Origin of the sequence: Nitratidesulfovibrio vulgaris str. Hildenborough, from assembly GCF_000195755.1 — a bacterium.
In the GTDB taxonomy this organism is placed as follows: Bacteria; Desulfobacterota; Desulfovibrionia; order Desulfovibrionales; family Desulfovibrionaceae; genus Nitratidesulfovibrio; species Nitratidesulfovibrio vulgaris.
In genome coordinates, this window is the sequence record NC_002937.3 from 3,203,460 (window position 1) to 3,261,130 (window position 57,671).

Consider the following 57,671-nt stretch of genomic DNA (forward strand, 5'->3'; position numbering starts at 1 on the left):
CGCCGCTACCGCTACCCCTTCACCAACTGCACCAACTGCGGCCCCCGCTACACCATCACCCGTTCCATCCCCTACGACCGCGACAAGACGTCCATGGCGTGTTTTCCGCTATGTCCGGCATGCAGGGCCGAATACGAGGACCCGATGGACAGGCGCTTCCATGCCCAGCCCAATGCCTGCCCCGTATGCGGCCCCCGTCTCTGGCTTACGGCGCGTGACGGCACCACGCTGGCCGAGGGCGACTATGCCATCACCGTGACGGCCCACGTGCTGAACACCGGGCGCATCGCCGCCATCAAGGGACTCGGGGGCTTCCACCTCGCGTGCGACGCCACCGACGATGCCGCGGTGACCACACTGCGTGAGCGCAAGCGCAGGCCGCACAAGCCGCTGGCGGTGATGGTGCCCGACATGGACACGGTGCGCCGCATCGCCGCCCCCACCCCGGACGAGGAGAGGCTCATCCTCTCGCAGGAGAGGCCCATCGTGCTGTGCCGCGCCCGTGACGACGGCCCCCTCGCAAGCGCCGTGTCCCCGGACACCGACCACGTGGGCGTGATGCTGCCGTACACGCCGCTGCACCATGTCCTGTTCGACACCCTCGCCGACCTGCGGCGAGAAGGCGGCACAAGCTCACGCCGTACGCCCTCTGCCAGCGATGTCTGCGCACTGGTGATGACCTCGGGCAACGCCAGCAACGAGCCCATCTGTCTCGGCAACAGGGAGTCGCTGCGCCGTCTTGCCCACATCGCCGACGCCTTTCTCCTGCATGACCGCGACATTCTCATCCGCACGGACGATTCGGTGGTGCGCGCCGTGCAGGGCGAGGATGGGCCGCTCTTCATGCGTCGCGCCCGCGGCTTCGTGCCACGCCCGGTACGCCTTCCCGACTCCGGCCCCTGCGTGCTGGCCACCGGCCCCGAACTCAAGAACACGCTTTGCATCACCCGAAATGATATGGCCTTTGTCAGCCAGCACATCGGCGACATGCACAATCTCGAGACACTCGGCTTCTTCCGCGAGATTGCCGCTCACCTCGCCGATATTCTTCAGGTCGAACCAGAGGCCGTCGTCCGCGACCTCCACCCCGACTACATGACCACACGCTGGGCCGAAGACTGCGGGCTGCCCGTGCTGGCACTCCAGCACCACTACGCCCACGCCTACAGCGTCCTCGCCGAGAACGGTCATGAAGGCCCGGCCCTGTGCGTCACCCTTGACGGCACGGGCTATGGCGATGACGGAACCATCTGGGGCGGTGAATTCCTGTACGTTGACTCCCTCGAACTTGAGCACGAGCGTCTCGCCCACTTCTCACGACTTCCCCTTCCGGGCGGCGAGACCGCCATTCGCGAACCATGGCGTATCGCACAGGGTGCGCTGTGGCGGCTAGGGATGTTCGAACCTGACAGCCGGGTCTGGCCCTGGCTGCCACACCGTGAAGAAGCCTCCCGCATGGTGGGACTCATGCTCGACAAGGGCGTGAACACCCCGATGGCGTCCAGTTGCGGCAGACTCTTCGACGCGGTCTCCGCCATGCTGGGGCTGTGCGAGAGCATCACCTACGAAGGACAGGCCGCCATCCTGCTTGAACGCATCCAGGACATGTCGGAGACCACGCCCTACCCCTGCCCTCTCAAGGACGGCGTGCAACCCATGGTCCTCGACACGGCCCAACTCTTCCTGCACGCCTATGTGGACTGGGCCATGGAGACACCCCCCGGCATCATCGCCCGACGCTTCCACCTCGGGCTCATTCAGGGGGTGGCAGACCTGGCCGCCAGTCTTTGCGGTGCCATGGGCCTTACCACGGTGGGACTTTCCGGGGGCGTGATGCAGAACCTCACCCTCGCGGCGGGGCTGCCCGAGGCCTTGCGCGCACGGGGACTCGTTCCTCTCGTCCATCGCACCCTCCCGCCCAACGACGGCTGCATCTCACTGGGTCAGGCTGCATGGGGCCGCCGCCGACTGCAACGTGACAACGCCTGAACACCATCCCCTCTTACATTTCGAGATGCTGCGCACCATGCCTGCATAGTGCAGCGCCACATCATGTATTCTGAAATACATGAGACCTTATGCACCATGCAAAACACCCCCATCACGGCCGACATCACAAATGTCGTTTGACGCTGGGCCATCCCCGACATAGGTTGAAAATACGGCAACGTGGAAATCACGTTCCGGTTTCCTGCCGGGGGGCAGGAGAAGGGGGGGTATGAATACGTTCGCCATTCCGGCACCGCTCATCGACGCCTGGCGCACCACACTGGAGACGTTGCGAAACCTGACCGGTCTCGGCTTCGGTCTGCTCACGCGCGAAAACGGCGGTGAACTCGAAATCATGGTCACGGCAGGTGAACTGCCCTCGCCTTTCGCCGAAGGATATTGCCTGAAGGGCGGCCCGGAAGGACCATTGTGCGCCGTGGTGCACACCCTGGCGCGGTCGCTTCTCATCCCCGATACGACCGCCGATGCCCGATGGGCCTCGAACCCTGCGGTGAAGGCAGGCGTACGTGCCTATTTCGGCCTGCCGCTTCGTCTTCCGACCGGCGCACTCTTCGGCACGCTCTGTCTCGGTTCCATGTCCCCGGTCACAGGGCACGACGCGGTGCTCAAGCCTCTCCACTGCTTTGCCACCCTCGTGGAACAGCACATAGCCCTTCTTTCCACCAACGCACTCCTGCGGTCACAGCTGGACGCCCTGCCGGGTGCCAGCTTCGCCAGCGACCCCCACGGGCAGATGCTCTTCGCCAGCAACCGCTGCGGCAGCCTGCTCGACCTGCATCCGGCAGATATCCCCGGAAGCGACGTCGATACGGTCTTCAACCGCATCGCCGCACTCTGCGAATCCCCCGAAGAATGCCACGCCATCCTCCGCCGGTCGTTCACTCTCGGCGGCCCAAGCAACGGCAAACTCGCCTTCGATGACGGACGGACCATACGCTGGCAGGCCCGCAGACTGCGCGAGGACGCGGGGTCGGTACTCGGGTGCACATGGTTTCTGGAGGATGCCACAGCAGAATTGCAGGCACGCGCGGGGCTCACCCGAAGCGAGGCCCTGTTCCGCGGGCTTTTCAATAACGCCGCCGTCGGCATCGTCCTGCTGGACAGGCAGGGTTTTGTAGTCCGCAGCAATGTGGCCTGTGCCCGGATGCTGGGCACCTCGCCCGAACAGATGCACGGCCTTTCGTTTCGTGCGGTGCTTCCCCCCGAAGATGCCGACCAGCATCTCGAGGAGATGCAGTCCCTCGCCGAAGGAGAGACGGACGAACTGCACGGTTGCTGGGAGATGCTGCACAGGAACGGCTCACGCCTGCGCGTCGACCTGCATGGCGCACGCCTGCCGGGTAGTGGCGAAGAGGTCGTCATGCTCGTCGGCGTCGATGTGACAGAGCAATGGCGCACCGAACGCGCCCTTGCCGAAAGCGAACGCCGTTACCGCGCCCTCTTCGACAACGCGCAAGCCGGCATATTCCGCACCAGTCTCGCCGACGGCACGTTCCTCGAAGCCAACCTGCGCATGGCGCAGATGTTCGGCTACGACGATGTCGCCACCTTCATGGCGGAATACCGGGCCGCAGAGAATTACGTCGACCCCGCAGACAGGGCTCTGATGCTCGACAGGCTGCGCACCTCCGGCAGTTTCGCCACCATGGAGACCCACATGCGCCGCCGCGACGGGACAACCACATGGTTTCTCTACTCCGGCACACTGGATGGCGACACCATCATCGGCGTGGCCAACGAAATCAGTGAGATGCGAGCCACGCAAGAAGCATTGCGCCGTTCAGAGGAGCGCTACCGCGCCCTCTTCGACAACGCGGCAGACGGTCTTCTGCTCTATGAGGCCGACGGGACCCTCATCGACGTCAACGAGACCATCGCCCGCAGGCTGGGAGAATCACGCGAGGCCATCGTGGGCCGGAACGTCGCCTCCATCGTCGAACCCGAAGTACTTGAGCGGGTGCGCCCGCGTCTCGCCGAGATACTGGAAACCGGGCACGCCAGCTTCGAGTCGGTGCATCGCACCGCCATGGGCCCCGTCAATGTGGAAGTGCATGCCCGCCGTATCGAATTCGAGGGGCGCTTCGTGGTGCTGAGTTCAGCCCGCGACATCACCGAACGCAAGAACCTCGAAGCCGCCCTGCTGCGTGAAGCGACCACCGACCCCCTTACGGGGGGCCGCAACAGGCGTCAGTTCTTCGTCGACGCCAACCGTGAATTCGCGCGTGCACTGCGCCATGACTCCGGTCTGGCGGTGCTCATGCTCGATATCGACCATTTCAAGAACGTCAACGACCTTTACGGGCATCAGGCCGGGGATGAAGTGCTTCGGGCCTTTGCCGCCTGCTGTGTCGAAGCCCTGCGGGCCTATGACGTCTTCGGCAGGTTGGGCGGCGAGGAGTTCGCGGCCCTGCTGCCAGCCGCTTCACCCGAAGAGGCCATGGAGACGGCTGAACGGCTGCGCAAGCGGGTGGAACGCAGGTCTGTGGTCTATGAGGGAACAGCGCTGCAATGCACCGTCAGCGTTGGGGTGACCAGCCTTGCCGCGGCAGACCTCGGCTTCGACGACATGCTGCGCCGCGCGGACAGGGCCCTCTACGCCGCCAAGGACCATGGCAGAAACCGTAGCGAGATGGCCCCCATGCCCATGGTTCCCGCAGAGATTCCACCGCCCAGAAAACCTTTCCGCGAGTGATTGTGCGAAAGACGCTCAGCTTCCGGCTGTAACGGGCCGTGCGCCCGCATGTCCGGACCAGTGCGCACGTAGCGCGCCTGCCACCCGCGATGGCACACCTCGCCACCTGCAACGTCGACGTGAGTATTGCCCGTGCCCCGCGGCATGCGCACAGGCACGTCCACTGTCATGCCCTGACGCGCCCCAACACGCCCCAACACGCACAGACACGCTCTCGGGCACAGACTCGCTCTCGGGCACGCCCACGGGCAGACGACACGCGAGCCTTCACATCCGCATGAAGGGATGGCAGGTCCTCCGTGCCCTGCGCGCATGAATCGTGAACGTTCGTGGCCCCCCCAGCGATGCACACGCGCACCTCATGAGCGGTGTATGTTCAGGCTGCGCGCCACTCCGCGAATCCGTCCTGTCGGCTGGCTAGCGGCCCAACTGGAACTTGCGCACGGCGGCGTTATGGTCGTCGAGGTTGGTGCTGAACTGATGGGTGCCGTCCTTGCGGGCGACAAAGTAGAAGTAGCCGTGGTCTTCGGGCTTCACTGCCGCCTGCAACGCCTCGAACCCCGGTGAACAGATGGGGCCGGGCGGCAGCCCCGGCTTGCGGTAGGTATTGTAGGGGTTGTCGCCATCCTGCAGATGACTGCGCCGCAGGTTGCCGTCGAAGGTGGGGCCGAGGCCGTAGATGACCGTGGGGTCGGCCTGAAGGATCATCCCCACACGCAAGCGGTTTGTGTACACCCCGGCAACGCGGGCACGTTCTGCGGGCACACCCGTCTCACGTTCGACGATGGACGCCAGCGTCACCAGCCGCCGCAAATCGTCGGGAGGTGTCCTGTGCCCCAGCGGCAGTACAGCGGCGGTGCTTCGCCAGAACGTATCGACAAGACGCCCCGCCACAGACCGGGCGGCTTCACGGTTCAACGTCTGCGGTTTCTTGAGCAGGTAGGTCTCGGGGAACAGGAACCCCTCTGCCGAATCGAACGGGATGCCGTAGTGCCGCAGGAAGGCCGGGTCGTGGATGACGGCGCTGAAATCTGAGAACCGGGCGAATCCCTCGCTTTCGAGAAGGCGTCCCACTTCCCACCATGTGAGCCCTTCCCGCAAGGTCAGGCGATAGAGGATGGGCTGTCCGTTGACAAGCTGGTCAAGGACGCGGCCGGGTGTCCAGCCCGTGTGCATGGCGAAACGTCCGGCCTTGAGGCTGCCCGTCCACTCCATCCAGTGCCCCAGCAGCTTGAACCGCCACGCGCTGGAGACGAGCCCTCGCTGTTCAAGCTGTCGCGCCACCTTGTCGAACGAGGCACCGGGTTCCACGTCGAAGGTCGTCTCCTCGCCGGGGGTCTGGGGCGGCACGTTCAGAAAACGCCATGCGTCATAGCCCGCGTAGCCGCCCGCGCACAGCACCACGAGGCACAGCACACCCAGAAGGCGCAGCAGCCACCGCAGCCATGCCGGACGGGATGACAGCGGCGGGGACGACTGCGTGGACGGCGTGGCCAGCGTGGGCGGGGATGACGGGGGCGACGGGGGTGACGGGGGAGTGCTTGGCGGATGGTCGCCACCGGATGCCGATGCGGGGTCGTCCGGCGGTGTCGCAGCCTCGACAGGCGCGGCGTCACCGGAGGGCGCCTCGCTGGCTTCGGATGGCAGAGGCGACGTTCCTCCGTCGATGACGGTATCATCAGGGGATGGGGACTCGTGCGCGTCCGTTTGCGCGTCGTCCAGCTTTCCGTCAGCCGTCATGCGAGACTCCGGCGCTCTTCGGGTACGGCAAGGAAGGATTCGAGGATGCGCACCGCAGCCTGCTGGTCTACCACAGCTTCAAGCCTACGCCCGCGCAGACCGGCGTCGCGCAGGTCGTCCTCGGCCTCGAAAGAGCTGAGTTCTTCGGGCATGAAGTACACCGGCAACGTCGTGCGCCGCTTGAGGCGTTCCACGAAATTACGCACCTGCCGCGTGGTCAGGGTCTCCTCCCCGCCGGGAAGACGGGGCAACCCCACCACGAAGGCATCAGGGCACTCAACCTCGACCATGCCGAGAAGTTCGACGAAGAAGGCATCACGCGTCGTCATGGCGATGGTGCGCCGCGGAAAGGCCATGCGCCCTCCCGCATCGGTGACGGCGATGCCGGTACGGCGCTGCCCGTAGTCGATGCCGAGAAACTTCATGTGCACCCGTCAGGCAAAAGTGGATTCGGGAGGAGACGCCACGGCACCGTGCCGTAACGTCCCCTCCGCGCCAGGGTAATGTCAGCCGTCGAGGCCGCTCATGTCCACGGTACGCACGGCCTCGCGACCGAGCGAATCGAGTACGGCCCGACGGAAGTGCCGCCGCCAGTCTTCGCCGTGACGCAACGCCGCCAGCCATTCCACGGTATGCAGCACCGGCCGCTTGTCGCGCAGGGCCAGCAGCGTGCGGGCGATGCCCACCTTGCACGAGGGACACCCCACCACCACCGGCCCCTGCGGGTCGTAGCTGGCGAAGTCGACTTCGAGGCGCTGGCGCTTGCGGCGACGCAAGCGGTTGTAGATGGAGGGCGAGGTCATGGCCCCCATGCCGGATTCGCCACAGCAACCGGGGTTGACCCGCAGCCTGGCACCGGTGAACGCCCCGAGGGCCTGCGCGTAGATGCCTGCGGCCTTGACCTTGTGCACCCCCGTCCACTCGGCGTGACACGCCGGGTGGTAGAGCACCTCGCGGCCTTCTGCCTTGGTGGTGGCGGGCATGCGTTCCACAAGGAACTGCACGAGGTCCTTGTGCTGCATCCCACCGCCGAACAGACCGGGCAGTTCATGCCGTGCGAGACCGTCGCGGCACGAACCGCAGGCGGTGATGACGTGGCTGACCTCGAGGCCCGCAGCACGCGCCTTCTCGATGACAGCCCGCAGCGCCGTGCGGTTGCGGTCGAGGTTCTTCGTGAAACTCTCGTCGGCCCCTGCCGCCAGCAGCGGATAGCCGCAGCACAGGTGCCTGTCGGGCATCACCACGCCCACGCCCGCTTCGAGCATGAGCATGAGCCCCGCAAGACCGATGTTGCGATAGAAGAGACTGCCGCCGCATCCGGGGAAGTAGAGTACCGCCTCGGTCGTCCTGTCGCCCTGCGCGGGCACGAAGATGGAACCCTTGTCCAGCCGTACGGCCTCGGCGAGGTTGTTGTACCCAACCTCCGGCCCCGGCCCTGCGAAGAGCGGGTTGTCCATGCGTTCGCGCCACCCTGCGGGCACCAGTCCCACGAAGCGGTTCTGCACCTTCTGCCCCACGGCGGCGAGCTTGGCGGCACGCGGAACACGTGCCGCGGGGTCCCCCACCAGCCAGTCGAGCACCCGGCTCTTGATGGGGTGTCCGCCCGCGCCCTCCTCTTCGACGAAGGCCCTGAGCGCCAGTGCCACCTCGCCGGAGTTGATCTTGACGGGACACACCGCGGCGCACTTGCCGCAACCGGTACAGTGCTCCATCATGGTCCGTACTTCGGTCAGCAGAAGGGGATCGGGCCTGCCCTTGTTCACCTGCGAGTAGTACACCGCCTCGATGAGCGCACCGAGGGCGATGTTCTTGTTGCGCGGGTAGTGCTGCAACGACTGCTCGGGGTAGTGCATGGGGCACACCTGCTTGCACTTGCCGCAACGGGTGCAGATCTGCACGTTGGCGAGCAGGGTGATGAGCCGTTCCTTGTCGGGCAGACCGCTCTGGCGGATGTCCTCGATGAGGCGGTTGAACGAGAAGGTGAACGGACGAACCGGCAGTTCTCGCTGCGTCAGCTTGGCGGGGTTCAGCACGTTGCGCGGGTCGACGCGGGCCTTGAACTCCTTCAGGGCCTCCATCTTGTCCGCTCGCAGGAAGCCTATCTTGGTGATGCCGATGCCGTGCTCGCCCGACACCTCGCCACCGAACTCCTGCGCCTTGGACATGACGCGTGCCGCCACCTGCTCCGCATTGTGCAGCATCACGGGGTCGTTGGAGTTGACCGGGATGTTGACGTGGCAGTTGCCGTCTCCGGCGTGCATGTGGTTGGCCACGATGATGCGCGTGGCCAGCATGTGGTCCTTGATGCGCTCGATACGACGGGCGAGGTTGGGGTACTTCTGCCCCAGTTCGCCAAGGAAGACCACCGCGCGAATCTGCATCTCCTCGTCGCTGAGTTCCGACGCCGAGATGTCACCGCGCCCCGCACGCGAGGCATAGGTGAACTCGCGGTTGATGTCCTTGTCCTCCATCGGCATCCCCTGCAAGCGCCCCACCTCCTGCAGGGCCGACCGGTAGGCCTGTGCCGAGCACTCGAGGTTGAGCTGTTCGATGAACAGGGCGAAATCGGGGATGGAGTCGGTGGGGATGACCACGTCCTCGTTGATCTTGAAGCCCGAGGTGCGTCTGGCGATGGCGGAGAGGCGGTGCCTGTCTTCCCAGAAGACCTCGGCCTCCTTCTCGTCGCGTGCCACGAAGGCATCCACGTTGTCGTACGGGGTGGCGATGTCCACCACCTCCTGCACGGTGCGGTCGAGCAGGTACTCGTCGTCGCCGTCCATCTGGATGATGAGCACCGAGATGGGCTCGCCCTCGTAGACGTCCGACTTCTTGCGGTACTCGATGGCCTGCACGTACTTGGTGCCGAACTCCTCAAGGGCGGAGAACTTCACGTAGTCGCCATCCTGCCGGATGCGGTCGCGCATGCCGATGACGTCCTTGATGACCAGCATGGCGTTGTGCATGGAGCGTCCGAAGAACTCCAGCACCAGAACCCGCGAGTACACGGGCTTGCGGTAGAGGGCGAAGCAGGCTTCGGTGATGATGCCGTCCACGCCCTCCTTCTGCACACCGGGCAGACCGCCGAGGGCCTTGTTCGTCACGTCCTTGCCAAGGCCGGGCAGGCGTATCTCGTCGCCCCGCAGGTGCACCACGTTGCGCACGCCGCCGCTCACGTCCTTGACCTCGAACACCGCCGTCTCGTCGGGCAGTATCTTGTGACCGGGGTGATCGGCGCGCTCCACGTCGATGATCTCACCCGTAGGGGTGACCATGCGCCATGAGAGCAGGTTGTCGAGCGTGGTGCCGTATTCGAAGGCGAACGGCCCGCCGGAGTTCTCGGAGATGTTGCCGCCGATGGTGGACGCCGTCTTGGACGCGGGGTCGACGGTGAAGAGCAGCCCCTTGGCAGACGCCGCACGGATGGCGTCGTTGGTGATGACGCCCGCCTCGCAGCACAGGCGCAGGGCATCGGTGTCGACACTGGTGATGCGCGTGAGGCGGGTGAGGCTCATGATGACCGTGCGCCGACGCGCGGGAACGGCACCGCCGGTGAGACCGGAACCGCCGCCACGCGGGATGATTGCGAACTTCATCTCGTTGGCGAGACGCACGATGGCACTCACCTGTTCCGCCGTGTCGGGCGCGACCACGAGGATGGGTAGTTCCATGCGAAGGTCGGTGGCGTCGGTGGAATTCTCCACCAGCGCAGCGGGGCGGGAGTCGATGCACGCCTTGGGCAGCATCTGCCCCAGACGGCGGATGAGTTCATCGCGGAAGGCCACTTCGGCCTCGTGTGCACTCCAGAACATGGTGATGCCTTCACCGATGCTCGTGGCGTAATGGTGGGCGAGAGCCGGTTTTTCGCTCTCGAACCGGGTGCGCACGCTGGTCTTCACGGTCTCGGCGTCGATGAACGGATTGTAGACGACGAGGAAAAGCTCTTCCGCGATCTCGATGGCAACCTCGCGCACGGCCTCCGGCCAGTCCTCGAACTCGTCGAGGTTGATGCGGAGCATACGGTTGACCACGAAGTCGGCGGAGATGGAAATATGGGGACCTTTGTGCGGCATTGAGGCGCGCTCCCTCTAGGTTGGAGTGGGAGGAAGCTGCCGACTATAGGGCCTAGCGTTCCGGAACGCAAGTTGAGCGTGCATTTGGTCGGGGTGCCCGGATGCGGTCGGAGTGCCGGATGCGGTCGGGGCGACCGTGGCCAGCCTTGCAGATTGTCCGCCTTCGCTACATCCCGCGCCTGTGCATGAAATACAGTGTCAGCCCCTCGACGAGGACGAAGAGCAACACCGGCACGGCCATGAAGACGAGTGTCAGAAGCGCGGCCAGTGAACGGTCTCCCGACTGCAACACCGGAAAGAGGAAACCGGTGAACGAGGGCACCAGCCCGCCCCCCACGAGGTAGACGAGAAAATAGTCGGAGAAGGCCACGAGAAAGACCACCGACCCGCCCGCCACCACAGCGGGCAGCAGGAGTGGCAGTTCCACGGCCAGCAGGGTGCGCAACGGCCCCGCCCCCAGATTGGCGGCGCAACGGGCGTAGTCCGGCCCCACGGTCTGCCAGCCGACCATGAGGGCCCGCAGCATATACGGAAACGACACCACCGCAAGGACGAGCACCACCGCCACCGTGGTGTCGGCAAGGCCCGACCGGACGAAGACCCCGTACAGTCCGAGGGCGAAGCCCATGGCGGGCAGCAGGGCCGGGGACAGCAACAGTCCCTCTACCAGCGGGCCGGAAGGCACAAGGCCGAAGGCCAGCGCACGGGCGGGCAGCAGACAGACCACGAGGCACAACCCCGTGGTGAGCAGGGCATACCAGACCGACCATGCGAGATGTCGCATCACTACGGGCCCATTGTCCATCAGCCAGAGGACGGTACGCGGGCTGAAATCACGGGGCCACAGGTCGGGCCACGACCACACCGGGGCCGCCACCTGCACCACGAGGGCAAGCAGGGGCAGGACGAACACGGCCACCAGCGCGGCTGTGACCAGCGCGGGGCGCACACTTTCCTGCGACCGGAAACGGGAATGGGGCAGCCCATGTCCTGTGCGAAGCGTCCCTCCGCTGGCGCGGGGTTCCATCCTCCCGCCCTGCCCTGCCGCTGGAACCGAAGCACCCTCCGCCCCTGTTGCAGACAGAAACCGCCTCGACAACGACACCTGACGGGCCATGGGCCACTGCCCCCCCATGGACCACCGTCGCCCACGGACATCCGGCACGGATGCGGCCCGCATGGCGGCCCATCGGCATGCGGACGATAGCAGGTCCCCGGAGTGCCGCCAGTCCTGTTGCCGACCGGACGGATACCCGTCTTGCATCGGGTCTGACGGCAACCGCCCGTCCTGCGCACGGCCCATGACGCGCCCGGTCAGCAGGCCGGAGAGACACCGCCCCTCAAGAAAGGCGTACAGGGCGACGACGCCCACCCCGAAGACGAAGAGTGCCGAAAGCAGGGCCATGGCCGCGGGGCGTCCTGCGAAGTCACCATGGAAGAAGGCGTTGTAGGCGGCTATGCCCGGCATGACGGGCCGGGTCTCGCCAAGGACGAAGGGCACCTCCACGGCCCCCAGCGCGTAGAGGAAGAGTATGACGAGACAGACGCGCAATACCGGGGCCACATGGGGCAACACCACGGCACGGAAGGTTCGCCAGCGCCCGCCGCCCAGCATCCGGCCCATCTCCACGAGGCGCGGGTCGAGACGCCGCAGCGAGGCGACCACCAGCAACATGACGAAGGGGGTCTCCTTCCAGACATAGGCGATGATCATGCCCCATCCGTCACCGCCGTAGAGCAATGCCGGAAAGTCGCCCTGCCCCGCTGTCATCCCCAGCGCGTACGACAGCGACGAAAGCACGCCGGACCGGGCGCACACCAGCACCACCAGCCATGCCACGGCGATGTGCGGCAGGATGAGGGGCACACGCGGCAGAAGCCCTGCCCACTGCCAGCGACGGGGCAACCTCCACACGCCATAGGCAGCCACCATGCCCAGCACCACCGAGATGGCGGCAGACAGTCCCGCCACACGAACGCCATAGAGCAGCGAATCCGCCGCCCCGCCGTGCAGCAGGGTGCGCCAGCCATACAACGAGAGTCCCCCTTGAGCGCTACCTGCGGGCACCCCTATGCCCAACGACTGCAACGCCGTCAGCATGACGCCTACGGCGAAGGGCAGCAGCAGGGCGGCCAGTGGGAGCATGGGCAGAAGGCGTCGCATACGGTATCCTTATCGTGCAGGGTAACGGCGGCAGGGCGCGACCGCAAGACGATGCAGCATGGCGAGACGGATGACCTTATCTACATCCACACGAAGGACAGGCGCTTCGCCGCCACCTTGCCAGCGTCGCCCCGAAACGGTAAGCCCTGCCCCGAAACGCACCACCGGAGCCATCATGCCGCAGTACACCGTCTATCTCGCCCCCGCAGGCTACGAACAGGACCTCATCGACGAACTGGGCCCGCGTGTCATCGACGTGCGGGGCAGGCTCGTACGGGCCTCGGGCGGCCCGCGCCACGCAGCGTGGGCGCAGAACATCTGGCTCGACCCGGTGGAGATGCGCATAGGTTCCATCGGCGATGCGGCGACACGGCTCAAGGGCATCCAGCGCAACTGGTTCCTGCACGCCGTCGACCACCACCGCCGCGCCGCCCTCATCGCCGGGAAGCTGCCGCATGTGAGTGCCAGACCCCATGTCTTCGGCACACCGGCCCCCACCGCCCCGCTGGGTTCGTGGACGTTGTGGGAGCATGACCTTGTCATCGCCTCGGCGCGGTGTTCATCGCCCTTCCCCGACGGCGAGGTGCACTTCGTGGAGAACCGCATCGACCCGCCCACCCGCGCCTACCTCAAACTGTGGGAGACCTTCACCAGACTCGGCGTACAGCCCGCCCCCGGTGAGCTGTGCCTCGACATGGGCAGTTGTCCCGGCGGGTGGACATGGGTTCTCGCCGGACTTGGGGCGCGCGTCTTCAGCGTCGACAAGGCGGACATCGCACCGCACATCGCCGCCATGCCCAACGTGAACTTCTGCACCGGCAGCGCGTTCGGTCTCGACCCGCAGCACGCCGGGGCCGTGGACTGGTTCTTCTCCGACGTCATCTGCTACCCCGACAGGCTTCTCGCCACCGTGCAACGCTGGCTCGAGCGCGGGCAATGCCGCAACTTCGTCTGCACGCTCAAGTTCCAGGCGACCACCGACCACGCCACCGCAGCGGCCTTCGCCGCCATACCGGGGTCGCAACTCTTCCACCTTGCCCACAACAAGCACGAACTGACATGGGTGCTCCTGCGCGACAAGGCGTGACGCCCGCAGGGCACGAACGCCGGAAGGCGCACGGCAGGATGACAGCACCCCGCTGACCGCCCACGCCAGCACTCCCGTCTGGAAGGCATGCGGCCGCACGTCCATCCGGGTCTCACCCGACAAGTACACGCACGGCCAGATGGGCGGTCAGGTGGCCAGACGGGCGGACAGGCGGACGCGATGGGATGGCATCATGCCGGGGCGTAGCCTGATATATCCCGACATATCCTGACGTATCCTGACGTATCCGGGCGCATCCCGACATCCCCGGCACATCCGGGTGTACCCCCCGACGCCATCGACGCCAGACCTACCGACGCGACGCGCGTTGCTGCAACAGGTTGCCAAGGACGATGCAGGCAAGGCCAAGCAGCGTCGTCGGCAGGATGCGCTCGCCAAGCACAAGGCTGATGAGCACCAGCGAAAGGAAGGGCGAGAAGAAGATGAGGTTGCCGATGCGCGCCGCCGAAGATGTCAGCTTCATGGCCTTCAGCCAGAAGATGAACGACACGCCCATCTCGAAGGCCCCCACGTAGGCGGCAGCGGGCAACCCGCGCAGCGCCTCTCCCGAGAGGGGCAGCGACGAGAAGGCCAAGGTCGCCCCAAGCACCCATGGCAGCCCGAAGGCGAAACCCAGCGTGAGCCCCAGAACGGGTTCAAGGGCAGAACGGGTGTTGGCTATCCAGTACAGTGCCCATATGACCGTACTCGCCAGTGCCAGGGCCACGCCATGCAGATTGCCCTCGGCGAGGGTGGCGAGGTCGCCACGGGTGGCGATGCACACCACCCCGGCATAACTCACCAGCACGGCGAGGAGTTCACCACGGGTGACGCGATGGCCCAGCAGCGGCACAGAGAGCAACGTGAGGGTGATGGCCCACGTGTAGTTGACCGGCTGCGCCACCTGTGCGGGCAGCAGCCTGTAGGCTTCGAACAGCACCACATAGTAGAGGAACGGGTTCAGCGCACCAAGCAGTGCGCTCCGGGCGAGGTCGGCGCGGCACACGGAACCGAGTTCACGCAACCGCCCCTGCCACGCCAGCACGGTCAGCAGCACCAGCAACGAGACGATGGTGGCCACCAGTAGAAGCTGCAACGGGTCGAGGTGGCGCAACGCCAGCTTGAAGGCCGTGGCCACCGTCGACCATATGCCCACCGTGGCGGCCCCGTACATGTACGCCCTGCCCTGATCCGTCATGCGACCTCCCGCGCCTTGCGCCATCACCCATGCCCGCCTGTGGCCCCTTCACGGGGCGGAGTGCGTCATGCCGCCACACCACGCCGCCCAAGGCGAACAACGGCACCATGCGCCCTCGCACGGCCCATCTCGCGGCACACGTCTCCATACCCTCGCCAGCGATGACGGTAAACACCTGCCCGAAGACACGATTCCGGGTGACCGCATCCCCTGCACGGGACGTGACGCCACGGCATCGCCAAAGAAGGCCGGTGACACATCACGCTCAATACCTCTCCACTGGACGGGTATACCGCTTACATCTACAAACCGACGATGGTACAAGGTGCACATGCCCTGAAGACGGCTGGCAGACCCGACGCTCCTGACAGGGCATGACGTGAGGTATGCAGCACAGCACCTGTGCCGGGCAGCACCCGGTCACTGACAGTGCCTGCCAGACGCCCGTCCGGTGCCTGCGCGTCCAGCCAGCACCCGTGCACTCGGTCTGCGCCGGGCCAATACCTGAATGCCGCCGGGCAGCCCCGGAGCGTGCGTAGACCCTTTTCTCCATCATGATAAGGAGCAGGGCATGAACGACACCATCGCATCCAGCTTCCGCGCCATCGCGCTCCTCTGCCTTTTCCTGCTTGCATCGCAATCCGTCGCGGGACACGCTACGCCCCTCGAAGCCGGTGCCCCCTTCCCGGACATCACGCTGCAAGGCCAGTTCACCTCCCCCCAGAAAGCCATGCTGGGGCTTGAGGGTGACGGCCCATTCAGGCTTTCGGACGTGAAGGCGCGTCACGTGCTCATCGAGGTCTTCAGCATGTACTGTCCGCATTGCCAGCGCGAAGCCCCGGACATGAACCGGCTGTCCGCGCGCATCGCCGACATGCAGCCCATAGGCGAACTCGCCCTGCTGGGCCTCGGGGCGGGCAACACCCAGACGGAGGTCGACCTCTTCCGCGAAACATACAGTGTGCCTTTTCCCCTCGCCATCGACCCAGACCTCGAAATGCACAAGACCCTGGGCGAACCCGGCACACCGCACTTCTTCCTCGTGTCATTGCGCGACCGCGGCAAGCCCGTGGTGCTGCTTTCGCGCACGGGCCGCATGTCCGGCGTCGACGACTTCATCAGGGAACTGCGTACGCTTTGCGGGAGCGACTGACGCGCGCCCCCCGGCAGGCAGCCGTATTGTAACGCATGGCGCCACGCACGCCATGCCCGCCAACCTGCCGCCCGCCCCTCCGGCGTACGGCATCAGGCATGCCCGAGACCATATGTGCCCGAGGCCATGTGTGCCCGAGACGTGGACAACGCACAGGGCCGAAGCAGGAAGGGCACGACAGCCTGATGCGCATTCCCGGCAGGCGGCACAGGACAGGCAGGACACTGGGCTGTCAGGTCTTGGCAGCACACCGGGGCAGCACACCGGGGCAGGACATCGGCACACCATAACCACAGACGGTGCACGGACGTACAAGACGGAGGACGCCATGAACAGAGAAGCTTCCAGCCTGACGCACACGCGGCCCCCTGCTGCCGGAGGTGCGAGAAGCGGACGTCGTGTACCCCCTGCGTCCATGAAGGGGGGCATGCTGCCGCGAACAGCCGCCACAGGGCATACCCTCCATGAATGCCTTCCGGACTCCCGACGGCTGTTGCCCGCCAACAGCCCGTGCCCCCCACGCCGGCAAGGCGTCCACCACATGACGACAGGTGTGCTGTGGGTCGTCCTGTTTGCCTGCCTTGCGGCATGTGCCCCGGCGAGGAACGGGCAGGCGACGTCATCCGTTACCGCCGCCACTGCAACCCGCCAGACTACCGTACAGGGTGGCGCACAGGCTGCGCTGCAGAACGCCCCCGTCATCCGCCCCGGCGATGAAGCCCCCGACTTCGACCTGCCCGCCGTGGACGGCACCCGACTTCGACTGGCTTCGTTCAGGGGACACAAGGCCGTCGTGCTCTCTTTCGTCCCCGCCGCCTTCACCCCGGTGTGCTCGTCCCAGTGGGCGGGTTATGGCATGTTGAAGCCGCGTTTCGAGGCACTCGGGGCGATTGTGGTGGGCATCGCCGCAGACAATGTACCGTCTCTCGCCGCATGGACACGCGAAATGGGAACGGATGCCGCCGGGCATCCCTCTCCGCTATGGTTCCCCGTCGTTTCGGATTTCTGGCCCCATGGTGCCGTGACCATGCGCTATGGTCTTCTCAGGCCCGAGGGCATCGCGGAACGTGCCCTCGTGCTCATCGACAAGGCTGGCGTCGTTCGCCTCGTGGAAGTGAGCGACATCGACAAGCGCCCCCCTCTGGACAATCTCTTCAAGGCACTGGAACGACTCGCAGCCGGAAACTGAAAGACGGCCCGTACCAGTGGCGACACACGGCCCTTCAGGCACTCTCATGGATGGAGGGCCTCGATGGGGGCCTCGGGCGACCGTCTCATAGGCGCGACCGAGGCCTGCCCCCCCCTTGTTCCCGTATCAGGTGCGGACTCACCTGCGTAGCAACCGCTGCCCCCGCGTTCACGCCACGCAACACAGACCGCAGCCACGGATGCAACGCAGTGCACTAGGCCGTACGTACTGTATGGGACGTCATGACGGCCCGGGCGATGCGGGCGCATCAGCGAGGCGAGAGAAGAACGCACAGCAGAAGGTATCTGGGCCTTCATACGCGTATATCCGTCGCACCATACTCGCAAGAACGGACGCAAACCGCGCTGCAAACCATCCGATGGCATACGCATCGGACCTTGTTACGCATCGTACCTGTGCCAGCATGCCAGATTCATGCGCATGGCGCGGAGACTGGCTGTGACGACTCCGGACTGCGACGCCTCGCCCGCTACCCCAGCGCATACGGCACCATCACCAGTGCCTTCACGCATATTCTATCCATCAGCATCATCTTTTGAAGTCGCCCCCGTTTCCATGGACGCGAAAGCTGGCTATAGTTGTTCAGTGGCATTCTGCATGCACTGCCGTGCCATGCCTTTCCACGCGTGACGGATACGCTGCGGAACACGAAGCGCAGCACCGTCGTCGTAACATGCCGCAAAAGGCAACATCATGGGGATATGAATCCCTGAAAGGAAGATACCATGCCCCGCTATACAGGATTCAACCACATCGCGCTCGTGACCGGCGACATGGATGCCACGGTGCGCTTCTGGCGCGACCTTCTCGGGCTGCCCCTCGTGGCCGGGCTGGGACACGCCGGGTACAGGCAGTACTTCTTCGCCGTATCTTCTGTGGATACGGTGGCGTTCTTCGAATGGGACGGCGTGACCCCTGTCGCAGAAAAGGACCACGGCGCACCCCAGCGCGGGCCCGTAGCCTTCGACCATATTGCACTGGGTGTGGCGAGTGACGACGACCTGTGGGACATCAAGGCACGACTTGAAGGTGCGGGCTTCTGGTGTTCCGAACCTGTCGACCATGGTTTCATCCACTCCATCTACAGTTTCGACCCCAACGGTATCGCCATCGAATTCAGCACGCAGGTCTCCGGGGTGGATGTCCGCAGCCGTCCCCGCATGACAGATTCGGCCCCGGTGCCTTCGGCGCTTGAAGGCCCGGCCCCGCGCCCCGCAGCATGGCCTGCGCCTGCCCCCGTCGTCCCGCAAGATGAGCGTCGCACCTACCCCGGCGAAGGACACGACTTTCTCTACGCCAAACGTAACGCCTGGGAGAAGACCTCATAACGTCTTACCTTTTCGAAGATTGCCATATCTATGCAGCACATCCTGTCGACTTTCCTTACAACGCGGCACACCGCAACGACACTGTGCCGTGTTACCAGAACACACAATCGCGTTATCCTCGCTTCACATGCAGTACGATGACATGCAAAAAATCATTGTGCTTTACCCTTGATACGCATAGTACAGATACAATGAATGTTTCCGCATGGCGGGAAATCCAGTTTAAGCAGCATACACACATTCCGGATAAAGGAGCATTCGATGGAAGACCATCTCAAACAGGCCCTGGAAATCGTAAAAGCCCAGGCCAGCGTTCGCACCATGACAGAAGACGAGATCAGTTCCATGGTCTTCAAACTCGCCAATGCCATACGGAGCATCTCCGACGGCGAACCAGCCGAGCAGCCGGAGGCTGAAGCGGCACCTGTCGATGCGTCGCGCGCACTGAAAGAGAAGTCCATCACCTGTCTCGAATGCGGCAAGAGCTTCAAGATTATCACCCGCAAGCACCTCATGCTGCACGACCTCACTCCTGACACGTACCGGGAGAAATACGGCTACAAGAAGGACATGCCCCTCGTTTGCAAGGCCCTGCAGCGTGAACGCCGCAAGAAGATGAAGGACATGAAACTGTGGGAGAAGCGGCGCAAGACCGTCTGAAGCCCCCTGCCTGCGTTGCCGCAGACATATGCATCTGAACGTCTGCGGCAACGCGTGCCAACGCATCAAGCCTTCGCAGCACAGCAGGCTGCCTGCCGCACCACCTGTCCTGCGCCCCTGACGCCAAGGCGCCACACGTCCCTTCCCCGCAACAGACACGACGCGTCCGCCGTGTGTATGCGGCCTTCACGCCTCGCACAGGCAAACGCACCCTGTCGTGCAGCCACTGCAATGGACTTCACCGCCACTTGGGGGTAGACCCCCCGCATGACATCGCACACGCTCACGCAGGGCGGTCGCACCACGGCGACCATAGCCCTCCTGCTCGCCATGCTTCTGTGGAGCAGTTCGTTCATCGCCATGAAGATCGCCCTCACGGGCTTCGATCCCATGGTCATGATCTTCGGTCGCATGGCCATCGCCTCGGTCATCTTCATCGCCGTGTGGCGACGCAACTTCTCGGGAGTGCGCTATCGTGCCGGAGACTGGAAGCTCCTCGGCTTCATGACGATGTGCGAGCCGTGCCTCTATTTCGTCTTCGAGGCCTACGCGCTGGAGTACACCTCGGCCTCTCAGGCGGGCATGATCGTGGCCATGATGCCCCTCAGTGTCGCCGTGGCCGCCCGGTTCGTCCTCAAGGAGCATATGGCCCGCAGTGCATGGGCCGGGTTCTGCCTTGCCATCGCAGGGGTCGTCTGGCTCAGCCTCGGCGGTCAGGTGACGGAGAACGCCCCCAACCCCATGCTCGGCAATGCGCTCGAAGTCTGCGCCATGCTCACGGCCACCGGGTATGTCATCAGCGCCAAGCGCCTCTCCTCCACCTATCCACCCCTGTTCATTACGGCTGTCCAGTCACTGGCGGGTTTCGTCTTCTTCCTGCCCGTTCTCGCCCTGCCGGGGGTCACTCTGCCGACAAGCCTACCCCTGACGCCTACCCTTGCCGTCCTCTATCTCGGCGTATGCATCACGCTGGGCGCATACGGTCTATACAACTACGGGGTCAGCAGGCTGCCCGCGGGACAGGCCGCTTCGTACATCAACCTCATCCCCGTCCTCACCCTGATCATGGGGCGCGTGGTGCTTGGTGATGAACTCAGCCCGAGCCAGTATCTCGCATCATTGCTCGTACTCGCGGGCGTGGTGCTCAGCCAGCGGCGGGCTGCGGCCTGACGCGTTTCGGCTAGACGCGTTTCGGCCAGACGTGTCGACCAGGCGCGTTACGCCAGACACGCATCTCCCCTGCCGCCTCGCAACTAGCGGTACCCACGACGCGAGACGGTCTCCCGCAGGGCGGGGGAACCGGATGCCCCCTCACGATGCCACGTGGTCGCACCGCCTCAGGCGGGTAAGCACCGCTCGTCACGGCGCGCAAGCGTACGTTCGCATGGCGGGCATGGGGCAGGCACTCCCGCCAGTCTCCCACAGTCCGCAACCACGAGGCAGACAAAACGAAAACGGCCCGCTTCGCAGCGGGCCGTCTGGGTCATATGACATCCGGACAGACAGGTAGCTAGGCCCTGCCTGCCACCTCAAGCTTCTCGATGAGTCCTTCCAGTTCACGGGCCAGTTGGGCAAGGCGGGTCACCGCAGAAGCGGCCTGCGTCATGCCGTCTGCCGTCTCCGATGCGATACGGCTCACATCCTCGACAGCCCGGTTGATCTCCTCGCTCGTCGCCGACTGCTGCTCCGCCGCCGTGGCGATGGAACGGACCTGATCGGAGTTCTCCTCCGACAGCGAGACGATGCGCTTGAGCGCCTCGCCCGACTCATGGGCCAGCGTAGTGGCACGCTCCACAGCCAGCGCGGCCTTCTCCATGCCCTGCATGTTGCCTCGCGCCCCCGTCTGGATCGTCTGGATGGCCGAGCCCACTTCCTTGGTGGCGGTCATGGTCTTTTCGGCCAGCTTGCGCACCTCGTCAGCGACCACCGCGAAACCGCGTCCTGCCTCACCCGCACGCGCCGCCTCGATGGCGGCGTTGAGCGCCAGCAGGTTGGTCTGGTCGGCGATGTCGGAGATGACATCCATGATACGGCTGATGTCTTCGGTCTGCCTGCCGAGGGTGGACATGGCGCCTTGCAGTTCCTGCGCCTGCGTATGCACCTCGCGGATGGCGTTCACGGCCTCGGTGACGACCTTCTCGCCCTGCAATGCCTGATTCCGCGCCTGATCGGCACTGGTGGCAGAACTTGACGAACTGCGGGCGACCTCGAGAACCGTGGCGTTCATCTCTTCCATGGCGGTAGCCGTCTCGGCGGTACGCGCACTCTGCTGTTCCGCCCCGGCTGACACCTGATCGACCTGCGCGGCGAGGGCCTCGGCGGCCATGGACACCTGCTGGGCGATGCCCACAGCCTGCTTTGCCACCTGCTGCATCTGCCCGAGAAGGCTCGAGACACGCTCCTCCTGCTGTCGCGCCACGGCAAGGGCCTCTTCAGCGCGACGGGCTTCGGCGGCCGCTTCGCGTCCATGCGACTCGGCCTCGCCCATCTTCACCTTGAGGTTGTCGACCATGGTCTCTATGGCACCCTTCACCTCGCCGAGTTCAGCATAGAACTCGCCTTCAGGACGGGCGTCAAGCTTGCCTGACGCGACCGTGGAAGCAAAACCGCGGATGCGTTCAAGAGGAGTGATGATGCCGGTACGAAGCAGCGTCCAGGCCACGACGCCCAGTACGGCCAGAATGCCAGCCGTCCATCCGGCGACGCTCACCTGCGCCATGGCGGTGCGTTCATGCGCCTTCTCAAGCGAGCTGATCACCTCGAAGGCACCGTGCATCTCGCCGACCTTCCAACCTTCCTTCGTGCCGCCCATGACATCGCGTTCCCCCGCCGGGTCGCCATGGCAGTAGAGGCATTCCGAAGTGAGACGTATGGGTCTGAAATAGCGTATCTTGTCTTTCTCGTAGATGACGAGCTCCGGCAGATTCTTCTCCTCTAGCTGCTTCAGCACCTTGAGTTCGAGTTCCGTCGGTGTGTTCGCCGGATTGCGGGGGCGCACCTTGGGCACCCTGAATTCGTAGCCCGCCTCCTTGGCATTCTGTCCGGCCATACGCATGGCGGTCACCACGGGCACGGCGTCGAGAACCTTGTCGGGCGGCAACTGGTCGAAGGGCTTCATGAGCCCTATCTCAAGCTTGCGTGCCATCTCGTTTCGTGTGGCCTCGGCCATGAGCACGATGGCCCGACTCTTTTCGAGAATGGCCTCGTCGGCCCCTTCGCGGATGTCGCCGACGCGCTGCCACGCCATGATGGCCGCCACTACAAGCGGCCCCACCAGCGCGACCCCCAGAACCTTCCATTTGATGCTGCATTCCTTGAGCATGAACGCGACTCCACGGTAGAATGATGTGCGGGGCTTCCGTCTTATCGACGTTTCTCGCAGCACCCTTTATGGGTTACAGAGAAGTTTGCAGCCTTTCCCGGCTGCGAGGGGTGGCTTCATCTACCCCATGCGGCCTTACCCGGCATCCTGCCGGTCTGCCCAGGCTGGTGGACGGAGTACGACGCCAGCCCGATGCCCCCTCCGCTGCGGAAGATAGTCGTTTCGACCCAAAACACAATGAGGGCATACCCCATGCAAAAGGCGCGGGCCTTCGCCCGCGCCTCTATCAACCGGTCATCACCGGATATTCCGCAACATTTTTTTCATGAAGGCAAAAGGGCGACACTGCAGCGACTCCGCCTTCACTGAAGGCCGGAAACCGCCACGTCAGCCCTTCCTGCTCGCCCAAGAGACCGCAGGAATCAGGCCCGCCGCTCCCAAAGCTTCATATCTTTCATCTTTTTGCGGCGCTCGCGCTGCAAGCCCTTGCATACCAGCGGCGTACCCTTCTTGTAACCGCACTTCTCGCGGTAGGTCTCCGGAGTCAGACCATGGGTTGCAAGATGCTTTTTGCTAATAAGCTTGAACACCTTGCCGCATTCGACACAGGTGATGGACTTTTCCTTGATGGCCTTGCGAGGGTCGATGGCGACCTGCTCATCTTCCGCTTCGGGGGTAATGCCCGCGCTGATGTTGCGGATGCCTTCGGCAAGCCGATGCACCATGGCAAGCATATCATCTTCGGTCATGGTGCGAACGCTGGCCTGCGCCTTGACAATGCCCAAGGCCTCTTTCAACAGATCATCCATGCTGTACCTCGTGGTCTTGAGTGTATCTCAACATTTGTTTAATTAAACTACGCTAACGCTCCACTGCGCGTCAACAGTGCAGACGGCCATGATGCGACTCGCCCATGAGCCGTGTATGGACCTCACAGGTAAAAGCCCTTACGATACCCCATCCCACAGCAGGAGACCCCCATGAAGTACATCATATTCGAGGACTTCGCCGGACACCCCGAGCCATTTCTCTTTCCCCGCCGGGTCGACCACGGCGACATGCGCGAACAGTTGCCCTACGCCAAGGTACTCTCGGCAGGGTATGTGCACTTTTCCGGAGGGGTTTTCACCTGTCATGGCGGCTCGGCAGAACTCGACACCGTAGCACGCCCCGAGGATGCCGACATCATCGCCACGCGCCTTGCCCCCCGTGACACAGGTGTCTGAAGCGCGACCCAGCATAGCCCCGGCGCATGCCTGCATAGTGGCGGGAACCCACAGCGGTTGCGGCAAGACCACCATCACCCTCGGCCTCATGGCGGCACTGTCGCGCCGTGGGCATGTGGTGCAGCCCTACAAGGCAGGGCCGGACTTCATCGACCCCGGGCATCATACCGCCGCCACAGGCCGCCCCTCCATCAACCTCGACGGCTGGATGTGCGGCCCGCAAGGGGTGCGGGTGGCCTTTGCACGTGGCCTTCACGCCTCCGGGGCACGACCGTGGCCCCATGACCTTTTCAGCCGTCCGTCAGACGGCAACGCGCCCCCTGCATCCCACACGACGTGGGAACACATATGGACTGCATTGGGCCATCCACCCGGCAACCCCGCGCCGCTTCTGCGTCATGAAGGCGGCACCGTCATGGTAGCCACTCATGCCGCCCCGGCATGTGGCGTGCCCTCCCTCGCGAATCCCCCATCGGCGCACGGGCACACCGTCCCCGACATCGCCATCATCGAGGGTGTCATGGGCCTGCATGACGGTGCCAGCGCCACCACATGCACAGGTTCGACCGCTGAACTGGCCCTGTTGCTCGACCTGCCCGTGGTGCTCGTCATACGCGCAAGGGGCATGGCCCGGTCCGCAGCCGCCATGGCGATGGGTTATGCGGCCCTCGAACCCGGTCTGCGCATCGCGGGCGTCATCTGCAACGAAGTGGGCGGCCCCGGACACCGGGAGATGCTGCGTGACGCCCTCGCCCATCATTGCCCCGCCATGCCGCTACTCGGCATGGTGCCAAGAGACGCATCCCTCGGGACACCGTCACGCCACCTCGGACTGGCACTCGCCGGCGAACGCGATGAGACGACGTTTCTTGCCGGACTCGCGGACACCATCGAGCAACACGTCGACATCGACGCCCTGCTGAAAGCCATCACGCCCGTAGCACCAGTGAGGATGGACTCAGCCATCCCGCAGGCCTGCCCCCCAGTGGCAGCCCCCGCGGCGCCCTCGCACATGATGTCCGGTGATCCCCTGCGGCATGTTTCCGGCACACCCCATCTTGCAGCACCCGGCACGACCATAACGGACGTAGCGGAAACACCGGATGCGGCGGGACCATCGGAAACCTCTGCCACAGCAGCCCCCGCACCTGCCGCAGGCCCCCCGGTCATCGCCGTCGTATCGCGTGTCCCCGTGGCCGTGGCCCGTGACGAGGCCTTCAGCTTTCTCTACGCCGAGAATCTCGCCCTGCTGTTTGCAGCGGGCATGGACGTGCGTTTCTTCTCGCCCCTTGCGGACACTTCGCTGCCGGAAGGGGTGCGGGGCGTTCTACTTCCCGGCGGGTACCCCGAGTTGCATGCCAAACGGCTGGCTGCCAACCACGCCATGCGCACAGCCCTGCGCGATTTCGCCGCGACGGGCCAACCCGTGCATGGCGAATGCGGCGGCTACATGTACCTCATGGACATGCTCGAAACATCCGAAGGCTCCTTTCCCATGAGCGGTTGCCTGCCCCTCCGATGCCGCATGGACGCTCGCCTGCGGGCACTCGGCTACCGCGAGGCGACCCTGCTGGACGACGCGGCCTTCGGCAGCGCAGGCACGACACTGCGCGGGCACGAATACCATTACTCCCACCTCGTGGACGCCCCCGCAGCACACACGGGGCTGACCCCCCTGTGGCAAGTGCGCGACCGCCGCGGTCGTGACATGGGCACCGAGGGCTGGTGCTGCCGCGCCATCACCGGCTCATACATCCATCTGCATCTCGCATCGAACCTCTCTGCGGCGCACGCCTTCGTCGCCGCCTGCGCATAGGACCCGCCATGCCCACAAGACTGCAACCATGTTTCGCCCCTGACGAGATTGAAGCGCGTTCGTTCGCCATCATCGACGCCGAGGCGGGAGACTCCAAACCCTTTACCGGACGACTGTGGCATGTGGCGCGCCGCCTTGTGCACACCTGCGCCGACTTCGACATCCTGCCCGACCTCGTTCTGGACGGCGCGGGGGTCGACGCGGGCATCGCTGCCATCCGGGCGGGGGCATCCATCTTCACCGACACCGAGATGGCCCGCTGCGGCATGGTGGCGCGCCGCTTCGCCCCCTTCGGGTGCACCGTCGAGAGCCTCATATCGCTCCCGGGCGTGGCGGAAAGGGCCCGCAGCACAGGTTCGACACGCTCCGCCGCTGCGGTCGCACTGGCTGGAGAACGCCTCGGCGGGGCCATCGTGGCCATCGGCAACGCCCCCACGGCGGTGCTGGCGCTGATCGACCACCTCGACAGGGGCGGCCCCGCACCGGCGCTGGTGGTGGGCATGCCCGTGGGCTTCGTCAACGCGGCAGAGTCGAAGGAACTGCTGCTTGAGCGTTGTCCCGTACCGCATATCGTCCTGCGCGGACGCAAGGGCGGGTCGACGCTGGCTGCCGCCACGGTCAACGCCCTCGCCATCCTCGCCGCAGAATGATAATTGAGCCGCTTGCGTGCCCCCCATCGCGTTTGTTAGTTTGACGCCCACGTCCCTCGCCGGACGCCCCACATACATGCCCGCCCAGTGCGGGCCCCAGAGGAATACATGACCCAAGAACCGAACATGCCCGAAGACGCCGTCGCGCCCGAAGAAGACAGGGCCGCGCGCGTCGCGGCAGAGATAACCGGTATCGACGAGCCCGAAGACGCCCTGCCTTCAGTACAGTTTGCCGACCTCGCGCCGCGGCTGCAGGAGGCCTGCATCCGCGCGGGCTGGCAGAGTCTCATGCCCGTTCAGGCCCACGCCCTGCCCTATCTCTTCGACGGACGCGACCTCATGGTGCAGTCGCGCACCGGCAGCGGCAAGACAGGGGCCTTTCTGCTTCCCCTTCTCGAACGTCTCGACCCCGCCGAAGCCTCCACACAGGCACTGGTGCTGGTGCCCACCCGCGAACTCGCCCTTCAGGTCGAACACGAGGCCCGCACCCTCTTCGAGGGCACGGGACTGCGCGTTGCCGCCGTCTATGGCGGCGTCGGCTACGGCAAACAGAATGACGCACTGCGCGAAGGCGCCCACTTCGTGGTCGGCACACCGGGTCGCGTACTCGACCACCTGCTGCGTCGTACCATGCAGCTGGACAGGCTGCGCGCCCTGACGTTCGACGAAGCCGACAGGATGCTCTCCATCGGCTTCTATCCTGACATGAAGGAGATACAGCGGTACCTGCCCAAGCGGCGCATCGCCACCTGCCTGTTCTCCGCCACGTACCCGCCGCACGTCCTGAACCTTGCCGGTGAGTTCCTGCGCGAACCGCAGATGCTGAGCCTCAGCCACTCGCAGGTGCATGTGGCGCAGACGCAGCACATGTTCTGCGAATCGAAGCCGATGGACAAGGACAGGGCCCTCATCCGCCTGCTGGAGATAGAGAATCCCTCTTCCGCCATCATCTTCTGCAACACCAAGGCCAACGTCCACTACATCACGGCGGTGCTTCAGGGCTTCGGCTACAACGCCGATGAGCTTTCGGCAGACCTTTCGCAGTCGAAGCGCGAGCAGGTGCTCGAACGCCTTCGCAACAACGAGGTGCGCTTCCTCGTGGCGACAGATGTAGCGGCGCGCGGCATCGACATACCCGCCCTTTCGCACGTCATCCTCTACGAACCGCCCGAAGACCGCGAATCATACATCCACCGTGCCGGTCGCACGGGTCGCGCGGGTGCCGTGGGCACGGTCATATCCCTCGTCGACATCATGCAGAAGCTCGAACTGCAACGCATCGCACGGCATTACCGCATGGACATCGCCCATCGGCCCACGCCGCAGGACGAGGACGTGGCGCGCGTGGTGGGCGACAGGCTGACAGCCCTCCTTGAAGGGGCCTACCGCCAGTGCACCGGGTTGCAGCGTGAGCGCATCCAGCGCTTCACCGACGTGGCACGCACCCTCGCCGCCGACGAGGAGCAGGTCGTGCTGCTCGCCATGCTGCTTGACGAGAAGTACCAGCAGAGCCTCCACGCCATGCCACCGCGCCCCAGACCGCAGCGTGCATCGGCAAGCCGCGCCGTTGACAGCGAAAGCGATACGGCCCCAAGACGCCGCAGCAGGGGCAGGAGAGACGACGAAGGCAGCACCGGAGGCGACGAGCGGAAAACCGCGCCCCGGACGGCACCCTCCCGCACCACGGCAGGGGCAGAGGGCGCATCCGCCCACGAGGACACCGGTGCAGGCAACATGCAGACCGCACAGGATGGCGACGAACAGCGCACGCCCCGCAAACGGCGGCGTCCGCGCAGGCGCAAGCCTACCGGTGGCGACAACGGCACCTCCCATGACGCCTGAGACGGAACGCACTCCCGGTAACGCACTCCCCTATTCCAGCGACGAGGTCATCGGCAACTTCGAAGCCTTGCTTGCAAGCTTCGACTTCACGCCCGACCTCGACGCCATGGGCATAGGGAAGATGCAACTCTTCCGCAGACGCAGGGCACTTTTCGAATTGCGCGCCCTGTTCGTTGCGCTGTGGCGTATCGCCCTTGACAAGTCACTCCCGGGCGAAGGCGAACTCGTCTTCGAGATGTTCCTCTCCCGCTACGAGGACAGGCATCGCAAGGGCAAGCAGACGCGCCAGACGCTGGAGAGGGTACGGCAATACGTCGACCTGCTGCTGGTCAAGCGCGATACCGACTTCACCGAGGTCGCAAGCCACCTCGTGTCGTTCCTCACGCTTGGCGAGGCCGAGGCCAAGGCGTTACGGCTGCGCCTCACCCTGCATATACGCAGCACCTACAACCTCATCTTCGCGAAGTTGTTGTAGCCGAAGGCTGCCCGCCGCGTCTTCAACCACACACGTCATGGACAGGGGTGGAGCATCGTCTCCGCCCCTTTTCTGTCGCAGGCGACAGCAAAGACGTCGTACCCGTACCGTCGGGGGACACCGCCACAACGCCCGGGATGGTTCCCTGTGGCGGCCCCGTCGGCCCCCCTGTAGCGCCCCTGTAGCGCCCCTGTCGCACCCCTGTCGCGCCCCTGTCGCGCCCCTGTCGCGCCCCCTCTGGCATCGCAGTCGCCACGGCACGCAGCCCCTGGTTACACAGCCCTGCAATACCAAACGGGCCGCAGGGTATGCCTGCGGCCCGTTTCAACGCAGTGGTCACCCCGCTTCATGGGGCTACGGTCTTCTGCGCCTGCGCGCCCCGTGTCTTCCGGGGCCGTATGACGGGCGGAGTGTTCCTCGCCATCCCCGCACCCGGCAGGCTGACCGTACACCTACGCGCACTGGCGATGGTCAGCGTCCGGCATCAGAACTCCCACGCCGCGCTCATGCCCAGCAGATGGGCATAGCCGTCGTGGAAGCGCACGGGCACGTTGCCGCCCGCCGTATGCACCTCGCCCTCACGGTCGGTGATGAGCAGGTAGGTGTACGAAAGATCAACGCGCCACGGCCCTTCGTGGTAGCCCACGCCAAGGCTCATGAGGTGACGGTCGTTGGCAGGGACCATGAAGTCGAGATGCGCCGAATTGACCGGTTCCTCGTCATAGACATAGCCCGCGCGCAAGTCGACGTTGTCGGTGAGACGGTACTCGGCACCGGCGCTCAGACGCCACACGTCCTCCCACTCCGTCTGCTTGATGGAGGCAGGCTTTCCGCCCACGGGTGAACCGTAGTCGATGCGCAACTCGTCATAACTGCTCCAGAAGGTGCGCATGGCCCCCACCTCGACACCAAGGCGCTCGGTGGCCTGCCAATAGACGCCGAAACGCACCTCGCCGGGCAGCGTGATGTCGCCTTCGGCGTCGGTGTCCCTGAACAGCGGGCCGTATCCGGCGGGGACGTTGTCGAACGTGGCGCGCCCCTTGACGTGCTGCTTCACCGGTGTGCGGAAGCTGGCACCGAGGGCGATATCTTCGAATGCCTGCCACCACATGCCACCATTCAGGCCAAAACCGGTGCTGTCGCCCTTGATGCGGGCATCCATGCCCAACGGGCGCATCTTTTCCTCGAAGTCGAAGTACATGGCCTCCACGCCGAAGCCGAAGGCGAAGTCCTTCGTCGGTCTGAAGCCAAGCACCGGGTTCACCGACACCGACTGGATGCCCACGTAGGTGAGTTCAGAAGCCATGGGCCACGTCTTCGAGTACTCGTTGCCGAGGCCGAAGCGGGGGAACGCCCCTACGCCGAAATACATGGTGTCGGTGAGGGGCGTCGTGGCGTAGGCATGGGGGATGGCCCACACGTTGGCCTCGGTGGTCGTCGATTCACCGGGTGTGTCTATGGTCACCTCGGGCTGCACCATGGTGACGCCGGCAAGCACCTGCGGCGTATCAAGATGCGTGACGAGGGCGGGGTTGAATGCGATAGAAGACGGGTCGGTGGCGGGTCGCGCCACCATGGCACCGCCAAGGGCGTTGCCCCTCGCCCCGAATTCATGCATGGCGAAACCTGCCGCATGGGCCGATGCCGCCCAGACGGCGCACAGCGCCACGGCAATGATGAAACGGTACACGCTTCCTCCTCCTGAAGCATCGGCCATGCCGATGATGTACGAAAAAGCCGGAGCAGTCCGGCGACAAGCGTCGACGTGGCTTCGGACGCCACGTTCTGCAACGCGGGCACACAAGGCGACATGTCTGCGTCTGATATCGACGCAACAGCAAAGACGATGACGACCGGACGAACTGAAAGCGCCCGATGCCATGCCAACGGGATGCAGCACGAAGGCAATGGTCGCAGATGGCACGATGCGGAGGCCATCGTCTGCATGGGTCTCAGGCCAGCAGCGGCAACGCGTCCCACGAATAGCGGCACTGCTGCTGGTTCCGACCGCTGTTTGCAGACCGAAGATTGCCGACCGCTGTATGTAGGTGCAACCGTGGCAAATGGCAAGAACCTGCATCGCGGGGTTGCGGCGGCAGGCCATGCATGGCAACGTGACGGCTGGCGGAAACGAGGCCCGACGCGTACAGCAGGAGAGTCACCATGTCCTTCGAAACCGACATCATCGTCGCCGGAACGGGACTCGCCGCCTATGCAGCCGCCATAGCCGCAGCGGAACGCACACCGCGCCTCTCTGTGACGCTGGTCGGGCGCCCCGGCCCCATCCCCCCCTCGGGCTCATTACGCCTTCTGGCACCCTCCGAGGATGCGGCACGCGAATGGTGTCTTGCGGCCCTGACGGAACTTTCCCAACCCGGGGCCTTCGAACCCGCGCTCGCATCCCTCATGGTCGACGAATCGCACGTCGCCGCTGATTTTCTCGCGGCAAGCGGCGTCGCCCTGCCACCCCGCTCACGCCTCCGGCTTGGTGGCGACTACATCCCCCTGTGCCGCAGCATCCTCGATGCCGGGCCCATGGCAGAGGTCAAGGCGCGACTCCGCGCACGTGCCCTTGCCGCAGGGGTCGACATCCATGAAGGGCTGCGCCTTGTGACCATCGGTGCCGATGACGGCCCGCCGGGCAGCGCCATCTGCACAGACATGCACGACGAGACCGTCAGACTGCGGGCGCGCGCGGTCGTACTCGCAGAGAGAGGATGCGCCCCCCTCTTCGTCCCCGATGCGCAGCAGGATGTGGCCGCGGGGCTCGGCCTTGGGCTGTTGCGACAGACTCGCGCCGTTCTCGGCAATGCGGCATTCATCCAGATGGTCTGGCGGACCGTTGATGACGAGCCCTTCGACCTCGGCCTCGCCGCCGGTTCGCCCTCGTTCGAGGTCGCCGGACCGGGCGGCGTCTTCACACGCCTTCCGCGCCCCCTCGTGGCATTGGCATCCGAACGTGCCACCCACAAGGCTCATGCATGGAGTCGCGCCGACAACGCCATCGACGTGCATCTCCTCGACTGCATGACCCCCGCCGGGGTCGTCAACATCCGCCATGAGAGACAGCCCCTGCGCATCGTCCCTGCAGTCGTTTCCGCCACCGGAGGTGCGCGCATCTCCGTCGACGGCGCTACGAATCTCACGGGACTCTATGCCTGCGGAGGCTGTGCCACTGGCATGTTCGGTGCTGATGTGCTGGAAGGCAGCCACGCCACGGCAGCCCTCGTATTCGGCATCCGCGCAGGCATCGGGGCCACACGCCACGCGTGCTCGGCCCTCATGCCACCGCCCCCGGAGCACCGCCCGCCCATGCCGCCACGGCGGCTACCGCTTCGGCTACGCGAGGCTCTCTTGCAGCACTGCCTTCCCGGGCACCGCCCCGGTCTTCAGGCGCTTATCGAACGCCTGCGGGCACTGGCATCCCTTCCCTCGCTCACGCCCCTCGAACACTGCCGCGTACTCTCCGCCCTGACGGTGGCCGAGTTCCGAAGCGCCCTTCTGCATTGATCGCTTGCGGCGCAGACCCATTTTCGTTCGTCATCGACGCAGGGCGCAGCAGTATGCGGGCCTTTCATTGCAGCCCCATGACCACTGGCACACGGGGCTGACAAGCCGCTGGCAGCAACCGGGAAACGCCCCTTCTGTACTTCAGGCGGTTCAGGAAGCATCTGTTCCGCCGCCTGCTGTTGACGCCGATACACCGCGTGTGTAGGAGCGCGTCATGTTGCTCGACCATATATTCATCTGCGTTGATGAGAACGCACCAGAAGCAGACGAGCTTGTCTTTCTTGGGCTGGCTGAGGGGACACCGAACCGTCACCGCGGACAGGGCACGGCCAATCGACGCTTTTTCCTGCCCGGTGTGATGCTCGAACTATTGTGGGTTGCCGATCTCAATGAACTTCAAAGTGTTACGACCCGCACTCTCGGACTGGCAGACCGATTCGCTGCCCGGAAGGATGGCGGGTCGCCCTTTGGCTTTGTATTCAAGCCGAAGAATCCCCGAATCGGAAACAGCTGTCCTTTTCCCTTCCGCAGTTACCACCCCGCCTACCTGCCCGAGACTCTCGACATGAAGGTTGCTGACGCAACACCGCGTATCGAGCCACTCTATGTCTTCATCGACTTTCTTCCCGCATCGTGCAGCACAGCCCAACACCACCCTTGCGGGATTGAAAGGCTGACAAGTGTGCACGTTACCTTTCCCGCGCAAGGTGCACCTTCACCGGTTGCTCGCATGATTGACAGCCTACCGGGCATGTCAGCGCGCGTGGGGAGGGAGCACCTTCTGGAACTGTGCTTTGATGACGGCAAACGTGGCGTTCGGCACGATTTTCGTAATCGCCTGCCTCTGATCATCCGCTGGTAGGATATAACGATGAAGCCCCCCTTACGGGGGGCTTCACTATCGATCACTTGTCGGTCGGCATCTCGCATTGCGGCTGTTCGGTCGAACCGGGACCAGCCAACGGGCGGAAGCACTTCTTGGTGGCTTTGCAGATGGGGCAACGCCACTCGTCGGGCAGGTCTTCGAAGCGCGTTCCCGGGGGAACCTTGCCGCGCTTGTCTCCACGGTCGGGGTCATAGACATATCCACAGTTGACGGTCTGGCAGCGCCACATGTCTTCAGGGTTCGCCATGTTCCCTCCCGTTGGTTGTTACCAGTTGATGCCGAGGAGTTCGAAGTGCGCCTTGGGGTGCGCACAGGCGGGGCACAGTTCAGGAGCCCCGGTGCCCTCGTGCACATAGCCACAGTTGCGGCAGCGCCATTTGGTGGCCTGTTCGCGCAGGAACACTCTTCCTTCCTTGATGTTGCGTGCGAAATCGAGGAAGCGCTTCTCGTGGAATTCTTCAGCGACGGCGATGCTGGCGAAGACGCGGGCGATTTCCTCGTAGCCCTCTTCGCGTGCGATGCGGGCGAACGAGGGGTACATCTCCGTGTACTCGTGATGCTCACCCGCAGCCGAGGCGATGAGGTTCGCATGGGTGTCAGCGATGATGCCCGCAGGGAATGCGGCTACGATTTCAAGGTCGCCACCTTCGAGGAACTTGAAGAGACGCTTGGCGTGTTCGCGCTCCTGGTCGGCCGTTTCCGCGAAGATGTCGGAAATCTGGACGAAGCCGTCCTTCTTGGCCTGACCGCCGAAGTAGTTGTAGCGGTTACGAGCCTGAGATTCACCGGCGAACGCGGTGAGAATGTTCTTTTCGGTGCGTGAGCCCTTGAGCGATTTCATCATGCCTCCTGATGAGCGGGATGAGGTTGGAGGGATGCGATTGGTCAGCTATGTGCTGTGCAATGGTCGCAAATGCCTTCGAATTCTACACGAGCCGTCAGAATGGTAAAGCCTTTTGCAGCTGCCCGTTCAGGTTGTGGCACATCAAGAGGGTGCATCACGTCACCCACGCGGCCGCAACGTATGCAGCGGACATGCTGATGATGCATGGTATTGCCGTCGAAACGCTTTTGCGTCCCGGCAGCTTCCAGTCGCAGTATCTCTCCCGACTCCGCGAGCAGGTCGAGATTCCTGTAGACCGTACCAAGGCTGATGCGCGGGATGCGCGACCTCACCATGGCATAGATCTCGTCCGCAGTGGGATGCGTATCGACCTTGCGCAGTTCTTCAAGAATGACCATGCGTTGCTTGGTCATACGGGTTTGAGACATGCGAACCTCCGTAAATTTACCAGTAACAATTACTGATATTGGAGGAGACTGTCAAGCCCGCTGACGGGCTGTCGTATCACGAGTGACATCGTAAGGATAAACACGAGCAGCCCGCCACCCCGGCACATGCGGAAAGGAGCGAGGCAAGAGGCCGGTGCACACGACTGCACAGCGAAAGTGACGAAGACGCCCGCCTGTTCAGCGGGCATCCTGAGAGTTCCAAGGGCGTCGGCCTCGTGGATGGAGGGCGCGACCATCCCCCACCCTGCCCGTAGCCTCACCGGACAGCGTCTCCGCGCTGGACACGAGAAGAGGCCGAAAAGGCCTAGCTGCCGGACAGGTCGGGGCGAAGTTCGCCGAGAGAGGCGTACAGTTGGGCCAGCGCGACGAGGTAATCGGCCTTGGCTCCCGTCAGCCCGGCTTCAGCTGCTGTGAGCTTGGCCTGGGCATCGAGCACGTCGGTATTCGTACCGACCTGCGCCTGATAACGGGCGAGCGCCATACGGTAGGCCTCATGCGCCTGATCAAGGGCCTTGTGGGCGACCACGATGCGCTTGCCCGATTCGGATATGGCGAGAAGGCGCGACTTCACTTCATAGGCTATCTCCTGACGGAGATTGGCCTCGTCGGCGCGCACCTTGGATTCGATCTGCTTGGCCTGCTGCACCCCGTAGTATGTGCGGCCCCACTCGAAGACATTCATGGAGGCGGTGACATTGGTCGACCATTGCGTATACCCGGTCCTGTCCAGTGTGCTGCCGGACGCTTCGGGATGGTCGCCCTGCGTTGCCCAGTCGAACCCTGCGGAGACCTGTGGATAGTATCCGCTGGAGGCGATGGTGGTGTCCTTTCCTGCAATCTCGATGGCCTTGGCGGCCATGTGCATGTCAGGACGCTGACGGTACGCCTGTTCGAGGCACGCCTCGAAGGGGCGCGTGAAGGGCCGGTATTCGAGCGTGCCCGAGAAGGACGAGGCCGTCTCGACCGGCAGCGCAAGAAGCGTGTTGAGGCGGGCCTTCTGCGTATCAAGGGCGTTCTCGGCCTTGATGAAATCGGTTTCGGCCTTGGAGAGGTCCACCTCGGCCTGAAGGACATCGAGACGGGGCCGAAGCCCGACATCATAGAACGCCTGCGTCACCTTGAGCTGGTCGCGGAGTCGTACAAGGGCGTCGTTGGCGCTTCGTACATCCTGCTGCGCCTTGAGATAGGTGAGAAACGCCTGCTGTACCGCGAGGGCGAGCGTGAGCCGCGTCTTTGAAAGTTCGGCCTCCTTGCGGTCCTTCTCCAGCGCAGCCTTCTGGTAGGTCGAAAGGATGTTGAAACCTGTGAAGAGAGGTTGGCGAACTCCCATAGTCCACGTATAGGTGTCGTTATCAAGTTCACGCCCGAAGGTGACCGGCTTCTCGTCCAGCCGCTTGTACCCGTAAGTGGTGGACAGGGCGGGTCCGAAGGCGCCTCTTGCAGACTTGCGGCCCTCTTCCGCGGCATCACGCGCCGCGCCGGAGGATACCACGCCCTGATTGTCGCGTAGCGCCTTCTCTACGGCAGAAGCCATGTCATAGTCGTCTCCGGCGAGGGCTGCCGAGGTGAAGCCTGATAGGAGGATGCAGACTGCCATGAGGCTGCGGAAGATTCGACGGGGCATGACGGGCTCCTTGACGGCGGACTGATGAGACTTCGACAGCACTGGCGTATGCGTCGACAGGGACTATAGCAAGAGGCTTTCCGGCCTGTCCATCGTCCGTCAGTGCAACGTTCAGGCCGAAACGGACAGGGCCGCCATGGCATGTCCCGGCGGTGCGCCGGGCCAGCGCTTCCTCCGCCTTGCAGCATACCGCCCCGTCCGTGGCACGGGATTGCCGAACAATCTATGTAACGAATTGCCGGAAAGGGCCATTTCCCCATTGCAACGCGCGCCCGACGCGCATATGTGGAGTGCGGAAGACGGTGCCCCCGTCTCCCGCAACGCATACCATAAAGAATGACCCCGAAAAGCCGCCTTCAGGGCGCGGGGGTGGAGTCGTAAGGATGGAGAACAATTTCTTCCAGATCATCGGCCAGGCCACACTGGTGGCCAAGTTCGTGCTGGCGCTGCTGGTGCTCATGTCGATAGGCAGCTGGTCGCTCATGTTCCAGAAGCTGTTCGCGCTCCGGGCGGCCCGCCGCAAGGCGGAGGACGGGCTGGAGCGCTTCCTGCGGGCACGCGACCTGCGCGAGGCCGTGCAGTCCCTCGGCGGTGACGCCACGTCGCCCCTGTACCATGTGGCACAGCAGGGTGTCGCCGAGTTCAACCGCCTCAAGGAGATGGGCAACTCGGGCGAGGTCGTGGCCGACAACGTGCGCCGTGCCCTGCGACAGGGCGTGGCCAACGAGATGAGCAGCCTGTCGTCATCGCTCTCCTTCCTCGCCACTGCGGCCAACACCGCACCGTTCATCGGCCTCTTCGGCACGGTATGGGGCATCATGCACTCGTTCCATGCCATCGGCATGATGAAGAGCGCCTCTCTGGCCACTGTCGCACCGGGCATCTCCGAAGCCCTCATCGCCACAGCCATCGGCCTTGCCGTGGCCATTCCCGCCACCGTCGGCTACAACGTGTTCCTCGGCATGCTGGCGGGCATCGAAGTGCAGGTGGTCAACTTCGCGGGTGTGTTCCTGAACCGCGTACAGCGTGAGTTGAACGCCCACCGCGGGGCCCGTGCAGCTCACGGCGAGCACTAGGAGCGATCCATGGGTGCCTCTGTAGGCAACAAGGGCGGCTTCGTCGCCGAAATCAACGTCACGCCCTTCGTGGACGTGATGCTCGTTCTGCTCATCATCTTCATGGTCACCGCGCCCATGATGTCCGAAGGACTCGAGGTGGACCTGCCGCAGACCCGTACCGTCGAGGTACTGCCCACCGACAGCGATCATCTCGTGCTCACCATCCGCAAGGACGGCGTGATGTACCTCGACGAATACAAGGTCGTACCCGAAGAACTCGAAGACTACCTGCGTAGGCTCGTCAAGGAGAAGAACAAGACCCTCTTCCTCCATGCGGACAAGGACGTGCCCTACGGGGTCGTCGTTGACGTCATGGGACGCATCAAGGGGGCTGGCATCGAGAAGCTCGGCGTCGTGGCAGAGCGGGAAGACCCGAAGAAGAAATAGGACGCCGCCATGCGCGCAACCAGCTTTCTGCTTTCGCTCGGCCTGCACTGTTCCGTGCTGTTGCTGGTGATATTCTGGCCCGATTCGGCGCCGATACGCCTCGACCAGCCGGTCTACCAGGTGAGCCTCGTCAGCCTCGGCGACCCGGGCGGCAATCGCGTACCCAACGCGCTGCCGGGGCCTGCCGGACCGCCGGCGCAGGCCAAGGCCGAACCGAAACCCACTCCGGGGCCGGAAAAGCCCGATGCCCCGGCCATCGCCGCCCCCAAGGCGGAGAAGAAACCGGAACCCAAGCCCGAGCCGAAGCCCGAACCCAAGCCTCAGCCCAAACCGGAACCCAAGCCCGAGCCCAAGGTCGAACCGAAGCCCGAACCCAAGGCCCAGCCGAAGCCAGAACCGGACGCCAAGGCCATCAGCGAGAAGAAGAAGGACGAGCCCAAGAAGCCCGAACCCGAGACCTCGAAGGATGCCAAGGATACGAAGAAGGCCGTAGCGGGCAAGGACGACGCCAAGGACAAGGCCAAGACCGAAGGCAAACCAGCGCCCAGCAAGGATGACATCCTCAAGCAGGCGCTCGCCGACGCGCAGGGTAAGGCCGGAAGCACCGGAACGGCCCAGAAATCATCAGGAACAGGCGGCAAGACCGCCGGTGGTTCAGTGAACAACGCCCTCGCCGAGATGCAGAAGATGGCCGCCGCTGGCGGCGGTGGCGGCGGCGGTGGCGAAGGTCACGGTTCCGGAGGAGGCGGCGTGGGCGATGTGTATATCGGTCAGGTCATGGCCATCGTACGGCAGAACTGGGAATTTCCGCAGCTCGCAAGCCGTCAGGACCTTCAGGTGCGCGTGCGCGTCACAGTGGACGCTTCCGGGCGTATCGCCGACGCCAAGCTCGAAGGGTCTTCCGGCCGTCCCGACTTTGACGCCTCCGCACTGAAAGCCCTGCACAAGACGCAGATGCTGCCGCCTCCTCCCAAGGAGGAGTTCCGGGACCTGCTGCTGGTGTTCAACCTCAACGACATGATGGGCAAACGCTAGCCCTTCGTCGAACGGGAAAGGTGCGGTATGATACGTGGATCGGCTTTACGCGGCGTTGCCGGTGCGCTGTTGATGGGGGCATGCGTAGGCATCCCGGTGGCGGGAATGGCGGAAGACGTCCTCTCTGCCGCAGACACCATGGGTGGCTACGGCGGACGTGTCCTGCAGCGTATCGCACCCCACTGGCGAGCCCCGGCCGGCCCGGCAGGACGCATGGTGCAGGTTCGCGTGCGTATCGCCTCCGACGGAGGGGTCATGGGGTGTGAACCGGCAGGCGACACCTCCGCCCTCGACCTCGTGGATGCCGCGTGTGCTGCCGTTGCCCGCGCAGGAAGGATGCCCGTGCCCGACTACGGCATGTCCGGCGCTGTATATCTGTCATTCATGACCGGCGTGGACGCCGGCCAGCCAGCCCCGCAGCAGGGGGGAGACCCCTATGCAGCCCAGGTGATGGCCGCCGTGCGCAAGCACTGGTCGCCCCCGCCCGTACAGGGTGAGCATCTCGTCCGTGTGCGTGTGCGCGTGGGAGATGACGGCAAGGTGCTCGACTACGCCATCGATACGGCCTCCGGCGTTGCCGAGGTCGATGCGGCCGCCCTGCGTGCCGTATCACAGGCCGGTGCCATGCCTGTGCCCCCTGCGGGGGCAGCACGTGACATCGTGCTCTCCTTCACTGTGCGAGGGGGGCAATAGGCCCCCATTGCCGAAGCGGTAAAGCTGTTATATCACCCGCCGGTGATGTGACGTCGTGCCGACCAGCGGAACGCTCATGGTGACTGCTGGCAAAACACTTGGAAAGCGGATGAGTACAATGCGCCATCGTTCCTGTTTCAGCCTTTTCGCGGGCCTTGCGCTCGTTTTCTGCCTTGCCGTGGGCACTGCGGCTGCAGGCCCCGTGCAGGTGGACATCTATGGCCCGGGTCAGGGTAGTCTCAACCTTGCCATGGCTGCCCCCCTCGGCCCCACGCCGGGCACCCCTGTGTCTGGCATGGGCGTCAAGCTCAACGGTTTCATCAACGAGAACCTGAGCTTCCTGCCATTCTTGCGTCTTGTCGACCAGCGGGCCATCCTTGGCGGCACGGTTATGCAGGGCTACAAGTCCCCGGACATCGACCTCAAGCGCTTCCAACTCGCAGGGGCCGACCTCGTGGTGACAGCAGGCTGGCCGCAGGGCGATGCCTCCGGTTCGTTCGTCGAACTGCGTGTCTACGAAGCCCTGTCCGGCAAACTGGTCTTCGGCAAGGCCTACTCCCATGTCGAAGACGGCCTGTTGCCCAACGTGGCTGACAGGTTCTGTTCCGACCTCATGAAAGCCCTCACCGGACGTGGCGAGTTCTTCAAGTCGACTCTCGCGTTCGTCAAACACGACGGAAAGAACAAGCGTGACGTCTGGCTGGTCAAACCCGTTGGGCGTGACCTGCGCAAGATTACCAACCTTCCCGGCGAAGCCCTTTCCCCCTCGTGGTCGCCCGACGGTCGTTTCGTGGTGTTCAGCCATTTCGACGACCGCTCGCACGCTCTCGGGGTATGGGACAGGCTCACCCGGCAGGTGCAGCGCATCCGTTTCCCCGGCAACACGGTCATCGGCCCGTGCTTCCTGCCGGACAACAAGGTGGCGGTCAGCCTTTCGTCAGGCCGCAACCCCGACATCTTCCTGCTGAACCACCTGTTCAAGAAGGAGCGCGAACTGGAGGCCAACCCCTCCATCAACGTCTCGCCCTCGTTCGATGCGACAGGTACCAAGATGGCGTTCACGTCCAGCCGCATGGGCGGGCCGCAGGTTTTCATGAAGGACATGACCACCGGGCAGGTCACCCGCATCAGCAAGACGGGTTCGTACAATACCGAACCGTCCATAAGCCCCGACGGAACGCTCGTGGCGTTCACGAAGATGACGGACACGGGTCATCGCATCTTCGTCTATGACATGGTGACCCAGAGCGAACGTCAGGTGTCGTTCGGCCCCGGGCGTGACGAGCAGCCCTCGTTCGCCCCTGACAGCTACTTTCTGGCGTTCACGTCCAATCGCAACGGCGCGCAGCAGATCTTCCTCGTGACCCGTCACGGGGGCGATCCCAAGCGCGTTCCCACCGGCCCGGGCGATGCTTCGTTCGCCCGGTGGGGCATGATTCCCGAGTAGGGTTTTCCCCCGCCAAAAAAGAGAGGGAAAAGAGCACGATGTGCTCTCTCTCTCCTTGACAAAATACGGCGGCGAGATACCATTACTGCTGTCTTCAACCCACCACGGCATTCGCGGTTCGTGGAGGGCGAGGAAAGGAAAGGAAAAGGTTAGGTTGACTTATTTTTTCGAGCAAGAGCTGTATTTTTAGGAGGAAATCATGAACATGTTCAAGCGCGTCGGGCTCGTCCTGACCCTGGCTCTGGTTCTCGCCGCCGGTTTCGGTTGCGCCAAGAAGCAGGTTGCCGCCACCCCTGAGGCCGCTCCCGTGTCCGACATGGGCGACTCCAAGTCCGCTGATATGGCCGCTCTGGCCCGTGCTCAGCAGATCATCACCGACGCCAAGGTCTACTTCGAGTTCGACAAGTTCGACCTGAAGGCCGAGTCGAAGGAAGTGCTGAAGCAGAAGGCCGAAGTGATGAAGAAGTTCCCCTCGATCCGCGTGCTGGTTGAAGGCCACTGCGACGAGCGCGGCACCCAGGAATACAACCTCGCCCTCGGTGAGCGCCGCGCCCGCGCCGCTTACGAGTACCTCGTGATGCTCGGCGTTAACGCCGGTCAGCTCGAAATGATCAGCTACGGCAAGGAACGTCCTGCCGTTGAAGGTCATGGCGAAGCCGCTTGGTCCAAGAACCGCCGCGACGAGTTCAAGGTCATCAAGTAAGTATTGCTCCGCCTTTCAAGGGCCACTCCGCAAGGAGTGGCCCTTTTTTTATGCCTAGAGTCAAGCAAGGACAGCAATCACCTGTCTCTGCTGGATGCTCTTTAGCGCCTACGCCCAAGGCCACCCATGAGCACCCCGCCTCTGGCCTCCCTCGGAATACATGTCCACCGGGCACGATGACGCCCTGACATCCCTCTGAGATGCCTTCCGCCACATATCGAGAAGGAATGACTTCCCCCCTAGGGCAAAGGTGGAATTCAAGGGAGGTCGCCCGTAGGCGCAAGCAGGTTGCCCTGAAAGACTAGCTATTGCTCAAGAGCAAGGTCTAGAAGTCTCGCGTCGCTAAACGCAAAGCGAGGATGCGACTTGTACGAACATGAAGGAGGAGGCAAGCAAACGATATGAACTTTCGTACAGCAGGTTCGGGCACGAATGACGACGACATCACGTCATGGTAAGCTGAAGCCTGTGAGTACCCGACCCGCATGTCTCCCTAATCTCCATTCGTGGCATGGCGGCTGCCTCTTCAAAAAGAGCCCCGCATAAACCGGCAAACGAACTAGACCGATAATGCGGCTCGTCACCGCGCGGGTTTGAGCACCGCTACAACAGCATGTTCACGTTGACGCAACCTCCGCAACCGGGAGGCAGGAATGCGTGCACCCGATACCATGCTTGTATCGACTGTCATCCTGACTGCGACGGGCCTCAGGCCTTCATTGAGCGGCAGGCCACCCCAAAGTCCAGACAAGACCTCACAGGGCTGAGAGGGCTATGCATGCCCTCCAAAGAGGGTGTGGCCTGTTGCACCACGACACTGCACCTTCAGGCCCATGATGTCAGGTCAGCAAGCGGGCGTAGCGACCATGCTCATGCCCGCACAGTCGACGGGTTGTCAGGCAACTCGAATATATCCAGAAGCTTTGCCTTCGACGTAACTGGAAACATACTCTCGTCCTAAAAATCCGTAGACTAACCCCGAAGATGTGAACGATGTGGCCCGTCTGGGCTTTGAGAGAATACTGCAAAACGCTTCCAAGACACGCCAGCACGCGCAAAGGTATCTGGCTAGCCCCGAACCAATCACGGCCCAAAGCTGTAGCCACCCACTCCTGACAGCATTTCCTGCGTTCCGAGGCCAACACCTTGCGCTAGAGTCGCTGTGGCATCCGGTGGAAGTCACGTCGAAACAGAGGGCGCCAACCGCACACCAGCAGTAGTGTGGCATAGAAGGCTGGAATGATGGCCCAAGGCATCGGCCCAGAGAACGCCATCAACACCCATCGAGGCTTCGCCAAGCGTTTCCCCAGTAGGAAACTTGCCATGCATTCCGCAGGGATCCTCGCCGCTATGGTGGCGACAAGTCGCGGCTAGGCAAAGACCTGCCTTGAACGCCTGCAGATGCACCACAAGTGACACAGGAGTGTGCTCGACACATCTCGGACCCTGTTGGGGGGAACACCGGGCTGCCCCACTGTGGGTGAATCCTGACAGTGGGTTACGGAGAGACGGCACCAACGGATAGACAACATCCACACGACAAACAGCGCAGGGTACGCACCGTATCCGCTCAAGCTCCGCGTGGTCGGTGGAGTTGCCCCGCATAGCGCCCCCCCTGACGTTGCTGGCAGTCAGATGAATCAACTGGGGAGCGCATCCGCAATTCTCTTTGCAGAGCGTTCTCGTTGTAGTCTTCGAAACACTCTGCAAGTCGTTTCAGAACGGTCGGTACGACGGGGCAGATGTGCAGCCAGCGTAATCACGCTTGAATGTCTTAAGAATGCCTCTGCCATGGCGTTATTCTCTGGACTGCGCACGGAGTGAACAGCTTTACAGGCCTGTCCACGAGACAAAGTCCCCTGTTTCCTTCGCAGTACAACAGGAACCATAGTCTAAAAGCCATTCCGCGGGACGTGTTCGCATTGCCGAGTCGGCGCTCCACGCTTTTCAGCATCGGTTCGCAAATCAGAGAGCCAGAGATGTCCCGGTCGTCGCAGCGTAGCTGATGACTCTCCGGTCGGACGAATCAAGGACGAACGCCACACCCACCCTGCAAGCCACGCGGGGTAGGCATCGTATCCGCGCACGGGCAATCTGGTCCGCGAAAGGGTCAGGAGGACTTGATACGCCCAATGGGGGGCCTCGAGGAGGGACGTCATGCGGCCCAGAGGGGGTGGACTTCGCAAGGCGGCGCGGCTGGTGCCAGAACGCACGAAGGGGCGGTGACCGATATGGTCACCGCCCCTTGTGTTCTGAAAAAGAAAAGTCCTGGCGTCGGCCTACTTTCCCACGAGCTACCCCGCAGTATCATCGGCGATGGAGGGCTTAACTTCCGAGTTCGGAATGGGATCGGGTGTACCCCCTCCTCCATGGACGCCAGGACAGATTCTTTGGTCACCGTCCGGGAAGGCTGGCTATGCTTACGCCGCCACTTCGTACGGGACCGAAATAGAATCAAATAGGGTGGAAAGGAGTTTTATGAAGAAAACAAGGCGCTCGGGCTATTAGTACTGGTCAGCTCCATGCGTCGCCGCACTTCCACCTCCAGCCTATCGACCAGGTAGTCTACCTGGGCCCTTCAGCTCTAAAAGAGGGGAGAACTTATCTTGAGGCAGGCTTCCCGCTTAGATGCTTTCAGCGGTTATCCCTTCCACACATAGCTACCCTGCTATGCCGCTGGCGCGACAACAGGACCACCAGAGGTATGTCCATCCCGGTCCTCTCGTACTAGGGACAGGCCCTCTCAATTCTCCTACGCCCACAGAAGATAGGGACCAAACTGTCTCACGACGTTTTAAACCCAGCTCGCGTACCACTTTAAACGGCGAACAGCCGTACCCTTGGGACCTGCTTCAGCCCCAGGATGTGATGAGCCGACATCGAGGTGCCAAACCGCGCCGTCGATATGAACTCTTGGGCGCGATCAGCCTGTTATCCCCGGCGTACCTTTTATCCAATGAGCGATGGCCCTTCCATGCGGAACCACCGGATCACTAACGCCGACTTTCGTCCCTGCTCGACATGTCTGTCTTGCAGTCAAGCTCCCTTATGCGTTTGCACTCGACGCCTGGTTTCCAATCAGGCTGAGGGAACCTTTGCGTGCCTCCGTTACAATTTGGGAGGCGACCGCCCCAGTCAAACTACCCACCAGACACTGTCTCCCTCCCGGATCACGGGTAGGGATTAGAGCCTTAGACTTGCAAGGGTGGTATTTCAAGGATGGCTCCCCCCATACTGGCGTACAGGGTTCACAGCCTCCCACCTATCCTACACATGCAAGCCCAAAACCCAATGTCAAGCTATAGTAAAGGTGCACAGGGTCTTTCCGTCTTTCTGCGGGTACACGGCATTTTCACCGCGACTTCAATTTCACCGAGTCTCTGGCCGAGACAGTGTGGAGATCGTTACGCCATTCGTGCAGGTCGGAACTTACCCGACAAGGAATTTCGCTACCTTAGGACCGTTATAGTTACGGCCGCCGTTTACCGGGGCTTCGATTCGGAGCTTCGCTTGCGCTGACCCCTCCTCTTAACCTTCCGGCACCGGGCAGGCGTCAGTCCCTATACGTCGTCTTGCGACTTCGCAGAGACCTATGTTTTTAGTAAACAGTCGCCACCACCATTTCACTGCGGCTCTCCGAGGCTTTGGATGTATACCCTACACCTTAGAGAGCACCCCTTCTTCCGAAGTTACGGGGTCATTTTGCCGAGTTCCTTGGCCAGAGTTCTCTCGAGCGCCTTGGGTTATTCACCCCACCCACCTGTGTTGGTTTCCGGTACGGTCTGTACGCACTATACTTAGGAGCTTTTCTAGGGAGCATGGACTCGGCGACTTCAGACCTTGCGGTCACGGACTCGTGTCTCGGCCTTAAAGGGGGCGGATTTGCCTCTCCCCCAAGCCTACGCACTTGCACCGGCTAAGCCAACAGCCGGCTCGCTTATCCTTCTCCGTCCCTCCATCGCGCGAACGCACAGGTACGGGAATATTAACCCGTTTCCCATCGACTACGGCTTTCGCCCTCGCCTTAGGGACCGACTAACCCTGGGAAGATTACCTTTACCCAGGAAACCTTGGGTTTACGGCGAACAGGTTTCTCACCTGTTTTATCGTTACTCATGTCAGCATAATCACTTCTCTGCAGTCCAGCGTGCCTTCCGGCAAACCTTCAGCCCACAGAGAACGCTCCCCTACCGATCGTACTAGACGATCCCGAAGCTTCGGCTCCATGCTTAGCCCCGTTACATTTTCGGCGCAGAGTCATTAGACCAGTGAGCTATTACGCTTTCTTTAAACGATGGCTGCTTCTAAGCCAACGTCCTGGCTGTCTGAACAACTCCACCACCTTTCCCACTGAGCATGGAATTGGAGGCCTTAGCTGTCGATCTGGGCTGTTTCCCTTTTGACGACGGACCTTCGCACCCGCCGTCTGACTCCCGGGGTACATCTCTGCGGCATTCGGAGTTTGAAAGGGTTTGGTAATCTGGTGGGACCCCTAGCCCTGTCAGTGCTCTACCTCCGCGAGACAATTTCCCGAGGCTATACCTCAATATATTTCGGGGAGAACCAGCTATCACCGAGTTTGATTGGCCTTTCACCCCTATCCACAAGTCATCCAAAACGTTTTCAGCCGTTACTGGTTCGGTCCTCCACAAGGCTTTACCCTTGCTTCAACCTGCTCATGGATAGATCACCCGGTTTCGGGTCTACTCCGTCGTACTTATCGCCCTTATCAGACTCGCTTTCGCTACGGCTCCACTTTCGCTTAACCTCGCACGACAGAGTAACTCGCTGACTCATTATGCAAAAGGCACGCGGTCACATCTCAAGGATGCTCCCACAGCTTGTAGGCAACAGGTTTCAGATTCTATTTCACTCCCCTGACAGGGGTTCTTTTCACCTTTCCCTCACGGTACTAGTGCACTATCGGTCGCTGGTTAGTACTTAGCCTTGGAAGATGGTCCTCCCAGATTCCCACGAGGTTTCACGTGCCTCGCAGTACTCAGGTGCCTCTAGGGTGACGTTCGGTTTCAGATACGAGGCTATCACTCGCTATGGCGGAGCTTTCCAGCTCACTTCTCCTGCCTAGTAGTCAATCCCACATCGAGGTCCTACAACCCCGGATGGTCGAAACCATCCGGTTTGGGCTAATCCCGGTTCGCTCGCCGCTACTTCGGGAGTCTCGTTTGATTTCCTTTCCTCCGGGTACTGAGATGTTTCACTTCCCCGGGTTGGCTCCCTGCAACCTATTTGTTCAGTTGCGGGTGACAGGACATGACTCCTGCCGGGTTTCCCCATTCAGACATTCCCGGATCAAAGGATGTTTGGCTCCTCCCCGAGACTTATCGCAGCCTACCACGTCTTTCTTCGCCTTCCAGCGCCAAGGCATCCACCTGTTGCCCTTGGTAACTTGTTCTCTTCGAACTTCCTTTCCAACCCTATTCAATTTTCAATGAGCTTCGGCTTACCGCCGAGGCCAGGCGCGAACCTGGATGACATCCACGAATCTTTCGTGACTGCGACCATATTCGCGCATGACAAAGAACCATCCGTCGTCCACCAAATGGTGGAGGCGAACGGGATTGAACCGTTGACCCCCTGCGTGCAAGGCAGGTGCTCTCCCAGCTGAGCTACGCCCCCACTTGGTGCGTGTCGCCTGACGTGGTGGGCCTGGGAAGACTTGAACTTCCGACCTCACGCTTATCAGGCGTGCGCTCTAGCCACCTGAGCTACAGGCCCGTCGGCTCTGCTTTGCAAAGAGCACTTCGGCTCCTTGAAAGTGAGCAGCGAGTCGGGAGTTTCGTATTCGGTAAAGGAGGTGATCCAGCCGCAGGTTCCCCTACGGCTACCTTGTTACGACTTCACCCCAATCATCGGCCCTACCGTAGACGGCTGCCTCCATTGCTGGTTAGCTCACCGGTGTCGGGTAAAACCAACTTTCGTGGTGTGACGGGCGGTGTGTACAAGGCCCGGGAACGCATTCACCCGAGCATGCTGATCTCGAATTACTAGCGATTCCAACTTCATGCAGTCGAGTTGCAGACTGCAATCCGGACTGGGACGCACTTTTTGGGATTGGCTCCACCTCGCGGTATCGCTGCCCTTTGTATGCGCCATTGTAGTACGTGTGTAGCCCTAGGCGTAAGGGCCATGATGACTTGACGTCGTCCCCACCTTCCTCCCCGTTAACCGGGGCAGTCTCACCAGAGTGCCCAGCATTACCTGGTAGCAACTGGCAATAGGGGTTGCGCTCGTTGCGGGACTTAACCCAACACCTCACGGCACGAGCTGACGACAGCCATGCAGCACCTGTCTCGGAATTCCCCGAAGGGCACCCTTCCTTTTCGGGAAGGTTTTCCGGATGTCAAACCTAGGTAAGGTTCTTCGCGTTGCATCGAATTAAACCACATACTCCACCGCTTGTGCGGGCCCCCGTCAATTTCTTTGAGTTTCAGCCTTGCGACCGTACTCCCCAGGCGGGATGCTTAACGCGTTAACTACGGCACCGAAGCTCAAGGCCCCGACACCTAGCATCCATCGTTTACGGCGTGGACTACCAGGGTATCTAATCCTGTTTGCTCCCCACGCTTTCGCACCTCAGCGTCAGTACCGGTCCAGGTAGTCGCCTTCGCCACTGATGTTCCTCCAGATCTCTACGGATTTCACTCCTACACCTGGAATTCCACTACCCTCTCCCGGACTCTAGCTCGGCAGTATCAAAGGCAATTCCGCGGTTGAGCCGCGGGCTTTCACCCCTGACTTACCAAGCAGCCTACGTGCGCTTTACGCCCAGTGATTCCGATTAACGCTCGCACCCTCCGTATTACCGCGGCTGCTGGCACGGAGTTAGCCGGTGCTTCCTTTGGAGGTACCGTCAGACCACGGCTGATTAGCACCGTGGCGGTTCTTCCCTCCTGACAGAGGTTTACGATCCGAGGACCTTCATCCCTCACGCGGCGTCGCTGCGTCAGGCTTTCGCCCATTGCGCAATATTCCCCACTGCTGCCTCCCGTAGGAGTCTGGGCCGTGTTCCAGTCCCAGTGTGGCCGGTCATCCTCTCAGACCGGCTACCCATCGTCGCCTTGGTGGGCCGTTACCCCACCAACTAGCTAATGGGACGCGGACTCATCCATGAGCAGTAGCTTGCAAGCAGAGGCCACCTTTCCCCCGAAGTTGAAATCGGAGCGTATTCGGTATTAGCGACCGTTTCCAGCCGTTATTCCCAACTCATGGGTAGATCATCCACGCGTTACTCACCCGTGCGCCGCTTTACTCGGACCGAAGTCCTTTCACGCGCGACTTGCATGTGTTAAGCACGCCGCCAGCGTTCAATCTGAGCCAGAATCAAACTCTCCAGTTAGTAATTGGAGAGACCACATCCCTTTCGGGACATGACTCAAATAGGCTGATCTTCTATTCTCCCGACTCGCTATTCACTTTTCAAGGAACCGAAAAACAGGCCGCGCGTTTCCGTCGCGGCGAGGAGGCGTTATGCCCCGCTTCGCCTTCGCTGTCAACCGCCTTTCGAAACTTTTTTTCGATGGCGTCGCGAACCTGTCTCTCAAAGATCGTGCGACTCGTGGGCCATGCGGCCGTCCTCGTCGCGGAGGAGCCTTCTAGGCCTTTTCACGCCCCGCCGTCAACGACTTTTTGCAGCAACTTCGCATTTTCTCGCGTCGGCGCATGGCAAACCGTTGGGGCCCAACGGGTAGAGCATGGATAGAAAGCGACGGGATGCAGGCGGATGGCGCCCGGCGATGGGGCAGTTTCAAGAAGAGGCATCCCTGTAACGAGTGCCAGAGGGATTGCTGTCGCGGCGGGCATTCGCCATCATCCTGTCCCCCGCACCACGACCAGATGGCTTTCAGGGTTGCGTTCCTCCCGCCCCCCACTGCTGCACGTGCTCAAAGAAGGCGCTGTCATCGTCCAGCATATGCCGCATGACCATACCGTGAACCAGCGTGATGACCACGTCATCAAGGGACATGCCTCCTCTCTCCCATGCCGCGACGAGAGAAGCGCCCCTTTGAAGCAGTGCCTCATGGATGACGGCATGTTCCCCGGCTTTCGGGTAGCCGATGGCAGCCAACACCCTCTCCTCCTCCCTGAAATGCATACGTACCGCATCAACCAGCGCCAGGATGCACGCCCGCCGGGCGTTCAGCCCGTCAGCACCGCCAAGCGAGCTCATGATCGAGTCCGCCTTCGCAAGCAACGCCCTGTGACTCGCATCGATGCGTGGTTCCCCGCACGCGTAGTCTTCGCTCCACACAAGGCGCTGCACGCCTGACAAGGCACATTCACCGTATTGCATGCCCTCTTTCGCCGCCCCCTTTGCCACCATGACCCTGTCACGCCCCGCCCCCTTGGCCTGATACAGCGCTCGGTCGACCTGCGCGACCACCTCTTGCGGGTCAAGCCCGTCGCATCCGTGAACAGTTACCACCCCCGCGCTCACCGTCAGCACCCCCGCCACCGGCGACCCCACATGCGGGATGGCAAGCGCCCGAACCCCCTGACGCACCTTCTCGGCAAGGGCATAGGCACTATCCCTATCCGTTCCGGGCAGGATGCAGACGAACTCCTCCCCCCCGTAACGGGCCACGACATCCGACGCGCGGTGTGCGACCGCACGCAGGACACCGGCGACGCGTTTCAGACATGCATCACCTGCGACATGCCCGTACATGTCATTGTAAGGCTTGAAGTGGTCGGCATCGAACATCATCAGCGAAAGGGGTGAATCCTGACGTTGCAGACGCTGCAATTCTGCCAGAAGGACCTCATCGAAGCGCGCCCGGTTGCACAGCCCCGTCAGCGGGTCGATTCCGGCCCGCTGTTCCCACATCGTCGCCCTTGCGCCCGCCTGTGCCAGCAGGTGTCTGTACAGTGACAGCCCCAGCGTTGTGAGTGTGGTGCTGGCAGCAAACGACACAAGCAGCATGACGGCCTCGCCCTGGGTCGGCATATGAAAGGGGCCCACTCTGTGCGCCGTGGCGATGAAGACGGCAATGACCGTGAGGAACAGAACCACCATGACGCCATTGATGCGGACATTGCAGGACAAAAGCACGAGAAGTGGCATGAGCATGTGAATGGCCGCGCCCTCCACGAAGAACGCGCTCCATATGGACAGCAGGCACAGGCACAGCACTCCGGCCATCCAGCAGAGTTCTGTACGGGAAGGTAGTGGCAGCACATGCCACGCCCGCCAGAGAGGGAACACCAGCAATACGCCCAGCGTGTCGCCAGCCATCAGCGAAAACGACATCTGGCACAGGACGTCACGAGGCACATAGCCTCCGGTGAACAGACACAGGGTGATGGCGACACCACCAATCAGCGTGGCAGGCAGGCACACCAGTACGACGCCCCGAAGCAGGTCAAGCACACTTGTGATGCCACCTTGCAGCACCCGGCTGCCCAGCGCGGCAAGCAAACCGGCGGAGAGTCCATCCGCCGTACCGGTCAAGACGGCATAGAGCAGGGGCGACTCCCCCCCGGACGCCGAGAGTCCGGGGAAGTTGGCCACGGCACTCGCCAGCGCGATGCACGGTACGGCTGACAGTCCCGCCTCAAGACACATGATGAGTCCCACCCCGGAGGCGAGCCAGAGAGGCGTGATGTTCTCCGGTGCAAGGCTGAACAGGGCCATACCGAAGCGCGCCACTGCCCAATAGAAGATGGTGGCGCAAAGCAACCACACGCCCCTTCCCCCGGGGGGTGTCCGACCGCATCGGGTCGGAGAGGCACTCACGCCCCTGGTCAGCAGCGTTCCTTCCGGCATGACATCAACGTATAGAACCGCACCACAGCCAGCAAGATAGGGCATTCCCCGCATCATGAGGCACCAGTCGTAGGGTAACCCCTACCCGCCCCCCCCCCGGCCATGGCGACAGAGCACAGGCACAACGCCTCCGGAAAGACACCGGAGCCTGCCCCCACCCGCTCCCCATCGCACCGGCACGAGGGAGCCCCTGCGCCAACAACGCGTGAATATCATTGCCGCCTGAAGCCCCCACCTCTACGCTGCTGCATAGTGGAGAGCCAGAGACGCTCCGACTCGCCCCGGAGTCTCACCCGAAACGCCACAAGGAGAAAGCCCCATGCTGTTCGCCCGTCCAGCGACGCGGCGGCACGATCGCGACACGATCTCCCCCTTGCGGAGAGCCACGCGGCCTGCAGCCCTTCTCACCGCCCTAGTCTCACTTGTGCTTCTCATGTTCATGACCACAGAGGCGCCCACGGCAGCGCCCCACGCACCACGGAAAGTTCCCGACAAGGGCATGCTCACCAAGGGGGCGACCCTCTTCAGGCAGCATTGCGGCGGCTGTCATACGGCCGGAACCACCGGGAACGACATCATGCCGCTCACGCGCCATCTCACCGTCATGGGACTTGAGGCGTATATCGACGGACAGGGCATCATCTTCGAACACATGCCACGGTTTGACGGCACCCCCGAAGACCGCGACGCCATCGCGGCATGGGTGATGGTCACGCTGCATGGCAAACCCTATGCGGACCCGCCGTCAGCGAAGCTGCCGCAACTCCCCTTCGCCATCCCCGCTTTCGACATGCAGAAGGACGAGTACGTACTTCTGACGTGGAACACCCTTGGCATGAAGTGCATCACCGACTGTGACGCGGCCTATTCCTACCTGCCCCCCGGCAACGCACTGGGGGCCGTGCTCATCAAGCGCGGCGAGAAACCGGAAATGGTGACCGAAGGCGTGCGCCTTACCTATGAGGCCCCCGAAGGGTTCCGTTTCCCGTCACGACACACGGAGTACTGGAAGTATTCCGCATCGATATCAGGGCGTCAGCTACCCGCTGACACATCCACGACCGGCAGGGGCATGGACGGAACGCTCGACTTCAACCCGAAGTCGGCCACCTTCGAAGCCGCAGGCATCCCCGTCGTGCCGTACAGCGACGACGGGACCATCAACCCGTACCCGCTGTTCAGCGTGAAGGCCGTGGACAGGGTCACCGGCAAGCAACTCGCCCGCACAGAGGTGGTCGTGCCCGTCGGCACGGAGATGAGCTGCTGGCGTTGCCATGGCGGCGGATGGGCGCGCCCGGAGGGCACAGGCGTTTCTCTCACCACGGCACGTTCCATCCTCACCGTGCATGACAAGCGTTCCGGCACCGACCTCGTGGCCCGTGCCGATGCGGGCAAACCCGTGCTGTGTCAGAGTTGCCACCCCGACCCGCTGCTCAACGCCAAGGGCGACCCGGCACGCCTCAACCTTCCGACGGCCCTGCACGGCTTCCACGTCAACTATCTCAAGGGCCGCGGGGCCGAGGTGTGCGCCAACTGCCACCCCGACAGCAACGCCGGGTTCACGCGCTGCCTGAGGGGCAGTCACGGCAAGGCGGGGCAGACCTGCGTGTCGTGCCACGGCTACCTCGAAGACCATGCCCTCTCGCTGCTCAAGAAGGAGGCCGAACTCGGCAAGACGCGCACGGCACTGTTCATGCGCGACGTCAAGCCGCGCCTCGTCGACAGCGTCGACGCCATCAATGCCAGAACCCCGTGGGCACAGCAGCCCGACTGCCTCACCTGCCACAAGGAAGCTTACGAACGTCCCGCCAAGACTGCTTCGGCCTTCAACGTCTGGACCAAGGACGGGTCGGGTCTCTACAGGGCACGCAAGGAGATGACGGGCAAGGTCCCCTGCATCGCCTGCCATAACAGCCCCCACGCGACGCACCCCTCCGACAACCCCTTCGGGCGCGACCGCGACGCCGTGCAGGTACTGCAATACCAGAAGCTCAACGCCGCCATAGGCGCCAAGGGCAACTGCAAGGTCTGCCACGGCCCCGCCACCAAGCTCACTCCTGACATGTCGCCCCATCACCCCATGCGCTGACGGGGGACATGCCCTAGCCTGACGACAAAGGGGGGCACCTTGCGGTGCCCCCCTTCTGTGATTCGCGCGGCATGAGTGGCCTGCCAGCCTCTCCAGACGCCCGACAGGAAGACCCGCTGAACGCCAGACGCCTCAGGTAGCCCTTCCCTATGCGGAAGCCTTGCCTTGTCGCACGCCCGTGCCATCGGCACGCCACACGCCGATACCGGAGGCGGCGCACAGCATGGAGAAGACGGGGACAATCCAGTTGAGAACGGCGTAGGGACCGAAATCGAGCGCGCTCACGCCCAGAACGCCGAGGATGTAGAAGGCGTGCACCGACCACGGCACGAGCGGACAGCCTATCGTACCGCCGTCCTCGCAGGTACGGGACAGCACCTTGAGGTGGATGTCCTGTGCACGAAACGCATCGGCGAACGCCCGCGCGGGGATGATGGCCGCCAGCAGCTGGCTACCCGTACCCAGCAGGATGATGTAACAGGCGAGCAATGACGACCCCACGAGGCGCACAGTCGAACGCGCCCCCCGCAACACGGCTTCGATGAGCACCTCAAGGGTGCGTGAGCGTTCGAGAACCCCTCCGAAAGCCACCCCAGCAGAAAGCAGCAGCACCGTGGGCATGACGCTCATCATGCCCCCGCGCGAAAGCAGCATGTCGAGTTGTTTCACGCCTGTGGCGGACTTGAAGCCCGTGGTCATGGACACAGCCACATCACGCAGCGCATGCCCCTCGAAGAGGGCTATGCCCGCGGCAGAGAGCACACATGCCGCCATGACGGGCACGACCGGCAGTCGCATGTAGGCAAGCACCAGCATGACCAGCGGCGGAATCACACCCACGAGAGAGAGCGAGTGGTGCTGTTCGAGCGCAGAGAGGATGCCGCGGATGCCTTCGAGGGGGACGGCCTGACCCTGCACATGCAGGACTCCCAGCACGGAGTAGACCACCCCCGCGACCAGCGCAGCGGGCACTGTCGTCCACATCATGGAACCGATATGGTCGAAGAGGTCAACCTCGCAGACCGACGCGGCGATGTTGGTGGAGTCCGAAGCGGGCGACATCTTGTCTCCGAGGTACGCCCCGGAGACCACAGCCCCCACGGTCATGGCTGCCGGAAAGCCGAGGGCCTCGCCCACGCCAAGCAGGGCGACGCCCAGCGTGCCCATGGTGCCGAACGAGGTGCCCGTGGCGATGGAGGCGACGCCGCACAGCACGAAGGACGAGAGCAGAAAACTCTCCGGCGCGATGAGCCGCAGCCCCCAGTAGATGATGAGCGGGATGGTGCCGCAGGCTATCCACGCCCCGATGAGCATACCCACCAGAACAAGGATGAAGACGGCAATCTGAACCCTGCCGAGAGCTTCGAACATGCCCTGCTGCAACTCGTTCCAGCGGTAGCCCGTCCGCATGACCATGAGGGCGGCGAGGCCCACCGCGGCGATGAGAGGCAGCACCGGGGGACGGATGGCCATGACCACGGTGCCGTACAGGATGACGGCGACCGGTATGCAGAATGTTGCGAGGGCATAGGCCGTAGAGGGCCTGCGCTCCATCGGTCTGGCGGCGGTGTCCATGTAGGCTCCAGTGGCCGACACCCTCTTCCGGGACGGTTCCGGGAGAATGCGTGGCCGATTCCATGGTTGGCGTTCATGCCGTCCCGTGGCGGGCATCACGGTGCCCGTCGAAGGAGCGACCTCGTATCATCATCGGGGCCATCTGCCGCCAGGGCTGGCGCATCGTTCTCAGCCGCCCCAGACAGCCGCCCCGCTACACAACCATCACCGGAAACGTCATGCGCAAGGCGCCAAAATGGCATTCGACCTCACACACGCCGCAGTACCAGCAATCATCGATGTGAGCGTTGTACGGATAGCCCGTCTCCGGGTCCATGCGCAGCACATCGCCGGGGCATTCACGTTCGCACTGCCCACACCTCGTGCAGGCTTCCTTGTCTATGGCTACGGGCATGACCCTCTCTCCTCGATTCCTGTAAATGCACCGAAGCGGCTAGGCGCTTCGCACGGGTTGCCGTGTCACCACCATGCCGCCGTCCGCGCCGCGGCGCAGTACCACATAGGATCCGTTCCATGCGGGGTCACGTTCCGGGAAATCGAGCCGGGTATGGGGCATCCCCCATCGGCTTTCCTCCCGCAACAGCGAAGCGCGAGCGGAGAATTCCATGCAATCGGCGATGGAGCGTATCTCCAGCACCTTCATGACATCGTGCCAGTCGGTCACGCGAATGCGGTCGATGTCGGCCCTGAACGCCGCCATCTTGCCCAGAAGGTCGCGAAGCCGGCTGGCGTGCTTGGGGGAGTCGAGCAATGGCTTGATATGGCGACGCAGCTTGTATTCCACCTCACGCGGGTCGTTGCCCTCGTCGTTGTGCAACGGCGGCTGTGGCAGCGGGGGATTCACGGGGTTGCCACCCAGCGGGGCACGGATACGCGCCACTTCGGCATGGACATCTGCCATATCCACCACCGGGGCGGGGATGTCGGCCATGCGTTCCACCGCGTGTTCGGCAGCGAGGCCACCGAAGACCCATGCCGCCCCGACGAAGCCGAGCCCTGTCGAGGCCACATCGCCCGCCGCGTAGAGATTGGGAACGGTGGTGCGCCCCCATTCGTCCACGAGTGCCCCCGTCAACCCATGCCCGCCGCACAGATGCGGCCCTGCGAGCACCAGTTCGACGGGTTGCAGGCCGATGTCGATGCCCTTCAGCTCGAAGAAGGCCTTCTCGGTGGGACGTTCGCAGGAGAAGAGACCGTCCTTGATGATGGTCTTGGTCTCGTCGGAGAGGTGACGCAGGTCGTAATAGAGCGGCCCGTGGCCGAGGCCTATCTCCGCCTGCATGGCCTTGGCGCGCAGTCCGCTGGGGGCGTGTTCGCCCAGTTCGTGGTAGCGGAACAGGAACCGCTCGCCGAGGGCGTTGATGAGATACGCCCCGTGGCGCGTGAAGGTGGAGTGCCCCGGCCCCTCGAAATCGCGGATGAGCGCGGTGTGGTCGAGGAACTCGAAGTTCACGAGGTCGCCACCCGCCTCGTAGATCATGCTCCAGCCCTCGCCTGCATTGTAGGGGCAGTCGAATGTACCGAACAGATAGCCCGTCTCGGGCAGCCCGAATCGCCCCTGACTGCCGGTGCACATGATGACCGCCTTGGCGCGGCAGACGGTCACCTCGCCCGTACGCACGCCCAGCAGCACGGCACCGGTCACCCGCCCTTCATGAGTGAGCAGCCGCGTCGCCATGGTGCGGTCCATCGTGCGCACACCGAGTTCACGGCACTTCTTCGCCATGACGGGCTTGATGTCGCCACGCATCTCCGCGAGAAAACGCCCGAAGGGATGCAGTTGCTCGACGATGTAGCCACCTGCCGCATCCCGCGGGAACGTGGCCGCGCCCCATTCTTCGAGGTCGCGCAGGACTTCGAAGCTACGTTCGCCAAGCACGCGGTTCACCTTCTCGTCGAAGATGCCGTCGCTCATGGCGCGGATGGACTCGACATAGCTGTCCACATCGGCAACGCCGGGCACCACCACATTGTTGTAGGCGTCCATGCCACGACAGATGGAACCGCCACGGCGCACCGTCGCCTTGTCCACCACCAGCACATCACATGCCGGGTCGCGCAGCTTGGCCTTGATGGCAGCCATGGGCCCGGCCGTTCCTCCTCCTATGATGAGCAAGTCCGTATCTACGGACTGTAACGTCGTCGCATCGTGCATGTTTCCTCCCGCGGCGAAGCCGCCTGTCCATCCGTAGCGGCTCACGACGAGCGGTTCCGTAGCCTGGGCTACAGTGCGACGGCAAAAGCGGGACGACCGCGGCAGGCGGTGCCACGGACGCAACTCGACCCAAGACCTGATGGAGGCATGGGATTCATACGGGAGCGATCTGCCCTTGTGGTGGCGGGAAGGGGCTTGTGGAAACCCCAGACTCACCGTGTCGGGGCTATGGCGCGTTGTGGGGCGCTACGGCCAACGGTCTCCGTCACCGGACATTCCGGCACGCGCGACAAGTTCAGCCCCGTCGCAGACTTCGATGACCTTGCGGTTGAACTGCCCCAACACGCCAGCCCGCCGCAACCCGCCAAGCAGGTTGCTCACGGTGACACGGTGCAGCCCGAGATACCGGGCGACATCCTCATGCGTAAGTCCGGGATGGGAGAAAAGCGCGGATGCACCCGAATGGCAACGGGCTGGGCAGTCGGCGGGCCCCTCCGCCCCTTCGTCTCCGGTGCGGGGGTGTACCTCCGCCGCCGCATCCGTCAGGGCTTGTTCCACGGGCACGGGGTCGGAAGCCTCGGTGACGAGGTGCAGGATAAAACGACACAGGCGGGTTTCAAGGTCGCGTAACGTGGCATCGGCGATGTGCCGCCCGAAGACCCGGTGCCTATAGGCATCGCTTTCCAGCAGGTTGAGCAGCAACGACGGGTGGCGTTGCGCCACTTCGCC

At 63.2% G+C, this 57,671-nt stretch carries 39 protein-coding genes, 2 tRNA genes and 3 rRNA genes (2 of these 44 cut by a window edge); 22 read left to right on the forward strand and 22 right to left on the reverse strand.

Annotation, left to right across the window (positions count from 1 at the left end):
• Together hypF and DVU_RS14425 are read left to right on the forward strand one after the other, a co-directional pair.
• Positions 1 to 1,989: the 3' portion of a carbamoyltransferase HypF gene (hypF, locus tag DVU_RS14420; protein ID WP_041722829.1), read on the forward strand. It extends 372 nt beyond the left edge of the window; the window shows 1,989 of its 2,361 coding nt (coding positions 373-2,361); its start codon lies off the left edge, out of view; the stop codon is at positions 1,987 to 1,989.
• A 229-nt stretch (positions 1,990 to 2,218) separates the two neighbouring features.
• Positions 2,219 to 4,702 (forward strand): sensor domain-containing diguanylate cyclase, encoded by a 2,484-nt coding sequence (locus tag DVU_RS14425; protein ID WP_010940327.1) that lies wholly within the window; start codon positions 2,219 to 2,221, stop codon positions 4,700 to 4,702.
• Between the two features lie 417 nt (positions 4,703 to 5,119).
• Here DVU_RS14425 and mltG read toward each other — a convergent pair whose 3' ends face one another.
• The 4 genes from mltG to DVU_RS16975 all read right to left on the reverse strand — a co-directional run bounded on the left by mltG (position 5,120) and on the right by DVU_RS16975 (position 12,676).
• The gene (gene mltG / locus DVU_RS14430; protein WP_010940328.1) at positions 5,120 to 6,442 is read right to left on the reverse strand and encodes an endolytic transglycosylase MltG; all 1,323 of its coding nucleotides are present in this window, start codon (positions 6,440 to 6,442) and stop codon (positions 5,120 to 5,122) included.
• Positions 6,439 to 6,867: a Holliday junction resolvase RuvX gene (gene ruvX / locus DVU_RS14435; RefSeq protein WP_010940329.1), complete on the reverse strand. Its 429-nt coding sequence runs from the start codon at positions 6,865 to 6,867 to the stop codon at positions 6,439 to 6,441. The genes mltG and ruvX overlap by 4 nt, the downstream gene beginning before the upstream one ends.
• Positions 6,868 to 6,948: 81 nt before the next feature.
• Positions 6,949 to 10,512: an FAD-binding and (Fe-S)-binding domain-containing protein gene (locus DVU_RS14440; protein ID WP_010940330.1), complete on the reverse strand. Its 3,564-nt coding sequence runs from the start codon at positions 10,510 to 10,512 to the stop codon at positions 6,949 to 6,951.
• Positions 10,513 to 10,678: 166 nt separating this feature from the next.
• Positions 10,679 to 12,676: an ABC transporter permease subunit gene (locus tag DVU_RS16975; RefSeq protein WP_014524609.1), complete on the reverse strand. Its 1,998-nt coding sequence runs from the start codon at positions 12,674 to 12,676 to the stop codon at positions 10,679 to 10,681.
• A 175-nt stretch (positions 12,677 to 12,851) separates the two neighbouring features.
• Between DVU_RS16975 and DVU_RS14450 the strand changes: the two genes are divergently transcribed.
• Positions 12,852 to 13,763 carry an SAM-dependent methyltransferase gene (locus tag DVU_RS14450; protein ID WP_010940332.1) on the forward strand — a complete coding sequence of 304 codons (912 nt, stop codon included), beginning with the start codon at positions 12,852 to 12,854 and terminating at the stop codon, positions 13,761 to 13,763.
• 310 nt (positions 13,764 to 14,073) lie between these two features.
• Here the strand turns inward: DVU_RS14450 and DVU_RS14455 are convergent, their stop codons facing one another.
• Entirely contained in the window at positions 14,074 to 14,961 is an 888-nt protein-coding gene (locus tag DVU_RS14455) for a DMT family transporter (RefSeq protein ID WP_010940333.1), read from the reverse strand.
• A gap of 571 nt (positions 14,962 to 15,532) precedes the next feature.
• On the opposite strand from DVU_RS14455, the gene DVU_RS14460 reads away from it, so the two are divergent.
• From DVU_RS14460 to DVU_RS14480, 5 genes are all read left to right on the forward strand, one after another.
• On the forward strand, positions 15,533 to 16,114 hold the full coding sequence (locus DVU_RS14460) for a peroxiredoxin family protein (RefSeq protein ID WP_010940335.1): 582 nt from the start codon (positions 15,533 to 15,535) through the stop codon (positions 16,112 to 16,114).
• 541 nt (positions 16,115 to 16,655) lie between these two features.
• Positions 16,656 to 17,303, forward strand: coding sequence for a peroxiredoxin (locus DVU_RS14465; RefSeq protein ID WP_014524610.1), 648 nt, complete (start codon positions 16,656 to 16,658; stop codon positions 17,301 to 17,303).
• A 746-nt stretch (positions 17,304 to 18,049) separates the two neighbouring features.
• A complete protein-coding gene (locus tag DVU_RS14470) occupies positions 18,050 to 18,652 on the forward strand; it encodes a VOC family protein (RefSeq protein ID WP_010940338.1) in 603 nt (200 codons plus the stop codon).
• 261 nt (positions 18,653 to 18,913) lie between these two features.
• Positions 18,914 to 19,312, forward strand: a complete 399-nt coding sequence (locus DVU_RS14475) for a MucR family transcriptional regulator (protein WP_010940339.1) — start codon at positions 18,914 to 18,916, stop codon at positions 19,310 to 19,312.
• A gap of 267 nt (positions 19,313 to 19,579) precedes the next feature.
• Positions 19,580 to 20,482 (forward strand): DMT family transporter, encoded by a 903-nt coding sequence (locus DVU_RS14480; RefSeq protein WP_010940340.1) that lies wholly within the window; start codon positions 19,580 to 19,582, stop codon positions 20,480 to 20,482.
• A gap of 340 nt (positions 20,483 to 20,822) precedes the next feature.
• Here DVU_RS14480 and DVU_RS14485 read toward each other — a convergent pair whose 3' ends face one another.
• Both DVU_RS14485 and DVU_RS14490 read right to left on the reverse strand, forming a co-directional pair.
• A complete protein-coding gene (locus tag DVU_RS14485) occupies positions 20,823 to 22,634 on the reverse strand; it encodes a methyl-accepting chemotaxis protein (protein ID WP_011791517.1) in 1,812 nt (603 codons plus the stop codon).
• Between the two features lie 422 nt (positions 22,635 to 23,056).
• Positions 23,057 to 23,443, reverse strand: coding sequence for a MucR family transcriptional regulator (locus DVU_RS14490; protein ID WP_010940343.1), 387 nt, complete (start codon positions 23,441 to 23,443; stop codon positions 23,057 to 23,059).
• Between the two features lie 171 nt (positions 23,444 to 23,614).
• On the opposite strand from DVU_RS14490, the gene DVU_RS14495 reads away from it, so the two are divergent.
• From DVU_RS14495 to DVU_RS14515, 5 genes are all read left to right on the forward strand, one after another.
• Entirely contained in the window at positions 23,615 to 23,860 is a 246-nt protein-coding gene (locus tag DVU_RS14495) for a hypothetical protein (RefSeq protein ID WP_010940344.1), read from the forward strand.
• On the forward strand, positions 23,853 to 25,676 hold the full coding sequence (locus tag DVU_RS14500; RefSeq protein ID WP_010940345.1) for a cobyrinate a,c-diamide synthase: 1,824 nt from the start codon (positions 23,853 to 23,855) through the stop codon (positions 25,674 to 25,676). The genes DVU_RS14495 and DVU_RS14500 overlap by 8 nt, the downstream gene beginning before the upstream one ends.
• Positions 25,677 to 25,684: 8 nt before the next feature.
• Entirely contained in the window at positions 25,685 to 26,326 is a 642-nt protein-coding gene (locus tag DVU_RS14505) for a precorrin-8X methylmutase (protein WP_010940346.1), read from the forward strand.
• Positions 26,327 to 26,434: 108 nt separating this feature from the next.
• On the forward strand, positions 26,435 to 28,168 hold the full coding sequence (locus tag DVU_RS14510) for a DEAD/DEAH box helicase (protein WP_010940347.1): 1,734 nt from the start codon (positions 26,435 to 26,437) through the stop codon (positions 28,166 to 28,168).
• Entirely contained in the window at positions 28,158 to 28,643 is a 486-nt protein-coding gene (locus DVU_RS14515) for a hypothetical protein (RefSeq protein WP_011791514.1), read from the forward strand. Before DVU_RS14510 ends, DVU_RS14515 begins: the two co-directional genes overlap by 11 nt.
• Before the next feature lie 484 nt (positions 28,644 to 29,127).
• Here DVU_RS14515 and DVU_RS14520 read toward each other — a convergent pair whose 3' ends face one another.
• A complete protein-coding gene (locus DVU_RS14520; protein ID WP_010940349.1) occupies positions 29,128 to 30,333 on the reverse strand; it encodes an OmpP1/FadL family transporter in 1,206 nt (401 codons plus the stop codon).
• Between the two features lie 473 nt (positions 30,334 to 30,806).
• Between DVU_RS14520 and DVU_RS14525 the strand changes: the two genes are divergently transcribed.
• Positions 30,807 to 32,153: an FAD-binding protein gene (locus tag DVU_RS14525; RefSeq protein WP_010940350.1), complete on the forward strand. Its 1,347-nt coding sequence runs from the start codon at positions 30,807 to 30,809 to the stop codon at positions 32,151 to 32,153.
• Between the two features lie 214 nt (positions 32,154 to 32,367).
• The gene (locus DVU_RS14530; RefSeq protein WP_010940351.1) at positions 32,368 to 33,015 is read left to right on the forward strand and encodes a hypothetical protein; all 648 of its coding nucleotides are present in this window, start codon (positions 32,368 to 32,370) and stop codon (positions 33,013 to 33,015) included.
• 43 nt (positions 33,016 to 33,058) lie between these two features.
• Here DVU_RS14530 and DVU_RS14535 read toward each other — a convergent pair whose 3' ends face one another.
• The 4 genes from DVU_RS14535 to DVU_RS14550 form a co-directional block, all read right to left on the reverse strand.
• Entirely contained in the window at positions 33,059 to 33,286 is a 228-nt protein-coding gene (locus tag DVU_RS14535) for a rubredoxin (protein ID WP_010940352.1), read from the reverse strand.
• A gap of 18 nt (positions 33,287 to 33,304) precedes the next feature.
• Positions 33,305 to 33,880: a rubrerythrin gene (rbr, locus tag DVU_RS14540; protein WP_010940353.1), complete on the reverse strand. Its 576-nt coding sequence runs from the start codon at positions 33,878 to 33,880 to the stop codon at positions 33,305 to 33,307.
• Between the two features lie 44 nt (positions 33,881 to 33,924).
• Positions 33,925 to 34,311: a transcriptional repressor gene (locus DVU_RS14545; RefSeq protein ID WP_010940354.1), complete on the reverse strand. Its 387-nt coding sequence runs from the start codon at positions 34,309 to 34,311 to the stop codon at positions 33,925 to 33,927.
• 325 nt (positions 34,312 to 34,636) lie between these two features.
• Positions 34,637 to 35,956, reverse strand: a complete 1,320-nt coding sequence (locus tag DVU_RS14550) for a TolC family protein (protein WP_010940356.1) — start codon at positions 35,954 to 35,956, stop codon at positions 34,637 to 34,639.
• A 383-nt stretch (positions 35,957 to 36,339) separates the two neighbouring features.
• On the opposite strand from DVU_RS14550, the gene tolQ reads away from it, so the two are divergent.
• From tolQ to pal, 6 genes are all read left to right on the forward strand, one after another.
• Positions 36,340 to 37,032 carry a protein TolQ gene (tolQ, locus tag DVU_RS14560; RefSeq protein ID WP_010940358.1) on the forward strand — a complete coding sequence of 231 codons (693 nt, stop codon included), beginning with the start codon at positions 36,340 to 36,342 and terminating at the stop codon, positions 37,030 to 37,032.
• Positions 37,033 to 37,041: 9 nt separating this feature from the next.
• The gene (tolR, locus tag DVU_RS14565; RefSeq protein WP_010940359.1) at positions 37,042 to 37,461 is read left to right on the forward strand and encodes a protein TolR; all 420 of its coding nucleotides are present in this window, start codon (positions 37,042 to 37,044) and stop codon (positions 37,459 to 37,461) included.
• A gap of 9 nt (positions 37,462 to 37,470) precedes the next feature.
• Entirely contained in the window at positions 37,471 to 38,496 is a 1,026-nt protein-coding gene (gene tolA / locus DVU_RS14570) for a cell envelope integrity protein TolA (RefSeq protein WP_010940360.1), read from the forward strand.
• A 27-nt stretch (positions 38,497 to 38,523) separates the two neighbouring features.
• Entirely contained in the window at positions 38,524 to 39,189 is a 666-nt protein-coding gene (locus DVU_RS14575) for a TonB family protein (protein WP_011791511.1), read from the forward strand.
• Between the two features lie 109 nt (positions 39,190 to 39,298).
• The gene (gene tolB / locus DVU_RS14580; RefSeq protein WP_014524613.1) at positions 39,299 to 40,636 is read left to right on the forward strand and encodes a Tol-Pal system beta propeller repeat protein TolB; all 1,338 of its coding nucleotides are present in this window, start codon (positions 39,299 to 39,301) and stop codon (positions 40,634 to 40,636) included.
• A gap of 199 nt (positions 40,637 to 40,835) precedes the next feature.
• Positions 40,836 to 41,339 carry a peptidoglycan-associated lipoprotein Pal gene (gene pal, locus DVU_RS14585; protein ID WP_010940363.1) on the forward strand — a complete coding sequence of 168 codons (504 nt, stop codon included), beginning with the start codon at positions 40,836 to 40,838 and terminating at the stop codon, positions 41,337 to 41,339.
• Between the two features lie 2,266 nt (positions 41,340 to 43,605).
• Here pal and rrf read toward each other — a convergent pair.
• From rrf to DVU_RS14615, 6 genes are all read right to left on the reverse strand, one after another.
• Positions 43,606 to 43,720, reverse strand: a 5S ribosomal RNA gene (rrf, locus tag DVU_RS14590).
• A 102-nt stretch (positions 43,721 to 43,822) separates the two neighbouring features.
• Positions 43,823 to 46,752, reverse strand: a 23S ribosomal RNA gene (locus DVU_RS14595).
• A gap of 148 nt (positions 46,753 to 46,900) precedes the next feature.
• Positions 46,901 to 46,976, reverse strand: a tRNA-Ala gene (locus DVU_RS14600).
• A 22-nt stretch (positions 46,977 to 46,998) separates the two neighbouring features.
• Positions 46,999 to 47,075: transfer RNA gene (locus DVU_RS14605), tRNA-Ile, on the reverse strand.
• Between the two features lie 72 nt (positions 47,076 to 47,147).
• Positions 47,148 to 48,696, reverse strand: a 16S ribosomal RNA gene (locus DVU_RS14610).
• Together the 16S, 23S and 5S rRNA genes with 2 tRNA genes alongside form the textbook arrangement of a ribosomal RNA operon.
• A gap of 504 nt (positions 48,697 to 49,200) precedes the next feature.
• Complete coding sequence (locus DVU_RS14615; protein WP_014524615.1) at positions 49,201 to 51,042, reverse strand: sensor domain-containing diguanylate cyclase; 1,842 nt, start codon at positions 51,040 to 51,042, stop codon at positions 49,201 to 49,203.
• A gap of 580 nt (positions 51,043 to 51,622) precedes the next feature.
• On the opposite strand from DVU_RS14615, the gene DVU_RS14620 reads away from it, so the two are divergent.
• Positions 51,623 to 53,212 (forward strand): c-type cytochrome, encoded by a 1,590-nt coding sequence (locus tag DVU_RS14620; protein WP_226987313.1) that lies wholly within the window; start codon positions 51,623 to 51,625, stop codon positions 53,210 to 53,212.
• A 147-nt stretch (positions 53,213 to 53,359) separates the two neighbouring features.
• Here the strand turns inward: DVU_RS14620 and nhaC are convergent, their stop codons facing one another.
• The 4 genes from nhaC to DVU_RS14640 all read right to left on the reverse strand — a co-directional run.
• A complete protein-coding gene (gene nhaC, locus DVU_RS14625; RefSeq protein WP_010940367.1) occupies positions 53,360 to 54,787 on the reverse strand; it encodes a Na+/H+ antiporter NhaC in 1,428 nt (475 codons plus the stop codon).
• A gap of 193 nt (positions 54,788 to 54,980) precedes the next feature.
• Complete coding sequence (locus DVU_RS14630) at positions 54,981 to 55,181, reverse strand: 4Fe-4S dicluster domain-containing protein (protein WP_010940368.1); 201 nt, start codon at positions 55,179 to 55,181, stop codon at positions 54,981 to 54,983.
• A 39-nt stretch (positions 55,182 to 55,220) separates the two neighbouring features.
• Positions 55,221 to 56,942, reverse strand: coding sequence for a fumarate reductase/succinate dehydrogenase flavoprotein subunit (locus DVU_RS14635; RefSeq protein ID WP_010940369.1), 1,722 nt, complete (start codon positions 56,940 to 56,942; stop codon positions 55,221 to 55,223).
• Positions 56,943 to 57,188: 246 nt separating this feature from the next.
• A protein-coding gene (locus DVU_RS14640; RefSeq protein ID WP_014524616.1) for a Crp/Fnr family transcriptional regulator crosses the window boundary here: on the reverse strand, positions 57,189 to 57,671 show its 3' portion. It continues 327 nt past the right edge of the window; only the last 483 of its 810 coding nucleotides appear in the window; its start codon lies off the right edge, out of view; it ends in the stop codon at positions 57,189 to 57,191.

Bases quoted from the DNA above. Each gene is read 5' to 3' on its own strand.
- DVU_RS14450 (WP_010940332.1), top strand. From the start codon at position 12,852: ATGCCGCAGTACACCGTCTATCTCGCCCCCGCAGGCTACGAACAGGAC.
- DVU_RS14485 (WP_011791517.1), bottom strand. From the start codon at position 22,634: ATGCTCAAGGAATGCAGCATCAAATGGAAGGTTCTGGGGGTCGCGCTG.
- mltG (WP_010940328.1), bottom strand. From the start codon at position 6,442: ATGACGGCTGACGGAAAGCTGGACGACGCGCAAACGGACGCGCACGAG.
- ruvX (WP_010940329.1), bottom strand. From the start codon at position 6,867: ATGAAGTTTCTCGGCATCGACTACGGGCAGCGCCGTACCGGCATCGCC.
- rbr (WP_010940353.1), bottom strand. From the start codon at position 33,880: ATGAAATCGCTCAAGGGCTCACGCACCGAAAAGAACATTCTCACCGCG.
- tolA (WP_010940360.1), top strand. From the start codon at position 37,471: ATGCGCGCAACCAGCTTTCTGCTTTCGCTCGGCCTGCACTGTTCCGTG.
- DVU_RS14545 (WP_010940354.1), bottom strand. From the start codon at position 34,311: ATGTCTCAAACCCGTATGACCAAGCAACGCATGGTCATTCTTGAAGAA.
- pal (WP_010940363.1), top strand. From the start codon at position 40,836: ATGAACATGTTCAAGCGCGTCGGGCTCGTCCTGACCCTGGCTCTGGTT.
- DVU_RS14465 (WP_014524610.1), top strand. From the start codon at position 16,656: ATGACGACAGGTGTGCTGTGGGTCGTCCTGTTTGCCTGCCTTGCGGCA.
- DVU_RS14635 (WP_010940369.1), bottom strand. From the start codon at position 56,942: ATGCACGATGCGACGACGTTACAGTCCGTAGATACGGACTTGCTCATC.
- DVU_RS14470 (WP_010940338.1), top strand. From the start codon at position 18,050: ATGCCCCGCTATACAGGATTCAACCACATCGCGCTCGTGACCGGCGAC.
- DVU_RS14515 (WP_011791514.1), top strand. From the start codon at position 28,158: ATGACGCCTGAGACGGAACGCACTCCCGGTAACGCACTCCCCTATTCC.
- DVU_RS14455 (WP_010940333.1), bottom strand. From the start codon at position 14,961: ATGACGGATCAGGGCAGGGCGTACATGTACGGGGCCGCCACGGTGGGC.
- DVU_RS14620 (WP_226987313.1), top strand. From the start codon at position 51,623: ATGCTCACCAAGGGGGCGACCCTCTTCAGGCAGCATTGCGGCGGCTGT.
- DVU_RS14530 (WP_010940351.1), top strand. From the start codon at position 32,368: ATGTTGCTCGACCATATATTCATCTGCGTTGATGAGAACGCACCAGAA.
- tolB (WP_014524613.1), top strand. From the start codon at position 39,299: ATGAGTACAATGCGCCATCGTTCCTGTTTCAGCCTTTTCGCGGGCCTT.
- DVU_RS14525 (WP_010940350.1), top strand. From the start codon at position 30,807: ATGTCCTTCGAAACCGACATCATCGTCGCCGGAACGGGACTCGCCGCC.
- nhaC (WP_010940367.1), bottom strand. From the start codon at position 54,787: ATGGACACCGCCGCCAGACCGATGGAGCGCAGGCCCTCTACGGCCTAT.
- DVU_RS14480 (WP_010940340.1), top strand. From the start codon at position 19,580: ATGACATCGCACACGCTCACGCAGGGCGGTCGCACCACGGCGACCATA.
- DVU_RS14495 (WP_010940344.1), top strand. From the start codon at position 23,615: ATGAAGTACATCATATTCGAGGACTTCGCCGGACACCCCGAGCCATTT.
- tolR (WP_010940359.1), top strand. From the start codon at position 37,042: ATGGGTGCCTCTGTAGGCAACAAGGGCGGCTTCGTCGCCGAAATCAAC.
- DVU_RS14510 (WP_010940347.1), top strand. From the start codon at position 26,435: ATGACCCAAGAACCGAACATGCCCGAAGACGCCGTCGCGCCCGAAGAA.
- DVU_RS14490 (WP_010940343.1), bottom strand. From the start codon at position 23,443: ATGGATGATCTGTTGAAAGAGGCCTTGGGCATTGTCAAGGCGCAGGCC.
- DVU_RS14550 (WP_010940356.1), bottom strand. From the start codon at position 35,956: ATGCCCCGTCGAATCTTCCGCAGCCTCATGGCAGTCTGCATCCTCCTA.
- DVU_RS14575 (WP_011791511.1), top strand. From the start codon at position 38,524: ATGATACGTGGATCGGCTTTACGCGGCGTTGCCGGTGCGCTGTTGATG.
- DVU_RS14460 (WP_010940335.1), top strand. From the start codon at position 15,533: ATGAACGACACCATCGCATCCAGCTTCCGCGCCATCGCGCTCCTCTGC.
- DVU_RS14475 (WP_010940339.1), top strand. From the start codon at position 18,914: ATGGAAGACCATCTCAAACAGGCCCTGGAAATCGTAAAAGCCCAGGCC.
- DVU_RS14425 (WP_010940327.1), top strand. From the start codon at position 2,219: ATGAATACGTTCGCCATTCCGGCACCGCTCATCGACGCCTGGCGCACC.
- DVU_RS16975 (WP_014524609.1), bottom strand. From the start codon at position 12,676: ATGCGACGCCTTCTGCCCATGCTCCCACTGGCCGCCCTGCTGCTGCCC.
- DVU_RS14440 (WP_010940330.1), bottom strand. From the start codon at position 10,512: ATGCCGCACAAAGGTCCCCATATTTCCATCTCCGCCGACTTCGTGGTC.
- DVU_RS14505 (WP_010940346.1), top strand. From the start codon at position 25,685: ATGCCCACAAGACTGCAACCATGTTTCGCCCCTGACGAGATTGAAGCG.
- tolQ (WP_010940358.1), top strand. From the start codon at position 36,340: ATGGAGAACAATTTCTTCCAGATCATCGGCCAGGCCACACTGGTGGCC.
- DVU_RS14535 (WP_010940352.1), bottom strand. From the start codon at position 33,286: ATGGCGAACCCTGAAGACATGTGGCGCTGCCAGACCGTCAACTGTGGA.
- DVU_RS14630 (WP_010940368.1), bottom strand. From the start codon at position 55,181: ATGCCCGTAGCCATAGACAAGGAAGCCTGCACGAGGTGTGGGCAGTGC.